Below are 48,452 nucleotides of genomic sequence, written 5' to 3'. Positions count from 1 at the left end.
CTTAAGCGGAAAACCTCCGCTTATATACCCCGAACCGAGCTCTATTCTTCAGTCTAACCGAAAAATCTCCGCTTATTTTAAATATCACTGGTTACTCTAGGTGTTTTAGTTTATTTTCCGTCGACTACTTCTTTTAATATTTCATACGAACGTTTTTGTTTCTCAGTGTCATAAATATACGATACGGCCATGAGTTCATCGACGTTATAGTACTCCTGAAACTTCGTCAACTGTTGTCTGACCGTCTCCTTGCTTCCTAACAATGTTACACTTTGCTTCGATGCAGCCATTTCTTTTTCCATCGGGGTCCAAATCTCATCCAGATTTTCAACAGGCGGTTGTAACGGATTTTGGGTACCACGAACGACATTTAGGAAAAACTGCTGCATCGTGGTTGATAGAAATTGAGCCTCTTCATCCGTTTCGGCCGCAATGACATTTAAACAGACCATCATATATGGCTTTTCTAAATATTCGGAGGGCTGGAAACGACTCCGATAAATCGAGATTGCTTCTTCCATGTATCTTGGTGCGAAGTGGGACGCAAATACATACGGAAGTCCCAAGCTTGCGGCTAGATAAGCAGAATCAGTCGATGATCCAAGGATATAAATCGGTATATTCGTGCCAACTCCTGGATAGGCCTTCACATAGCTTTGCTTCTCTCCCGGACCAAAATAAGTTAGCAATGCTTGGACATCATCTGGAAACGTATAGACAGAATCATTTTTTGAACGCCTTAAGGCGCTTGCTGTCATCATATCTGTACCGGGAGCCCGTCCCAACCCGAGATCGACACGATTCGGATAAATCGTTGCCATGGTTCCAAATTGTTCAGCCACCACGAGCGGTGAATGATTCGGCAGCATGATTCCCCCAGAACCAACATGAATAGTATCTGTATGTTCTAATACATGCTTGATTAAAATCGATGTCGCTGAACTGACAAGTGTAGCGGTATTATGATGTTCTGCAATCCAATAGCGCTGATAGCCCATTTTTTCGACGGCTTGGGCAAGATCGACCATTGCTTCAATCGCTTGACTAGAACTTTGCCCCTTTCGGATCGGTGCTAAATTCAAAACAGATACAGGTATATTAATTGTTGCCATTTTAGCAATTCCTTTCCCATTAGAGATTACTACTATAGTAACAATAGTGATGCCGAAATCAAAAATAAATGCTTACTATCTTATGGAAAGGGTGTCAGGCACCAGTGAAGAATTCACATGGTGCCTGACACCCTTTCCTACTAGAAAAACTTTCCAAAGGAAATTATGAAATGTCGCTTTTTGGTAAATAACTGATTAGTCGGTAAATAATGGAAAGGGTGGTATTATGACGCAACAGGGAAAGACAACCTCCGATGCGACGAATAAGAAGGAATTACGAGGGACGTTTTTTTCGGTTTTGATTATTGGGTTCCTCATTCTTCTCCAACTTTTCGGTTAGCCGCCTCTACAAAAAAAGACCTCCTCCCACACCATGAACAGGTGCAGGCGAAGGTCCATTGTTTAACTTAGAGCAAACTGAGCAAATTTTTCCGAAAAGGAGGCTTCTTGTTTCATTTGCATTTCTTGCTGTTCTTTAATTTCAGTTTTTCTATTTACTTCAAATCTTTTCAATCTCTGTGCCGAAATGTTTTTTTCCAAAAGCGCTTCGGTTAAGATTGGCGCTAATACATGCGCGTCCTTCATCCCACAATTAATCCCAATCGCACCAGTTGGTGTCATGGTGTGAGCGGCATCCCCGATCATAATTAATCCGTCCTTTACCCATGTATTAGAACGGGAGCTTTGTACTTTTAAGGGAACAAAGTCATTCCATGTACGAAGATGCTGTAGAACGAGCTCCTTCAATTCGGGAAAGCTTTCAATTAATGGTTCAAGAAAGGGCTGTAATGATTGTTTTCTTAACGATGGAAAAGAACCTTCTTCAATATTCCAGCCAATTTGAATGAATCCCCCTGTTTGTGTGAACAAGGCAAGCTGATGGCCGTCAACAAGAACCATTCTTGTTGTGGGCTCCCATCCTGCAGGTGCTGGAATTTTGGCCCACAAAACATCATAACCATGTGTCATCTCGACCGTTGGTATTTCCGCAAGCTTTCTGACTGTCGAGTAGCGGCCGTCCGCTCCGACAACCACGGAGCTGTTAATGATGACTTCTTGACCGTCGCTTATCGCTTTTACACCCGTAAAGGCACCACGTTCATCCTGGATTAATTCCGTTACTTTTGTGTTAAAAAGAAGACGGTAATTTTTATATTGTGCTGATTCTTGGTTCATTGCACTTAGTAAATTCGCTTGAGGTACATGAATTCCTACATGATCCTCAGTGTTGGAAGGTGTAATCGTGTTAACAATCCGGTTTCCTGAAAAAAACTCAACCTTTTTCATTTTAAGAATGCCTAGCTCTTCTATCTTATCAAATAATTGGTGTTCTTTTAAAATGGCTTCTGTTTCAGAGTTTATATGTTCGCCTCTAAATTTCCTGTTCACTCCGGAGGATCGTTCGAGAAGAATCGTTGATACCCCATTCTTAGCCAATAGATAACCCAATAATGTCCCTGCTGGTCCGCCACCCACAATACAAACATCTGCCTGCAGCTTCAATATATTCACCTTCTGGTTATATTTATTTTTGAAAAATTTATCATTAAAAGTTTTCTTATAAGAATAAAAGTTGATTATAGAATAACAAATTTGGCATGATTGGTCAATCTAAAAAAGGTCAGTCCCACAAAACTTGATTTGTGGGACTGACCTTTTAATCATGAACCGTTATTTTTTCCATCTCAATAATTCTTTTTAGATATTCATATTCGTTGTGTTCAAGAATATCAATTTCATTATTGGTAGCAAGGAGTATTTGATTGCGACACTTGGAGATTCGTTGAATCATTGGGTGGATCGTTAAGCTCGATAAATGAACAAAATCATATAAATCTGATAAACAAACAGGCAATTTATATCCCTTATTGCTGCTGGCAATTAATAGCCCGCTATCACGAAGCTTTGAAACGATGTTCGATCGAAAGTAGTGATGATTTATTTTGTTTACGCGGATGGCGTTCAGATTATCTAAAATTTCTTGGGTAAACACATATTCATTTGGATTTTCTCTTAGGTTAAATAACAGGAACTTGAGTAAATCTACCCGGATTCTTTCATCGGCATCTTCACTCTTTTTATTCTTTTCAAGATATTGAAGGGTCAGATTCACCGATTGTTTAAAAATAACCTCATCAAATGGAGAGTCTTGATTCCTGGATATGTAATCATCAAGATAGTTTTTATAGTTTTGCGGCCATAAATTAATGGCAATGATTTTCTTTTTGATGATTTTATTAAAAAGTGGATAATATTCAGAGTACTGAGTTTGATCGTAACCTTTTGCAATTGTTCCCGCGATGAAATTGGCCAATTGAAGTAGTATTTCCGATTTACTTTGATTAAAACCAAAAGTGGAATAATTAAATAAATCGGGAACACTTCTTTCGGAAATATAGGTTTTAAATTCGGTCATAAATTCTTTCGTCCCTTGTTCCCTTAATACAAGATCAAGTTGGTCAAAGGTTCGATTTAAGTCGTCATACACCAATCGATTCATAAACTTGATAAACGTCTTTTCAAATGTGATGCCACTATCTTCCCTAATTTTTCTTTTATCGACTACATAGGCATATATATTGAAGGGCAAATCCTTCAGGTCATTTAATAGTTGAATTCTTAGATGAGGGTTATCCATTTTATCAGATTGCATTTCTTCCGTTTGAAAAAATTTTTGTCGAACCTTTTCAACTTCCTGTTCTAGCCATTCTTTATTCGACTCTTTTGCTAGAACAGCAACCAGAATAAAGTGGGTTGAAACATCATTATTTTCAAAATCAAAACTATAATCACCAGATTCATCAATATACGCAAATCGGATATCGTTCATGCTCCCACCTCACCCAATATTTCTTCCTTTAGATACTTATTTCAACAAAATATGATTCAAAACCTTCAAAAAAGTTAATTTTTCCCTTGAAAATTCTATTTGAGGAGGTGGAAGATGATTAAGTTTGTTTTGATCAGACAGATAAACCGCACGTACATCGGTCATTTCCAAAGGTGATCGAATAGGCAGAAGGAAATTCTTGATTGACCCTTTGAACCTCACGGGCAAATTCTTCTTCATTTTCCGGTACCTTTGATAAGGAATCTGCTTTTTTCTGATTATCAATATGAGCGCCTGGCGGAACAAAGCTGCCAGGCTTAAGTGTCACTCCACCTGTAACAACGGCTCCTGCGGAAATAAAACTCCCCTCCCCGATGACGGCATGATAAACGATTGATTTAAAACCAACAAATACATTTCTACCAATCTGACAGGGGCCATGAATCAATGAGCCATGGGCACAGGATACTTCTTCGTCGATATAGATTGAGTATTTCCGCTGATTAACCTCGACATGTTTGTTTTTTAAGCCATGGAGGATCACGCCGTCCTGTAAATTACAGTTTCTTCCAATATAGAAAGGAGTTCCTTCATCTGCGCGGATACTGACGAAGGGGCCGACGTAGGTATTATTCCGGATCGTAACGTCGCCCACAATATAGGTGAATGGACTTAAGAAGGTCGTTTTATTTATTTTTGGAAAAATTGGTGTGGGATTGATAGAGGTTAACGGATTCGAGCCGACATAGTAACTATTAATATTAAAAGGACCATTTACATTATGAGGATAGTTCCACATGGTAAATTCCCCTTTCTTATCATTCAATTATTCATGATTCATACTACATATACGTAAGTTTTCTAGATTCATACCAAATTTCAGGCAGTGGAATAGATTGGACCGACAAAAAAAGCAGTGATTCCTAAATCACTGCCATGTCCTAATGTCTTGTATTTATCGTTAGTACCAAACAACATTTAGTCTATATTGGAAAATTTCCGCACAATTTCATCCACCACAGTTATACTTCTTCTTAAGATTGTATCAAACATGACTGAGGTTACGGTCACTTCTGTAATAGGTTCTTCCAATTGATTAAAAATTTTTTGTTCGAATACAAAACTTTTAGTACCTAGTTTTTTTGGACGTGTGATAATTTTAAGAGAATCTCCTAGTCTAGCTTCTTTCAGAAACATAATATCCAACTTTAGGATCACGGTCCCTATTTTCTTCTTTTGCATTTCCTCATAGGAAATTCCCGCTTTCCTATACCAATCTCCTCGAGCATCCTCGAGGAAGGAAACAAACTTAATATTATTCACATGTCCGATTGGATCGATATGGTCTTCTTTTACAATGATTTCGGTAACGCTCTCCATCATTCACCCTCTTTTCCCATGTTCACTATACACCACATTCTTTTGATAAGGCTCGCTGAATGGAGGTTTCCAACGAACCACATTTTGACCGTTTACTCCAAATATGGCTCCTGTTTCCTCTAAATTTTTTTCTTCTATCAAGCAAATAATAAAAGAAGCTACTTCATCAGAAGAACCAATTTCCCATGAGGGTGACATCGGTACCCCTTTTTCCGCTGCTCGTTGTTTCGCTCTCTCCACGTAGGGTCGTGTCATTTCGGTTAGCGCTGCTGGGGCAATGGCGTTAACAATAATTTCATCTCTTATTAATTCTTTTGCCAGTGTCCACGTCATTCCATTGATTGCTGACTTTGCGGCACTATAATTAATCTGGCCCATATTCCCCGCTAATCCGGAGTCTGAGGTCATATTAAAAATGAAGCCGCCCGTGCCTTGCTGTTTCGCATGTTGAATGAAAGGTTTTGTACAATAAAAAGCCCCTTTCACATGAACATCGATTACATCAGAAAATTCGGCTTCTTTCATTTTATGGGCCATTTTATCATGAATAATCCCAGCATTATTAACCAAAATGTTCACCATTCCAAACTCTTTTCGTGCTAACTCTACAAGTTGTTTCCCTGTTTCCGGATTCTCAACAGCACCCGCAAGACCAATTACACGTCCACCCATTGATTGTAGTTCCCTTATCGTTTGTTCAACCTTTGTTTCGTTACGCCCATTGATGACAACACCTGCACCCTTTTCAACAAGGGCTCTGGCAATACTATATCCAATCCCTTTCGTCGATCCCGTTATAATTGCAACATGTTCGTTTATTTTCACAAAAATCTCCTCCTCTGTTTAAAAATTAGCGAACGTGATAATTGCCATTGTTCTATTTTTAGGTTCGTTTGCTAACAAATTGAAGGGCTCTTTCTTGTGCTTCATCCGATACCATTAATTCCCCAATTCTTTTTGCATCAGCATGTAAAGCATCATCAATATGCATCTCAAGCCCGTTATTAACAGAAGATTTAAGAGCTGTTAATGCACCCAAGGGGAATTTTGAAATTTTTTGGGCGAAATCATTTACAAAATCTAACAGCTCCCCTTGTGGAACAATCTGCTCAATTAGTCCCCATTTTTCAGCCTCCTGTGCTGAAAACATTTCCCCGGATAGCATCATGTATAAGCCCATTCCCTTACCAACCAATCTTGGCAGTCTTTGCGCCCCACCATAACCCGGAAATAGGCCTAACTTTATTTCAGGAAGACCCAGTTTGGCATTCTCGGATGCAATGCGAATGTCACATGCCAGGGCTAATTCAAGTCCTCCCCCTAATGCATACCCATTAATCGCACAAATCACCGGCTTTGCTAGTTTAGAAATAGACGAAAATACATTTTGTCCTAGGAGCGAATACTCTCTTCCTTCTTCCGCGTCCTTTAAAGAAAGGAATTCATTAATATCTGCACCCGCTACAAAGGCCTTCCCCTTACCGGTAATAACGATGACTTTTACCGACTCATCACTTTCAGCCTGAATAAGTGATTCCTGAAGGCGATGCATCACTTCTTTATTTAAAGCATTTAATACCTCAGGACGATTAATCGTTAGAAATAAAACATGGTCTTTTTGAGAAGCTTCAATCATTCCAATATCCTCCTCGTTATCATTAAGCTCTTATGTAGTCTTTAATTCGTTTAGAAAGGGATTGATGGCTAGTTTCTTAATTGGTATTCCATAGGGGCAGGGGCAGCCAGGGCAGGATTCACATTTCTCCATGCCAAGTTCTTTTGCTTTCCCTGAATAATTATGCTCATTTTGCGGATGATTCTGAAGCTGGGCGAGCTTGACAAAAAACATTGGTCCAGCAAATGAATCCATCTCTTTATAGCTATATTCTGGACATCCTGATAGACAGGACTGACAATCAGTACATTTATTTAAAATATCAAATTCTTTGCTGGTAAGTGGGTTTTTGGAGTGATTCAGTAGTTGGGGAAATAGTTTTTTCTGTTTAATTGTCTCTGTAATAAATTTTCTGTCCACGACCAAATCCTTTTGAACAGGGATTTGGTCTAGTGGTCCTATAACCATCCCCTCTTTAACTTTGGTCATACAACCCATCCTTGGGTTTCCATTAACGGTAACAGCACACAAGCCGCATTGTTTAAAACGGCACCCATAACGAATGGCTAAATCATCATCGATCTCTTCCTGAATGGTTTGAAGCGCTTCTAATACAGTGGAATCTCCTAGTGATAGCGGAAGCGTATATTTCTCAGTTGTTTGTGGTAACTGCCTATTTTCTGAATGGTTCGTTCTGTTAACATAAATTGAAATTTCACTCATCCTACATCACCCCTCAATGGAAAGCTCCTCTTGTGAAGCTTTGACCATGACATTTTTCCTTTGCCATTGTTCGACCTTCACAGGATAATCGCTCCGGTAATGACTGCCCCTTGATTCTTGTCTGTATAAAGCACTTATGGTAACTGATTTTGCGGTTTGAATCATAAATTGAAGCTCGATTAGTTCCAAAAATCGGTGGTTATTGGTTTGCTCAAAGGAAACTTTGACACATTTGGATTTCTTCTCAATCTTATTAATGACGGATAAGGCATGTTTCAAATTCTTTTCTTCTCTAATAACTCCAACATTTTCCCACATGGTGTTGCTTAATTCCCTTTTCAAACGGATCGGTTTATAGTCACTTTTTCCGGTGAATTGGTTAATCACCTTTTGTTTTTCTAAAATAAAATCGCGATCTTTGAGAACAACTTCTGCATCTGTTGGTTTTTTTATTTCCTCCCCGACAATCTTCCCAAAGGTTAGTCCATCAAATAAGGACATCGATCCCATCCTTCCTGCCCCGTGTAATCCCCCTGCTGTTTCACCAACTGCATACAAACCAGGAATTTCCGTTTTGCCAGACTCGTTAATAAAGATTCCGCCCATGAAATAATGCTGAGTGGGACAAACTTCAAATCGCTCTAACCAATGCGAGGCTTTTGTTCCATACGCCAACTTAAGGGTATTGATTGTCCCGATTGATTTCCAATGCTGCCAGTTCTTTTCACCATCTTCATGCTTTCTATTTTCTGTAGGATCTAGCCAGAGCCCCCCATGTGGCGTGCCATTGCCCTTCTTAACTTCTAGCGCAATTGCTCTTGCGACAAGCTCCCTGGTTTTGTTAGGTAAATCATCGACCACGATTTCATCCTGTTTATTTCTTAATACTCCATACGGACCTGCGGCAGATGTATCTCCCACTTCGAGGCCTTTCATCCCGTTTGGGAAAAGTATACCAAATGGGATGTACTGGATTTGCTCCATATCAATTAATCGTGCCCCTGCTCTTAAGCCTAATGCATATCCATCACCCGTTGATGAGCGCATATTATCTGAATGAGGGTAATAAATCATCCCTGCTCCACCGCATGCTAAAATAACATTAGGAGCGTTAATGCCAATCCATTTATTCTCAACCCAGTCATAACATAGAACACCGCAAGCCTTCTCTTCCCGCATCATCACTTCACAAACAACCACTTCTTCTAGTGTTTTTATATCCAACGCTAAAAATTTACTCCGCAATGAATTGGCAATGGAAATCCCTCGATTGGAGGATTTTAACGTCCTCGGGATCGTGTGCCCACCAGGTTTTACTAGTTCCTTTTCTTTTGGGTTTTCAGGATTACGGAGGTATATATGGCCCCATTTTTCGATTTGATCATTAATATTTCTACTTCCGCTTAAAAGCGATTTTACTAGACTTTTTTGGTTAATTTGTTCGCCGGTCCTTAATAAATCATCATATAGTGCTTTTTCATTTGATTCGTTGGTTGTAACAATTCCGCCTGAGATACGAGTATTTCCCCAGCCAATCGGGTCTTTTGATACAACACAAACCCTTAATCCGCGTTCGGCTGCCGAAATACTAGCCATCATGCCCGCTATTCCACTTCCAACGCAGACGACATCATAATGATAGATTTCCACTTTTAATGCTCCTTTGTTTCTTACCCCTTGAAATGAACAATTACTAGAAAAAAGAATGAAAGGGAGGGGGTAAAAATACCAACCTCCCTTTTCACCTTTTTATACTATTAGAGGTCCAGAATTAAATAGAAGAATAGTGTAGTTGACAATTTGTAAAATACAATTCAATTGGTAGTCCCTTACATTTCTTCAATTCTTTAAAGCGCTTTGACCAAAGTTAATCACTTTCATTTCTGCTATGACCTGATTTGCTTCTACTGCAATTGCCTTTACCACATCAACCGCACTATCAACACTCGTTATTAAACTTACACCTTGACCGGCACTAGCCCAGCCATTTTCAAAGTCGCCTTCAATGACTGCTTTTTTATTTTCTGTCCCCCTTACGTATGGTAGAATCTCTTCAATCGTTGACGCCGCTTGGTCAATTTTTTGTACTTTGTTAGAATAATTGGATTTAAGGGCACGGATGACACCGCCTATTTTCCGTGTCAAAATGGTGGTTGCATCATCACTAGAATCTACTATATATTGCTTATAATTATCATGCGCTTGACATTCGATTGTTGCGACAAATCGTGTTCCTAATTGAACAGCCTCCGCTCCTAACGCCATGGCTGCTGCCATACCATGTCCATCCATGATTCCACCCGCGGCGACCACAGGAACATCTACCATTCTTGAAACATGCGGAACCAATGCGAATGTGGTTAATTCGGCACCCCCATTGTGTCCTCCCGCTTCATATCCTTCACAAACTATAATATCTGCTCCGCTTTTTTCCGCTTTCAAGGCATGTTTAGCCGTCGCTGTAATGACCATTACAACTAACCCCATCTCCTTAAAAATCGGAATAAACGGCGACGGATTTCCAGCACTTATACTGATCGCTTTAATCTTATCTTTATGCTTTGTAATTACATTTACATATGGTTGGTTGTCCTTATGCTCACTTATGGGCAGATTGACACCAAATGGATACTTAGTAAGCTGTGAAGCAAGTAATATTTCCTCTTCAAAGTTTTCTGGTGATCTCCCTGCCGAACCAATTTGCCCGAATCCCCCACCATTTGAAACAGCCGCAGCCAGCGCCCCATTCCCGACGTAAGCCATGCCACCCTCAATGATTGGATACCTTACATCAAGTAATTCACATATACGATTTTTCATGTTTAAAACCTCTCTTTTTTACGAAATAATAGGTCCTTTTAAGGTTGATACGGAACAATAATTCCATCCTTCACCATTAACAGAGCATCCTCACCTTGAGCCTGACCATCGACAAAATCAACATTGCCCCTTGGCGATTCCCACTCCGTGTCTTCTAACACTTTCGAAATTGCTTGATAATCATCAACCGTCCCCGCTTTATCCATTGCTTTTGCGAGGAACCAAATGGCTTCAAATCCCAATGTCTGGATTTTTTCTGGTTTATATTTGTATTCTTTTTCAAATGCAGTGACAAACGTATGGTTAAACTCATTGTTGGCAGAACTTAGGTAAATATCTGCTGATATCGTACCCTCGACGGCATCTGCCCCGGCGAGTTTGATAAATTCTGTATTAAGATTTCCAGGTGCCAAAAGTTTCACCGTGTCATTCATGCCTAATTGATGGGCTTGTTTAAAGATGGCCGAATTAATCTCAATCGCCGAACTAACAACATAGATTGCATCTGCTTTTGCAGCCTTTAATTTCGTCAAGGGATTGGTAAAATCGGTTTCCGTTAATTCAAAAAACTCTGTGCCAATAATTTTCGGGGCATCTTTACCCGACCAATTCTTTTTCAAAATCTCTAACTCCACTTGACCATAATCGGTATTTTCAGCAATAACGGCAACCGTTTTAGGCTTTAATGTATCTTTTACAAACGTATGAAATACTTTCCCCCTCATATCATTGGTTGTGTTTAAACGGAAGCGAAAAGGATCGCGATTTTCCATAATTTCAGGTGCAGAAGAGATAGTAACAATGTTTACTAATTTGTTTTTTGCAATATCTTTCTCAGCAATTGAAACAGAACTATTCACTCCGCCGGTAATGGCATCCACTTTATCTTTGTTAATTAATTTATTAAACATATTGACACCATTTTCAGGTTTTGCTTGATCGTCCTCAACGACCAATTCAATCTGTCTTCCTCCTAAAATTCCGCCATTGTCATTGATCATTTTTGCAGCTAATTTTCCACCTTCTTGTGCTTGCTGGCCATACAATGCAGCTGGACCCGTTAAAGGAAGAACGACCCCGATTTTCACCGCCGATTTAGAAGAACTGGAACCATCACTACTCTCATTACCAGATGTTTGATTACAACCAGCTAAGATGAGAAAGACAACAGCACATAAATAAACCTTCCATTTTTTCAATGCATAACCTCCATTTTTCTATTAACTACTGTCTAAAGCTATATCTAAAAAGGTAGTTGCAACATTGAAATTCTAGATAAAGAGTATATAACTTACTTTTAGCTACCGAATTAGGGGGAATAAGGAGATCAATAAACCTTTAAATGAGGAAAATTCAATATCTCTGCAGAATAACTATAAAATCCGGAATTTGTTTTTTGACCTAAGTACCCGGAATAAACCATATTTTGCAATAAGGAGCAGGGTAGAAATTTGGGATTACCTGTTCCTTGGTATAGCGAATTTAACATATTTAATATAATATCCAGCCCTATTTGGTCAGCAAGGCGTAAAGGTCCTGCCATTAGACCAAGAGCCAGTTCCATTTCCTTGTCAATTTCATGCGGGGTGGAAATTCCTTCATTTAAAAGATGAATTGCTTCATTAATTAATACCATTGTCATTCGATTTAATAAGAAGCCGGGGGAATCTTTCACGATGTTCATTTCTTTTCCCAGTTCCCCCATCAACCACTTCGCCCTCTCCAAAGCCTTCGTCGATGTATGAATCCCTTTCACCAATTCAATTACTTTGGACTTTTCAAAAGAATGTAAGTATTGTAGACCAACTACATTTCTCGGATCCTGTAAATGTGATGCTATTTTTGAAACGGAATAGATTTTACTAGTTGTAAAGAACACACTACCATTTGGTATTTCGATTTTACTCTTTTTTAGGTAGCCTAACTTTTCTTCATTGTCAGGCAAATAATCGAAAAATACCACGGGCTGGTTAAGATTTATGTCAAGGTTTGAAGTAAATTTAAACTTTTTCTTGATCCCTAACCTGTCCTCATAACCATGTTCCATTTCATCCTGTAGGAATTCTAAGGAATCTGTATCTTCATCAATAAAAGTGATGGAAGCTGCTTTATTTTTACAAGATAAGGCTAGGCTTAAAGCCTGCTCATTTGACCCCATTATGATAACATCCATCTAAGTCACCTCCATTTAAAAAAAGTTTATCTCTCTAGTTTTATCGATCATTCATTCTAATCACTAGTTATTTCAAGTTAATGTCGAACTTTCTTAACTTTTTATAGAATGTTCTCCTGCTAACCCCAAGAATTTCCATAGCATTTGTACGGTTATACTGTGCTTCTTTTAAAGCAGCTATAAACTTTGCACGCTCATCTGCGAATTCATCATCTTGTTCATCCTCTTGTTCCTCTTCCGGTTCAACTAGTTCTATTTCTTCGACATTGTTTTTCAACACCTTAGTAGCTTGAAATTGAATAATTTCCTGTGGAAGATGCTCCTTTTGAATAACCGAACTATCACAAAGAATGACTCCATGTTCAATCGTGTTAATCATTTGCCTTACATTTCCAGGCCAATGATAGCTTCTAAGTATTTCAAGGACGTTTTTTGATAGAATTAATTTTTTATTATACATATTGGAAAAATTTTCAGTAAAAAAGTTGGCTAATATTTCAATATCTTGAGGTCTTTCCCTAAGTGCTGGGATGTGAATTGGCAACACATTTATTCGATAATAGAGGTCCTCACGAAATTGCTTATTTTTTATCAGTTCAGGCAAGTTTTGATGGGTTGCCGCAATGACTCTAATATCTATACTGATTGTTTGATCACCGCCAACCCGCTCAATTTCCCTTTCCTGTAATACTCGAAGTAATTTTGCTTGAACATTAATCGGCATGTCACCAATTTCGTCTAAAAATATCGTACCTCCATGTGCTAATTCAAATTTCCCGATTTTACCGCCCTTTTTTGCACCGGTAAAAGCACCATTTTCATAACCGAAAAGTTCAGATTCAATTAATGTTTCCGGAATGGCCGAACAATTAATTTTTATAAATGGCCCATCTTTGCGATAACTGGATTCATGAATCGCCTTTGCAAAGACTTCCTTTCCCACACCGCTTTCACCCCCTAATAAGATGGAGGCGTTGGAAGAAGCTACCAAGGAGGCCTTGTTTAAGCAGGTCAAAAATAGCGGGTCACTGCCAATAATTTTCTTAAAAGGGTCTTTCAATTCTGAGGAATGCCTATTTTCTGTTTGCTCTCTCTTTTTAATTTCATTTAATTTCGTTAGTGCATTATAGTATCGGATGACTTCTTTTACTTGTTTAAATACAGTTACACCGCCAATGATTTTCCCGTTACTATACAGCGGTGTGGCATCAATAATCACTTCAGCTTTTAAGTGGTCCAGATAAACGGGCTCCTGCAATATCGGCACACCGGTTTCCATGACAGTCAAGATTCTTGCATTTGGTTCTACCCTTTTCATTTTCCTGCCAATGACTCTTTCAACCGGGACACGTAATATCCGAGTATACGAGGGGTTCGCATATACGATTACACCCTTTTCATCGACGACGACCACCCCATCGTGGATATAGTTCAACACTTGGGCTAGAGGAAAGTCATGTATGGAAGTCGGTTCGAAACTTTCTTTAAAAATAAACTCTTGTAAGGAATTATTATTTAGTAACATGATTTCACCTACCCTATTAATCGATAATCGCTAATGCACGTACCTGTCCACCCGTTTTACCAATATACGGAATTGGAGCTCCAGAAAATGTAAATCTTGATTTTGTAATTTTATTAATATTTACCATATTTTCAATAATGGCAATAAAATCATCATTTGGTAAGCCTAATACACGAGGACGTAAGAAATTCATGTGAACCGGCATCGATAATTCTCCGGCTGCATCCACATTACAATTATCAATTCCAACCGTTTTAACCCGCTTTTCTCTCAGCCATTCTCCTGCATCTCTGGCTAATCCCATATGCTCAAAAGAATATCGAATTGGATCATTCACTGTTGACCAGCCCGTAAAAATTAACACAATATCGCCTGGAAGGATTTTGGTCCCCGAACGGAACTCTGCTTCTTTAAGGTCTTTAGCTGTTACAACTGCTTTTGATCCAAATCGATACGACACATCCAGCCAGACCGCATTTCCGTACCCACAGTCGATTGGCATTTTATCAATGGTATATTCAGATTCCGGGTCTCCATGGAAACAGGAATCCATATGTGTACCTGAGTGACCACAAATAATGATTTGCTCATTTTCAAATGAGATAATGTCTGTTTCATCATACTGATTGAGCCGCTTAAAATCTTTATAGGCTTCATGATTTCGAGTTCCGGATAAAAAAAGCGGTGTCCGTCCATGCGCTGGATGCTGCGGCATCCCTTCATAAATTCCCATTGTTAAATCAATAATTTGTGTCATTGCCATTCCCCATTTCCTTTTCATTAAGTTTTTAGGAACATTCGACTAATTACTAACCAATATGTGAGCCACCAGAAATATTCAAAACGTGACCGGTAATATAATTGGAACCACTGGATGCTAAAAACACAATCCCTGGGACGACATCATCGACTGCAGCAAAACGGTTTAACACGATTTTATTTTTGTAAGTATCAGCAAATTTATCGCTTCTAATTGTTTCAGTCATATCCGTTTCTACCACTCCAAATGCAACAGCATTTGATTGAACACGGTATCTGCCCCACTCACGTGCAGTGGACATAGTCACACCAATCACACCAGCTTTGGCTGCACTATAGTTCACCTGCCCAATTGTTCCTCCAAGACCAGCAGTAGACGTCACATTAATGATTTTTCCATTTGATAATGCTTCAGGGTTTTCTTTCCCTCTCTCTATAAAAATTGGAGCAACTGCTTTAATACAATTGAATGTCCCTTTTAAACTTACATCAATTACTTGATTCCACTGGTCATCATCCATTTTGTGGATCATCGCCGGCCTGATAATCCCAGCATTATTCACGAGAATATGTACGGTCCCAAATGTTTCCCTCGCTGCGTCTACGATTCTTTGTGTGTCCTCATACAGAGCTACATTTCCTTGGACCCCAATTGCTTCCCCATTTTGACTACGAATTATTTGAACTGTTTCTGCAATATGTTCTTCATTGATATCATTAACAATTACTTTGGCACCTTGCTTTGCTAAACCAATCGCGGTCGCTTTTCCTATCCCATTTCCTGCGCCTGTCACAATTGCTACTTGATCTTGTAAAAACAATTCACTCAACCCCAATCTCTTATTTTAAATATGAAAATAGTAATATTTGATTGTTAAAGACCCAAATATGCGGCTTTGATTTCCTCGTTCTTTAATAAAGAACTAGCCTTGTCTTCTAGGACTATCCTTCCCATCTCTAAAACATAGCCTCGATCTGCCATTTTCAAGGCCAAATTCGCATTTTGTTCTACAAGCAATATACTATGGCCATTCTCATGCAAAGTTCGAATAATACTGACTACATTTTGTACTAATACAGGACTTAAACCTAATGATGGCTCATCAAACATCATCAACTTAGGCTCCGACATGATGCCTCTCCCAATGGCGACCATTTGCTGCTGGCCACCGCTTAAGCTGCTGGCCAGTTCATTCCTTTTCATATACACATCTGGAAAGTATTCATAGACCTTTTCCAATAATTCTCGTAAACTTGCACCTTTTTTCGATTTCTTGTATCCCATTTCAAGATTTTCTTTTACCGTCATATCAGGGAATAACTGACGTCCTTCTGGGACAAGTGTAATCCCAAGATTGTTGGTCTTATAGTATGGAAGATTTGAAATAATTTCTCCGGAATAATTGATTTCACCCGATTCTATTGGTTCAATCCCAGCAATAGCCTTAAGGGTTGTACTCTTACCCGCTCCATTTGCACCTATTAAGGCAATCATTTCTCCTTCATTAATATGGAGAGATATTCCTTTAACAGCTTTAATGGGACCATATGAAACATGGACATCCTTTAACTTAAGCAAATTCCACACTTCCTTCCTTTTCTGTGTGGTGATCCTCATCAGGAGTACCTAGATAAACCTCGATAACCTTAGAATTGTTACTAATCTTTTTTGGAGTGCCTTCCGCTATTTTTGCCCCCTGATCTAGAACAACAATATAATCACAAAGATTCATTACCACCTTCATATCATGTTCCACAATTAATACTGTAAGTCCTTTTCCTTTTAGCTTTTTTATAATTTGAACGAGTTTAGCAGACTCCGTTTCATTCATGCCTGCTGCCGGCTCATCCAATAGTAATAATTTAGGATTAGCAGCTAAGGCAATTGCAATTTCTAGCTTTCTTTGTTCACCATACGGAAGACTTTTGGCTTGTGCTTCTCTCTTATCTTCTAATTCCATTAGTTTTAAAATCTCAATCGCTCTTTGTTTACTATTATTTTCTTCTTCGATGTATTTTTTCCAATTAGTAAAGGCATATTTTAATAGCCCTTTCACTTCCAAATGCTGGCCCGTCAGAATGTTATCCAATACAGAAAGTTCGGAAAACACGCTTGTATGCTGAAATGTTCGAACCATTCCAAGTGATGCCGTCTGATGGGCATTCAATTTAGTTATATCGGTACCGTTGAACAAGACTTCTCCCTCTGTGGGTGGTAAAAAGCCACTTATCAAATTAAAGCAAGTCGTTTTTCCAGCACCATTGGGACCAATAATACCAACGATGCTTTGTTCCTCAACGGCAAATGATATATTGGAATTCGCACTCAAACCTCCGAATCGTTTACTTAAATTGGAAACTGATAATAATGTCACGTTATGACACCTCCTTTTCTTTCTCCATACTACTTTTACTCTGCCGTTTAGGCCCTGTATCCTTTTGCATTTTTGTTCTAATCTCTTTAATCAGATTAGCAATCCCCTTCGGCATAAACTTAATTGATAAAACTAAGATAACACCGAATACTAGTAGTTGTACTTCCGGGGACATCCACAAGAATTCTGGGATAACGGTGAAGATAAAGGCACCAAACAATGGTCCTAGCAAGAATCCTTTTCCACCGACAATTACCATTAATAATGCCTCAGTTGTATAATGGACGGATAAGAGGTCGGGGGTAATAATTCCAACAAAAGGTCCGTACAATGCCCCAGCCAACCCCGCAATCACCGCTGAAATCGTAAATGCAATAATTTTATACTTAGAAACATGAATTCCAATTGAACTTGCTAACAGACTTCCTTCTTTTATGGCTAGTATTCCTCTGCCAAAAGGTGTTCTTAATATGAATTTAATAAAATAGATGACCCCTACTAAAAACAGACAAACGAAGTAGTAATAAATCATTGGATCAGTAAGAGAAATTTGCGTAAAGGGTATAGTCGGGGAAGAAACACTTAGCCCCATGGCACCTCGGGTAATATCTGTCAGATTGAGAATGATTAGGCGAAACACTTCCGCGAATGCCAGCGTAATGATGGCAAAGTGAACGCCTTGGAGACGGAGTGATAAAAATCCAACACACATTCCAACCAAGCCAGTTAATACTAAGGAAATGAGTAAACTAATAAAATATGGAAATTCTAAGCTTTGATGGATCAAGGTGGTAAAGTAGGCACCTAAGCCAAAAAACGCGGCATGACCAAATGATATTTCACCAATGTAACCGACAATAAAGTTTAGGCTTAATGCAAAGATCGAGAAAATCCCAAATGTGATGATAATATTTAAGTAATAAGGATTATTAAATACAAATGGGAGAGAAATTAAAATTAGTAATAGCAGGATAAAGGGCAGTTTCTTTTTCATTATTGTGACCTCCTTTGAAATCCAAAGATTCCCTGAGGACGAACTAATAAAACGAGAATCAAGATCACATAACCAATGATATCCTTCCAAGAGTTCCCCACTAAAGACGATGCCCCTGTTTCAACGAATCCAAGTAACATACCGCCGATAATTGCTCCAGGAACACTGCCTAAACCACCCAAAATAACGATGACAAAACCTTTTAACATAACACTTGTACCCATTGTTGGTGTTACATAGGTGGTAGGTCCGATCAGGATTCCAGCTAGTGTGGCTAATGAAACCCCAAAAATGAAGGTAAAAGAATAGATTCGTTTAATTGAAATCCCTGAAACCATGGCGCCCATGCTATTCTGTGAGACAGCTCGCATGAGTTTCCCTAAATGACTGTGCTTGATAAACAGGTTTAGCAGCACGATGACCACAATCCCCAAAAGGACAACGACTATTTTTTGCTGAGTGATAAAGACATTTCCAATATGGACGACACCATTAAACGGACTACTTATCTGCCTGGGAGTTGTTCCATATGCAATTGCAACCAAGTTCAATAAAACAATACTTAAACCAAAGGTGGCAAGTAATGAGTTTAAATGATCGGTAGCAAGTAATGAACGGAGCGTAAATTTTTCAATTAACCATGCAATCAAACAAATAATGACGATGGTCACAATTCCTGACTGGAAGTAATTTAATCCTAATTCTTGTTGAAGGATATATGATCCAAATGCCCCAAGCATATAAAATTCACCATGGGCGAAATTAATCATTCCTAATATTCCGAAAATTAATGTTACTCCTAAAGCAAACAAGGTATAAGTTAATCCAATAACTAATCCATTCGCGACTAATTGATTGATAATTTCCAAAAAAATATCCCCCTTTCTTTCATTTAAAGGTAAGTATCCTCTTTATTCATCGGGAAATGAAAATAAACAAGGAAGATCCTTGTATTATTGAAATTTTTTTAACCAAATAGCTTCTTTTATAGAAGCTATTTGGTTAGTGTCTATCAATCTACTGCTGATAGGGAATAACTTTACCACCCTTAACAGTTAACGGAATTACTTCTCCTAAAGCTTGGCCGTCTTCAAACTTTAAATCGCCTCTAGGTGATTTCCAATCTTCACTCTCTAAAGCTTTAGATATAGCCTTATAGTCAGTGGACGACCCAGCTTTATCCATTGCTTTAGCCACAAACCAGATGGATTCAAAACCTAACATCTCCATTTTTTCCGGTTTACGGTTGTATTCTTTCTCAAATGCGGCCACAAATTCTTTGTTCATCTCATTATCAATCGTATTTTGATATAGGTCTGCAGAGATAATACCTTCTGCACCCTCACCGGCTAACTCCACCATTTTTGAATTGATATTACCGGGTGCAAGTAATTTCATCGTGTTATTGAATCCAAGTTGATGTGCTTGTTTGAAAATCGCCGAATTTATTTCAATCGCAGCACCAACAACATATAATGCATCAGCATTGGCTGACTTTAATTTTGTTAACGGGTTAGTAAAATCTGTTTCAGCTAAGTCAAAAAATTCAGTTGCCACGATTTTAGGATTATCATTGCCAGACCAGTTTTTCTTCAAGGCCTTTAATTCAGCTTGACCATAATCAGTATTTTCAGCAATAACCGCAACTGTTTTTGGTTTAAGCTGTTCAGCCATAAACTTATGGAAAGCCTTACCATCCATATCGTTCGTGCTATTTAGCCGGAAGCGGAATGAATCACGGTCGCTCATAATTTCTGGAGCCTTAGAAACAGTAACAACATTTAACAATTTATTTTTAGCAACATCTTTTGTTGCCATGTTAACAGAACTGTTTACCCCTCCAGTAATGGCATCAACTTTATCACTTTCAATTAATTTCTTAAATTTCGTTACACCTAACTCCGGTTTTGATTGATCATCTTCAGTTAATAAGGTAATCTTACGACCTTTTAAAATCCCACCATCATCATTAATCATTTTGGCTGCCAATTTCGCACCATCTAATGTTTGCTGGCCGTATAGGGCTGCTGGTCCTGTCAATGGAAGCACTGCACCAATTTTTATGTTTCCGCTTTCATTTTTACCAGTACCATTTGATGACTGTGCACATGCTCCCAAAATCAAAACCAATACTAACATTAAAGTTGTAAGTATTCTCTTCCTCATAATGGAACCCCCTTTTATTTTAACTACTATAATAACTTGCAAGTTCCATGCCAAAATAAATATGCTAAAAACTGTCCATTTCGCGAGGCAATTTTGAATTTTCTGTAAATAAACTGTTTACTTTTTACTTTGTTTTGGTACAGGGATACAGTTTGTATACAGTCCAAAAGAATTATGTATGCTTTAGCAACACGCCTATCCTAAATGAAACTTCTAAGACGTCAATGTATCTACCTTTTCACTATGGGGAGAAAATCTAGCTGGGGGATACAACTCCCCCTGTATATCTTAAAGAAATTTACTCACTTCTACGTATGCTTGCCATATTCCATTTAAGATTTTTCCAGGTTCATTGCTTCCACCGATTTTTATGATATCTTCTTGGTCTCCTAGAATTGAATTTGCATCAAATCCCCTAGCTGAAACCACAATCTCAGGCTCAAATGGCAAATGGATTCTTTCCTTGCTTACTGTATGACTAAATAGTAGATTACCTTTTTCATCGATGGAGATATCCGTATTATTCAGAATGTCTACCTTTTTCAATTTAAGGTCTTTTAATAGGTCCATTCGATTAATTAAATCGATATTTAATCCATTGGAGCGTTTACCTGACCTTGCAATGACGACTACACGATTATTTTTGTCTGCTAGATAGTTGGCAGCTTCTAGACCGGCACCTCGTGAACCAAGTATGATGATATTTTTGTTTTCCATTTTATTCGTTTGTAATACCTCAACAACACTTACAATCGGAATGTTGGCATTGAATAATTTATGGAATTTTGGTGTCATACCAGATGCATCCATGACATAATCGTTAGCCATCTTTGCTAAATCCTTAAGCTCGATTGATTTGTTTAAGCAAATGGTAATGTTCGAGAATTGCTGAATCTGATGGACTAAATATTCTTTAAACCATTGCCAATTTTTCTTACCAGGAGGGGCACTAGCGACATCTAATAATCCCCCTAACTGATTTTCTCTTTCATAAAGATAGACTTCATATCCCCTCTTTGCAGCAAGAACGGCCGCGTACATCCCTGTCGCCCCCGCACCAATGATATGAACTTTTTTGAGTGGATTAACGACTGGCTGTAATTCTGGCTGTGATAATTCACGACCCGCTCTTGGGTTAACGGAACAGCGAATACTTTGATGCTGTCTTAGTCGGTCGGTACAATAACCGCAAGTGGTACAGCGATTAATATCTTTATAGTTTCTTTTACGTGCTTTTTCCGGCCATTTTGGATCTGCGATTAATGCTCTCCCCAATGCAATGAAATCTACACTTCCAGATTGAATCACTTCATTTGCATATTCCGGCTCACGAATGACACCTACGCCAATAACGGGAACCGTTACCTGTTTTTTTATTTCACTTGCGAAATGAATACGCCATCCTTGTTTAGCCGACATGGGATCAATATTCTTATCATTAGATTCAAAGGTTCCTGTGGAAACATGGATGGCATCAACGCCATTGCTTTCTAACAGTTTGGCAATTTCGATGGATTCCTCGAGCTCTAATCCACCGTCGACAAATTCATCTGCACTAAACCGAACGATGACCGGGAAATTCCGCTCTACTTTGGCTTTTATCCCTTGGATGATTTCCGTTATTACTCTAGTTCGATTCACCGTACTGCCACCATATCGATCCGTTCTTTTGTTAGAGTAGGGAGATAAAAAACTCCCTAATAAATAGCCATGAGCGGCATGTAATTCAACCCCATCATAACCAGCTAGTTTAGCTCTCCTTGCTGCTCTAACAAACTTTGTAACCAAATCTTCTACCTCATCTGTTGTTAATTCTCTTGGTTCTGCCCTCATTACTTTACAGGCAATCGGCGAAGGGGCCACCGGCTGGAAGCCAGTTATTTTAGAATTGGTTTGTCTTCCAGCATGGTGAAGCTGCAAAAATGCTCTACAATTATATTTTTGAATTTCTTCTACTAGGTAGGTGTGACCCGGAATAAAGCCATCATGATCGATTACCAACTGGGCTTCCGTTCCTTTCCCTACTGGTGAATCAACACAAGTAAATTCAACAATAATCGCACCGGCCCCACCTTCGGCTCTTTCTTTATAATATTGAATTACCCGATCGTTTACCTCTCCATTTAAGGATGGCATATTTGTTTCCATTGGTGCCATTAGGATTCTGTTTTTCACCCTTACAGTTCCAATATAAAAAGGAGAAAAGAGATCCTGCTTAAAATTAACCATCGTAGTGTCCACCAGATATTCACCTCGTCGATTTCTATTGAAGGCGTTCGATGATAGTAGCGGTTGCCATTCCACCCCCACAGCACATTACTTGCAGGCCATATCTCTTATCCATATCCTCTAATTCATGTAGAAGGGTGGTCATAATTCTAGCACCACTTGCACCAGTCGGGTGACCTAGAGCAATCGCTCCACCTCGCGGGTTCACCTTATTCATATCAGGATTGATTTCCTTGCTCCATGCTAGCGCAACAGAAGCAAATGCTTCATTGCACTCAAATACATCGATGTCTTCCACCGTTACACCAGCCTTCTCAAGAATTCTCTTTGTGGCTGGGATTGGTCCGGTTAACATCATCGTTGGATCAGAGCCAATGACATCCCTTGCAATAATTCTCGCTCTAGGTTTCAATCCTAATTCCAATGCTTTTTCTTTTGACATAATCAGCACAGCGGCAGCACCGTCGCTAATTTGACTAGAGTTTCCAGCTGTTATCACGCCGTCTTCAAAGAAAGCAGGCTTTAATGCGCCGAGTTTTTCTAATGATGTACTTGGTCTTATCCCTTCATCATCAGTGACAAGGATTCTTTCTCCATCTTTTACTACTTCAATTGGGACAATTTCTCTTTTAAATGCGCCACTGTTTCTCGCTTGGTCTGCTAATTTATGACTTCTTAGGGAAAACTCATCTAAATCTAGTCGGGTAATATCCCATTTTTTAGCGATTCTTTCAGCAGAATCCCCTTGTTGAATCATCTCATACATATCTGTTAATTCTTTGGGCGCTTCAACCCGATCAGAGCCTAGTGGATGTCTTGTCATATTTTCGACACCTGCTGCTATGACAACTTCTTGATCCCCTGCAATAATCGCTTGTGCCGCCTGATTGATTGCTTGTTGGGAGGATCCGCATTTTCGGTTAAGCGTCGTCGCAGAAGTTTGTACGTCCAAGCCTGCCATTAAGGTACAGATTCTCGCAATATTGTTACCTTGTTCCTCATTCTGTGTTACACAGCCTACCACGACATCATTGATTTCCTTTGGATCAATCCCCGTACGCTGGACGATGGTTTTCATAATTTCACTCAATAGATACTCAGGTCTTGTATCTGAATAGACCCCTTTTCTTCTGCCCACTGGTAAACGCAATGCTTCAACAATGACTGCTTCTCTCAAAGATATCCCTCCTCTTCCTTAGCCAACAGTATGGCCTCGCCTAAAATGACCGGTTCATTATGTTGGTTTAAAGCTTTTAAATCTAGTGAAATCACTTGATTCTCTTCATTCATTACTTCTGCAGCACATGTAATCGTATCACCAGGTCTGACCATGGCCCGAAACCGTACTTTAAAATTCTTTACATGAAAATCATCACCAGCGATCTTGTCTAAATATTGGCCTAAAAAGCCCATCGAAAGCATTCCATGCGCTATAACTCCTTTTAATGGCGAGTTTCTCGCAAACTCCTCATCGATGTGAATTCGATTAAAATCACCAGATGCACCAGCATATTGGGACAGCTGAACACGAGTAATTGGTTGTTTTACTAGTTTTGGTATTTGTTTATTTAGAAGTGTTTTAGATTCCATTCCCATGTTCACTTCATCCCCTTACAACTAAAGTCTGGCGTTCCCTGAATATTAATTCCTCAGCCCCGTCAAAGCCTTCCTTGTCACGAACAATAAACGTTAATTTCCCATTTCGACCTGTTTTTTCAAAAACATCTATCACTTTTTCAATGCACTTTATACGTTCTCCGGCATAAAAACGTCTAAAATATTCATATTCTTGTTCCCCATGCAGCAATGTACTTTTGTCGATTTTGGTATACCATTCAGGTTCTATTTCGCGAAAGGTAGTCGGAAAGGTCAAGGGAGCCAGCAGTGACGGATACCCCTTGGCCTTAGCCGCTGCTTCATCGTGATAAACTGGATTATCATCACCGATGGCTCGTGCGAATTTACGTATCGCTCCTTTTTCGATATCTAGGTATACCGGCTCATTTACTTTTCCTATTAAACTTCGATCTATCATTTCCATCACCTCACAATAATACTTTTTCAACACTGTCATCTATGAAACTGCCATTTATCATTCCTCTGCCAATTACCATATGTTGTATTTCCGTTGATCCTTCATAAATAGCTGCTGGACGAACTTCACGATATAGTAACTCCAGTGGGTTTCCTTTAATCATTCCATATCCCCCAAATATCTGTTGACCCTCGTAGGCGACACGCTGTGCAACCTGAGTTGCATAAAGTTTGGCAATCGCGGCTTCCTTAGTTACCCGGTTTCCTAGGTCTTTCCGATGTGCCGCATAGTAAACCAAATTTTTTGCCGCTTGAATTTCTGTATACATATCTGCTAATTTAAATTGAATCGCCTGGAACTGGGTAATCGGACCACCAAAGGCATGACGCTTTCTAGCATATTCGGCCGCATGTTCTAATGCTGCCTCTGCAAAACCGACTTGTTGTGCCCCGACAGAAGAACGGAACATATCTAAGCTTTGCATCGCATATTTAAACCCTCGTCCTTCTTCCCCTAGAAGATTCTCTTTGGGGATTCGGCAATTGGTGAAGGTTACCTCGCCAATTGGATGCGGGGCAATCATTTTCAACCTCTGTGTGACTTCTAATCCAATATTGTCATCTTCCACAATAAAAGTTGAAATGCCTTTTGAACCTGGTGCATCACTGGTTCGAGCAAAAACCACATAGACTCCGGCATCCCCGGCGTTGGAGATGAATATCTTTTTGCCATTAATTACCCATTCATTCCCATCTAGTTTCGCAGTTGTTTGTAAGCTTACAGCATCAGATCCGGCATTTGGTTCTGTCAAAGCAAACGCAAATACTTCCTCACCCGATGTCATCTTTCCTAAATAATGCTTCTTTTGTTCTTCTGTTCCAGCAAGCAAAATAGGGAAACTTCCAAGACAGGTAACCGAATAAGTGGATTCTGCTAATGGGCATTGTCTTGCCAATTCTTCTCTTATAATGCATAGCTCTGTGGCATTCGCTTGGTCTGCCTCATTTAATCCGCCATACGCAACCGGTATATGTCTTCTATAAAAATCATTTTCGGCCAGCGCCCGCACCATATCAAAGGATAGGACATCTTGTTCACCAAATTCCTCTTGAATCGGAATTAATTGTTTCTCACAAACCTCTTTAATTTTTTTAATTAATGCTTGTTCTCGTTCATTAAAGCGATAGTCCATAATTAACCTCCTTTTCGTTAACCCCAATGTGATCAATAACATATTTTGCAATTGTAATCCGCTGCATCTCTGAAGTCTGACCAAAAATCTCTGTTAAACGTTGAGAACGATACAATTGGGAAACAGTCGAGTCATTTAAGAGCCCATGTGAACCATGAATTTGGACAGCATGGTTCACGGCTTTACTGGCAATCTCTGTTGAAAAAACCTTCGCCATCGCTGCCTCTGTTTCAAACTCTTCATTTCTATCAAGTTTCTGTGCAGCAAGATATAGTAATGTGTTGGCCGCATTAATTCCTACCGTAATATCAGCAATTTTAAATTGTATCGCCTGAAAATCACCGATTGGATTTCCAAATTGCTCTCTAGCACGAGCACGAACTAATGACTCCTCTAGGGCAGCTTCCGCAATTCCAATCGCTAATGAAGAAATTGATAGTTTTGCCAGCCCATTGGCATAATTTAACCCTTCAAAACTGCGATCCACTGATAGGATCAAGGAAGATGACGGGATGGATACTTGATTAAACATAACTTTCGATAGCTTTAGACCCTCTAATCCCATTTTCTTTTGTTCTTGTGTAATAATACCTTCGGCCTCATTCGATACTCGAAAAATAGAGAAGGTGTTGTCTGGGGTTTTCGCTAACACCATATAATGATCTGCCAGTTCGGCATTTGCAACAAACCATTTTTCTCCTGTTAATACCCAGTTGTTCTTTATTTTCCGCGCTTCTGTCTGAATAACCGATAAGTCTGACCCAGCTTCTTCTTCAACAAAGGCCGCTGAGTAGAACTGACCATCATATTTATTGGCTAAAATCGATTTAGTAAAAATTAAGTCAGTAAACAAACTGGCAAAGGATGGAGAGGTTTTGGCCAATTCAATTAAAACCGTGACCTTTGATATCCATTCCGTCTCATTGCCTAAAACCATTTCCCAAATTCCGGACTCTTTAACAGCATTTATATCGTCAGCCGTTATGACACCTTCTGTCTCCATCCGATCTACACTGTTTACTAAGTGTTCTGAAATATATTTCTTTGTTTGTTGTCTTTGTGCAATTTGATGTTCGTTCAATTCGTAACTCATTAACATCCCACCTCAACTATTTTCATAAATTTCAGAAATTAATCCGCATACCTACCATCATTTATTTTTCATCGTTAAATTCTGATATTCGTCCTTTAAATGGTTTTTAAGAACCTTACCGGAAGGATTTCTTGGCAATTCATTTAAAAATTGAACATATTTTGGTACTTTGTAGTCTGCAAGATATTGTCCAACAAACTCACGAACTTCCTGTTCTTGTATTGAATGACCATCCTTCAATACAATTGATGCCAGCACTTCTTCTCCAAATACTTGATCTGGCAATCCTACCACTGCTGCCTCTAAAACACTTGGATGATTAAAAAGTACATTTTCTATCTCGGCAGTATAAATATTTTCTCCCCCGCGATTTATCATGCTTTTTTTGCGGTCCATTAGAAAAAAGTAGCCTTCATCATCGACATAACCAATATCTCCAGACTTCCAGTAGCCATTATCAATAAACTCTTTATAGGTAGCTTCTGGATTTTTCCAATATTCCGGAATTACAGTAGGTCCTTTAATGCATAATTCGCCGACAATGTTCCTGCCTACCTCTTCTCCAGCATCATTGATGATTTTCCAATCAATAATTTTAGTGAGAATCCCAACAGAATCAGGTTTCGAGATTGCTGACTCAGGTCTAGAAAAGGTGCACGATCCGGTGCATTCAGTTGCCCCATAATTGTTGATAAAGTTCATATTCGGATATAGGCTCATAAGTTGTTGAATCGTACTTACTGCCATTGGTGCACCACCCGTAACGGCTAATCTTAAATGACTTAAATCATATTTGTCCCGATCAGGATAGTTTAATAGGAACACAAAGATTGTTGGAACTGTATTGATATATGTTATTTTTTCACGGTCGAGCAATTCGAGAAATTTCTGTGTTTTATACGTGTACATTAAAACAGATGTCCCGCCAACATAGACCATGTGGGTGAATCCAGCAATTAATCCGGAAACATGAAACAATGGGATGTTAATTAAGGTGCGGTCTCTTTCATCCGTATCCAAGTTTAAACTGAAATTTAATACATTTTGTGAGATTCCTAGATGAGTGCCTAATGCTCCCTTTGGTGTACCAGTTGTCCCGGATGTATACATAATGAATAAGGGATCCGTTCTTTCAACTTCAGCCGGTTGTGCAGGCTTATTCTCCTCTAACAAACTATCAAATGGGAACCAAAAACGGGAAGGCTTATTCTCTGTATCTCCGGTTACAAACACGTTCAACTCCAAATTAGCTAGGTGGACCGAATCTTTTGCCACTTCAACTAAAACGTCTTCAACCACCAATACATTTGTACCTGAATTTTTTAACATAAATTGTAATTCCGACGGGCGAAGCCGTGTATTTAGTGGCACCACAATGCCACCCAAATAGGAAGTAGCGAATACACATATACAAAACTCAACCGTGTTGTTTGATAAAATAGCCAGCCGGTCTCCCTTTTTAAAATGGAAGCGATGTTGTAAATTAGCGGCCATTTTCTCAACTAAATGATAGAATTCAAGGTACGTAACTCGTCTATCATCACAAATAATTACTTCCCGGTCTGGAAACCGGTCGACAGAGTTCTTCAGGATTTCGTTAAGATTTTTGCATGCTTTCTGATAGACTTTTAAATCACGTCCATATATCGTTTCACTTTTAGTAATTGCTCTATTTGACAACAAATCTACACCTCCGTACTACATCCCTTTGGTTGTTTAGCTTTTACAATTATTTTCCGGTAAAGTTTGGTTTTCGTTTTTCCTTAAATGCTAAAACAGCTTCTAAATGGTCTTCCGTTTGCTGAAGGATTGCTTGAGCAAAATTTTCATATTGGATGGTCGCTTTTAAATCGTTATTCTGGAATTTCTCCATAATCGATTTTACAAAAACCATGGTCTGGACTGGGCCTCGTGCTAATTCTTTAGCAAAACTTACAGCCTCATTTAATGCCTCACCTTCTTCAACTAATCGGTTCACAATTCCATATTTTTGAGCTTCTTCTGCTGACAGCACGGCACCTGAGAAGATCCATTCCTTCGCTTTCCATGGACCAACGATTTTAGGCAGGAAGTGGAGAAGCCCACAATCAGGAATTAGCCCTACTTTAGAAAAACTTAACCCGAATTTTGAATTGGTTTGTGCAATGACTATATCGGCTGCCAACGCTAAACTAAAACCTGCTCCCATTGCATACCCATTAACGGCTGCAATTACTGGTTTTTGTAATTCAGCTATGCGGAGAATCAATTTAGTGGTATGGTTAATTTTTTCTACAGATTCAAGGGTTGTTCTTTTCCCCATTCCTTTTACGTCTCCACCTGCTGAAAAAGCTTTTCCTTCTCCTGTAATTATGACAATTTTTACCTCTGGATCTGATTCAACTTGATTTACACACTTCAATAAATTACTTTTTACGTCTGCTGAAAGGGCATTAAGAGAATCAGGCTCGTTTAAAGTTATGATTGCTATACCTTCGTTCAATTCGTATTTAACACTTGGGGTGTCTAACAAATTCACGTCACTCCTTTCAAACCATTAATCTAGAAGACATTAATTCTTCTCTAAACATTGGATGAGCAATAGAAATCATTTCTTCCATTCTTTCTTGAAGTGATTTTCCAAACAGACTAGCAATGCCATTTTCCGTCACTACATAATCTATTTCGCTTTTCAGTGACGTCACATGTGCGACGCTGTTAGTAATCCGTGAGATGGTATGGTTCTTCGCTGTCGATGGTAATGCAATGATTGATTTCCCACCTAAGGAGGCCTGTGAGCCTTTAATAAAATCCATTTGTCCACCGACACCTGCGATTGGATAGGAACTATATTTTTCAGCGTTTATTTGTCCTGATAGGTCTACTTCCAATGCAGAGTTAATTGAATAGAGGTTATCAATTTTTGAAAGAGTAGAGAGATTATGAGTGTAGTTCACCGGGTATAGCTCAATTAAGGGATTATTATGAACATAATCATATAATTTTTTGGTTCCCGATATATTCGTAGCGACTACCCTTCCATTATTCAAATTCTTATATTTGTTTGTAATGACGCCATTTTCAATTAAATGAATAATGCCATCGGAAAAGGTACCAGTATGAATGCCTAAATTCTTTTTGTGTTCTAAATTCAATAAAATACTTTCAGCAATGGAGCCAATGCCTATTTGTAATGTAGATTGATCAGGAATAAGTTCTGCTACATTTTCACCAATTTTTCGTTCAACCTCTGTTAGTGGTTTAGGTGTCGTTTCTATCATTGGTCTGGAGGTGAGAATAAAGGAATCTATTTCCGTTACATGGATGGTTGTTTCACCAAAAGTCCATGGTACTTCACTATTTACTTCAGCAATAATATTCTTACCGGAATGAATGGCAGATTTCATATAATCCACCGAAATTCCGAGGCAGCAAAATCCTTTTTCATTGGGAGGAGAGACTTGAATTAGAACTGTATCTAATTCATTCTGTTTTAACCATTCTGGAATCTTCGACATATTTATCGGGATATAATCACATTCCCCATCGATAAAGGCCGTTTTTAGCAATGGTGAGGAAAGGAACGTTCTGATTTTAAAAAAAGGTAAACATTCCTTATTTGCAAAGGAACACTTACTCCCTTGGACCATCGTATAGATATAAGCATTTTGAATCCGTTGCCTCTGTTCAATTAATTGCTCCACTAATGTTTGAGGTTCATTGCTTAGAGGGGCAATTAAAATAGTTTGATTGGGCTGGATTGAGTAAATTGCTTGCTCCGCTGTAACTTTTCTTGCTTCAAAGTATTTCTCCCACATCTTTAGCATCAACACCACCTCTCACATCTGATTTATGCATACCCCTATGAAATACTGATATTTTGATGGGACAATCTTCCGTTACCCGTACAAGGTGAAGGAAGGAGTCTTTTTTCTTGGAATACGTTTATCCATTTTTTTATCATCGATTCTGAGTCCATAACCTCATGAAACCCTGCTTGGCGCAGTTTAATGGTGGAAACGAGGAGTGGATGATGCAATTGATTTAAGTATCGGTCTGCGAATTGGAAGGATTGCCCAACAAACTCAGTTATTCCAGGGGCAGCAAGTTGATATTTGACACAGATTCGATCCCAATCAGAAGTCCTTTTAGACATTTCCTTTGCTAATGAGATTGGGACGTTTTCACCAGAATCCATATCTAGAGCCTCAGCAATGGCAGGCCATATATTTTTCATTACCATTACATCACCATTCGTAATATTAAAGGTTTCATTGGAAGCGGATTCAACACTTCCTGCCCAATCGATTGCCCGTGCTAAAAGATCGGCATCGACCATTTCCATTACGGAAGTTTCTTGCCCAGGATAGTACAATGGTTTCCCTTCCTCTTTAAGGAGGGCTCCATAGACTCCAATGGCAGGGATTAGATTCATCGCACTGCCAATAGACTCACCTATGATGATTTGTGGACGAAAAATTGTCCAATTCCAATCCTTCCCTTGTTGCTTATTCTTAATATAATCCTCTTGTGCCCAATAAAAATTTGGGATATCACGGGCGTCAGACTTTCCTTCCCTTGCAGGCACCTTAATTGGACGAACATGTCCCCCATATGCCTTTGTTCCTTGTAATAAAGTGACATGTTTTAATGTTTTAGACGATGCTTGTTCCAATGGTTCGAAAATATTTCGTAGCATTCGGTCATTGACTTGAATTTGGTCTTGTTCCAGCCATCCAGTTGTCAGATTCTGTTTTTCATAAAGAGCAGCATACACAATATGGGTAATGTCGGTCATATTCCCAAAATGGTTAAAACATTCTTTTTCATTGGTAAGATCAACAGATATGAATTTTGCACTGTAAGGGTTGGCGGGTTTACGGCGTGCTACAGCTACAACAGATGTATTTTGTTGGTTAGCCAGATGCTTCATGACTGCATTCCCTACAAGCCCGGTTGCACCCACCACTAAGACTTTTTTATGGCCTGTCATTAGTTCCTCCTTGACAAATGATCTTTGAAATGAATCACTAATAAATATTTCGAAACACGAATTTTTTAAATCTCTATAATATTTTGACATTTATTGCCGCATTACCTGTTTATTTTTAAAAAACTTTTAATTGACTTTTTGTGTGACTAATGATGAGGTAATCATTGGCCACAAGTTTTCTGACCCATTTGCTAAAACTTGTTCTCCTAAAAATTCAGCCCACTCACTCTCAGTACCGTATTCATCCCGCCATGACCACAGTCTTCTTGTGAGAAGATGAAGTGGATGTTCGTCTGTAAAGCCCATTGCTCCATGAACCTGATGCGCTATTTTTGTGACTAGGGAAGATGCCTCCCCCACTTGAATCTTAGCCATTGCCACTTCATTGACCATCTTTCCACTGCAAAAAGCCTCAACAGCCGAATCAGCAGCCGTGCTCGAAGCAACAATTTCACCTGCCATAACAGCTAATTGTTGTTTAATTGCTTGGAATTTACCAATTGCCCTCCCAAACTGACTTCTTTCATTCGAATAGTCAACGGAAAGCTCTAAAACTTTTTCAAGTGCTCCAGCCATAAGCACTATCCTCGTCAAAGTACTAATGTTCCAATAATCGACTTCTTTCACTTGCGTGTTAATCGCTACACTTTCATCGAGAATGAAAATATTAGTAAGGACGACTTCATCCCTAGGTTCACCCGCAAGATTTACCCCCTTATTTATTTGGCAATTTTCTAAAGGAACAGTTGTCACAATCGATTTTCCATCCTCCGTTTTTCCAAATAAGGCGATTTCTTTCACATTCCGAGCCCATGGGATATCTCTTAATTTTCCAAACACCAACCAGCCCCCTGCTATTTTCGTAAAATTCAATTGGTCCTCCTTTCTTACGGGTCCAACTGTTAAGGCTTGAGTAGAGGCTTCCCTACCTGATGTGCTAAACAGCCAATTGGCAATAAATGTTTCTGCTAGAGGAATTGGTGCAGCATATTTTCCAGCCACTCTTAATAGACTTAGTGCATCCCCAACATCCCCGCCAACACCGCCGACTTCCTCGGGAATGCCTGCAATTGTCATTCCTGTTTCATTTAAGATATTCCACAATTCTTGTGGCCAAATTCCCTTTTCTGCATCCATTACTAACTCTTTCATACAAAAGTCTTTCAATATTTTATTAGCCGTCTCAACGAGCATGTTTCTAATATCACTCATTAAACTCCCAACCCCTTTGAAATGATGCTTCGTAAGATTTCAGTTGTACCGCCTCGCAGTGTAAAACCAGGTGCATGTAAGATTGCTTCTGCTAATAAAACTTCCAGTCTATTTTTTGAACTTAGGGACGGCCGGACCGAAACAAGGTCTCTTGTCACCTCAATGACTTCCTTTTCAAATGCTGTCCCTAAATCTTTCACTAGTGCTGCTTCAATATCAGGGGATTTTCCTTCTAGCAGTAACGTGGCTACGCTTAAGGACATTTGACGCAAAGTCCACAGCCTTGCTACTAATCTTCCAATCTTATTTTTCACATGTGGATTGGAGGAATCCTCTAGTTGGACCAATAATTCCTGCAGCAATGGATATGTACTTAGAATCCTTTCCGGACCACTTCGTTCGAATGCTAATTCAGCCATACTTTGCTTCCAGCCTTCTCCCAATTTCCCAACAACCATTTCCTCTGATACTTCAACATCCTCGAAAATGACCTCATTAAAATGATGCTCACCTGTCATTAAATTAATCGGGCGGATTGTTACTCCTGATGAAGAAAGGTCCACGATTATTTGGCTTAAGCCTGCATATTTTTTTCCATCTTCAAGTGGTGAAGTCCTTAACAGAACGAGCATATAATGAGCATGATGTGCCCCGCTTGACCAAATTTTCGCTCCATTTATCACCCATTTATTACCAATTTTTTTAGCTCTAGTAGAAATAGATGCTAAATCCGATCCCGAATTTGGTTCACTTAAGCCTATCGCAAAGTATAATTGGCCTTTTGCCATTTTGGGCAGAAACGTTTGCCGTTGTTGTTCCGTTCCATAGTTTAATAGCAGGGGACCCGTTTGGCGGTCAGCAAACCAATGTGCTGAAACTGGTGCACCCGCTACCAAAAGTTCCTCAGTAAGAACAAATCGCTCTAATGATGTTCGTTCATGTCCACCATATTTCTTCGGCCAAGTCATTCCCAACCAGCCACGTTCCCCTAATTTCTCACTTAATTCAGCGGAATGACTACCTAACCAGGAATCACAGCGTGGTTCAAATGTTCCAGCAGCCATTTCGTCAGCAAGAAATTCTCTAATTTCATTTCTGAGTTTTTCTGCCTCATCTGGTAGAGTAGTTGCAGGTAAATTCAAGGTTTTCAAATTAATTTGCTCCCTTCTTTAAAGATTTAGTTATCTCGTTATTATTCAAAACTTGGTTTTCTCTTCTCCATCAGAGCTTTTACGCCTTCCTGATAATCAACATGTTCCGTGACCAATCCCATATAGGAAGATACAAGATCAAGGGATGTTCGTAAATCCGTTTTTAAGCCTTGTTGTACGGTTCTTTTGATTAGCCGAATCGCCTGTTGCGGTCCTTGTGCCAATCTTTCAGCAAACTTATAGGTTTCTTCTAAAAACTGTTCATGGGAATAAATATGTGTTACAAGTCCAATATCTTTTGCTTCTTGTGCATCAATAATTTTCCCAGTCCAAAGCATCTCAAGTGCCTTATCCAAACCAATAATTCTCGGTAAGAAATAACCACCGCCATCTCCGGGAACAATTCCTAATTTTACATATCCTTCTCCAAATCTCGCTCTATCTGATGAGATTCGAATATCGCATTGCAAAGACATATCTAGTCCCGCACCAATTGCATCTCCGTTAATCGCCGCAATAGTTGGTTTATCGATTTCTTCCATTAATAGAGGAATTCTCTGAACATATTTCCACAAACTGTTTTTTCGATTTAACCCGGTCGAGGAAAAGTCCTTATCTTCATGCCCATCCTTATTTAAAAAACCGTCATTATTTTTTATTGCTTTAATATCTCCTCCAGCACAAAAGGCTTTGCCATTGCCAGTTAAAACTAACACCCGAATTTGATCATTATCTCGAACTTCAGTAAGTGCATGAATCCAATCCTCAATCATTTTAATACTAAAGGCATTTAATGAATTGGGACGATTCAGTGTGATCGTCGCTATACCGCTATTTACCTCAAAATATAAATCCTTCATCTTTACCCCTCCAAATAATGTAATTCTCAATTGATTGCTAGTTTATAATGACTCTATACTCTATCCACTTTGTATACCTGTGTTTACACTCTCATCCTCAAATTCCTTAGAGATATACAAAATGTATACACGAATCTTCTTACATAAGGATCCTGTGTTTACATAAGGAAATGAGAGCGTCTTCATCTTGACAAGGAATCATTAAGGGTCGTCTGCCTAATTTTCTAGATATCTATAAATCAATAATTAGAGGGATAATCACCTCTTACTAAATAATTATGCAAGAAGTGTGCCAGTTTGTAAGAGGGACAAAAAAATGTGATTTTTAAATATAATAGATTCTATCCGAAAACCAGAAAAGTCAAACTTTTCATTCGATATCTGTTATAATAAAATTATCTCAGTTTGACCATATTATGGTTTAATACTAAAAAGCATTTATCGTTAGGTAAATTCTTTTTTATATAATCATTTCTAGGAGGTTATCCATGTATAAAATCAAAAATAAAGAAAAATTATTTATCTACACAGGGCCAGATGGTTCAGGTAGAAAAACGATTGCCAAAATGGTTGCAACTGCATTTGATATGGAAACCGTACTCTCTTACACCACACGTGCTCCGCGTCATTATGAAATAGATGGTGAGGATTACCATTTTATCAACGAAGAAACGTTCAAAAAAATGCAGGAAAAACAGGAGTTTCTTGAAAGTGTGGATATCGATGGAATTCACTACGGCATTCGTGAAGAGGATATCGTTAAGGCATTCGAATCCCATAACCTTGTCTACCTCACTTTAAATCCTGAAGGGACCGAAAAATTAAAACAAATGTACGGTGAACGTGTCATGCGTTTTTTCATTTTTGCCGACCGTGATACCGTTATCGAAAGACAAAAGGAACGCAAAGATAATGATCAAGATATTGCCCGTCATATGGCCCATTATGATGAAACGATGAGCTATAAAAACAACTGTGAACATGCCTTTGAAAACTATGATTCGCCCCAAGTATCCTTTCAAATTAGTGAAGTAATTGAAGCTTTTCTTGAAAGAGGCTTCATAGTTACTGACTAATAAATAGGTAAAAAAAGAGTGTCAGGCACCATTTGGTGCCTGACACTCTTTTGTAAAATATTAGATGATTACTTGCTTGTTAACTTTTCAAGTTCATTAAATACTGCTTCATAATCTTCTTTTTTATCAGCTTTAAATGAGGTGTTTATGTAGGTTATGACTCCAGATTTATCCACCACGAAAACTGAGCGAATGGCATTCTGCCCTTTTTCGTTAAACACATGGTAACTCTTGGTTGTTTGCTTAAACCAATCTGATAATAAGGGATATGGCAGAGTGCCCATACTCGCGGCAAAAACTCTATGGGAGTGGATGTGATCGACACTAATTCCCAATACTTCTGCATCTAATTGCTCAAATCGTTTGTAATCCTCTTTCCAAGAGGAAATTTCCTTTATTCAGCCTGGGGTAAAGTCCATACCATAGAAAGCAACGACAATGTTTTTCTTTCCACGATAATCAGACAAGGAAATCTTTTCTTTATTCGTCGCGGATAATGAAAAGTCCGGCGCCAGATCTCCAGTATTCAAAGATGGTTCCATGTTCTGCATCCCTCCCTCACTCGATTTTTCTAAAATTCTCAGATTTGACTAGTATATGTGCACGCTTGAATTATTTCCCTTTATTACTCGCAGGGTCCTGAATAGGAACATGCTTTGGCCGCTCTGGATAAGTAGCTTTACCTTCATCAGGACCTGTTAGGTCATTTCTTTGGTCGAGAACTTTTCCAGTATATTCTATTGGATTATTTTTTGGCATTTTCTCACCTCCCGCCATTTCCTTACCAAGTTAAAATTGTTAACTTTTTTTACTTGGAAATTTTAGCTTCTGCTCTGCTTCACTCATGTTTGGGTTACTTCTAGGTTGGCTTTTGTTTAATGCCTTCTTTAATTCTACATTGGCATCATCACCTGTATTATACTTTTGGTCCATTATACTCCCTCCTTTTTGTTATTTATTATGAACCTAATTGGACGGTTCATTCTTTCCTTGAAAAAGCTTCAAAAAAAGAACTCTGAGAAACAAATTAAATTTGTTTCTCTGAGTTCTTTGCATTTTGTTTATATATTACTCTTGCATTTTAACTTTTATCTTCCGATGGCGAGTTTCTTCCGGTTCTGTCTGCCGGCCTTTTTTAATAAAAAAGGAAAGGACGAGAGCTACTAATGAAAGGATCGACACGACCATAAAAGCCATATTCGCTCCGTGCATATCGGGATAAGAAATATCCGGGCGTCCCTTCGCATTTTCCGCAGTGGTTGTCATAACCGTGACAAGAATTGCGGTACCAACAGAGGCTGCAATCATTTTCATCGTATTATCCACAGCGGCACCATGAGGGATCAATTGTTTAGGTAACTGATTCAGCGCAGCGGTTGCAACAGGCATCATTACCATCGAAAAACCAATCATTCTCACCCCGTATAAGACAGTTATATAGGTCATCGTAGTAGTAGGACCTAAATTAGTAAAAGCAAACGAAGAAGCTGTCATGATCGTTAAACCAATCATTACTAACCATCTCGCACCGACCTTATCAAACACTCTTCCCACAATCGGTGCCATTATTCCGCTGATAAGTGCCCCGGGTAACAGTGCTATTCCAGCCTCCATTGCCGTAAATTCACGCATCCGCTGCATAAATAAAGGAATGATCGTCTCTGCTCCAATCAGTCCCATAAAGCCAATCATTCCAATCATAATGGCAAAAGGGAAAACGGAATATTTAAATACACCAAATTCCAGCATTGGTTGTTTCAATTTTAACTGCCTGGTAATAAACATTACCAGCGACAAACCGCCTATGCCTAAAGTTAGCAGCGTTATAAAGTCTGACCATCCGTAATTTCCTGCGCATGTAAATCCATAGAGCAGGCCGCCGAAGCCTAATGTAGATAATGCAATGGATATTATATCTACTTTTGGTTTCGACACCTCGGTTACATTTTTTAAAGCAATGAATGCAACAAGGATATCGATAATAGCAATTGGCAAAATGATAAAAAACAAAACTCTCCATGAAAATTGCGATGTTATCCACCCAGACAAGGCAGGGCCAATTGCCGGAGCAAAGGAGATAACTAGACCGACCAACCCCATTGCGGCACCACGTTTGTTTATCGGGAAGATCATCAAAAATACCGTTGTCATTAACGGAAGCATAATTCCTGCCCCGCATGACTGGATAATCCTTCCTAATAAAAGAATTTCAAAATTATGAGCCATCCCACAAACAAGTGTACCCACAGCAAATATACTCATTGCCGAAATGAACAGTTGTCGTGTGGTAAACCGTTCTAATAGAAAGGCACTTATCGGAATCATGATCCCATTAACTAACATAAAAACCGTTGTCAACCATTGCGCACTGTTGGCGGTGATGTGCATTTCTTCCATAATTGGAGGTATTGCTGTGATCATCAATGTTTGATTTAAAATAGCAATGAAAGTTCCTGCAAGCAACAGAGCAACTATCGTCGAGTGCTTATTACTTGATATCGCCATCTATCTAACCCCCATTCTCCTTTTAATTCTATTGTGATTGTAAGTTTCGCTGTATGCTTAAGTTAAAAACGTACTTTTACAGATTACCTGATTTAACCATCAAGTGCCAATTAAATGCTTTTCAAATTAACTATTTTCCATCCTTTCCGTTATGTAACCTGATATAAAAAAAGAGTCCTCCCCCCCACTCTAATTGAGTTTGGGGAAAGAACCCTTAAGTCCAAATAGGACTAATTCACTCGCTTTGGGCCTGTCCAGTACATTTCTCTTAACCGAAACTTTTGTAATTTTCCTGTGGCTGTTTTGGGTAAGGCATCTACAAATTCAACCGCTTTCGGTGCTTTAAAGTGGGCTAATTCGGACCGGCAGAACTGGATTATTTCTTCTTCTGTTACTTTTGAATCTGGTTGTAACACTATAATTGCCTTTGCAACCTCACCCCATTTTTCATCTGGAATGGCAATGACGGCAGTTTCTAATACGGCAGGATGCTTATAAAGAACACCTTCAACTTCTGTCGAAGAAATATTCTCCCCACCAGAAATAATCAAATCTTTGGCTCGATCGCGAATCTCTATGAATCCATCCGGATGAGTGACTGCCAAATCACCGGTATGGAACCATCCATCCCTGATCGCCGCTGCAGTTGTGATCGGGTCCTTGTAATAACCGGACATAACGACATTACCGCGCGTAATGATTTCTCCTAATTCTTCTCCGTTCCAGGCCACTTCTTCGCCGTCTTGATGGACAACTTTGGTTTCACCATTAAAAGCAAGTTCAATTCCTTGTCTTGCCTTGATTACAGCTTGTTCATCAGCAGTCTTTCCATCAAACTCTTTTTTCCACTCACAGTAAAGTATAAATGGGGAGGTTTCCGTTAGACCATAGACATGAATCATATTTAAGCCAAGAATTTCTTGTGCTTTATGAATCAAGGCAGCAGCCGGGGGTGCACCAGCAGTGGCCATCCTTGGGTTGGTTTGCATCTTAATTTCTTTCGCCTTTGGCTCGTTGACCAGCATATTCACGACTGTTGGCGCACCGCATAAAAGGGTGATTTTCTTTTTTTCAAATAAATCAAGAATAAGTGGCGGATCCACTTTCCTTAAACAGACATGTGTTCCACCTGCTGCCGTTAGTGCCCAAACACCGCCCCAGCCATTGGCATGAAACATCGGCAATGTATGAAGATAGACATCATCATGGCTGACACCTAGATGATACATGAAATTCGCCGCATTTAAATAATTTCCACGATGGGTAAGCATAACTCCCTTGGGCTTGGAGGTCGTACCGCTCGTATAATTTAGGGTAAGCAGCTGATTTTCATCGATATCCGGCTCTGGCAATGTAACCGTTTCCGAAGCATGTTGTATAAAATCCTCATAATCGATGCCCTTTAAAGACGTATTCTCTCCCGGTACCGATACAATAATGATTTCATCTAAGCTTAGGTTTTCAACAATTTGTTCAATCGGACGACAAAATTCTTCATCGACAATTAACATTTTTGCATCACTGTGGCGAATGATATATTCCAAATCACCTGCTGACAGCCGGTAATTTAGTGGTACCATTACAGCTCCAAGCTGACAGATACCATAAAAGCACTCCAGCATGTAATGCGTGTTTGGCAGCATAACCGCAACATGGTCACCTTTACCAATTCCTGCTTGAAGGAGAGCAGCAGACAGTTGATCGGCCCGCTTGCCAAATTCTCGATATGTAAATTCCTTGTCTCCATCGATGACGGCTATTTTATTTGGATAATACTTCACCGCCCTGCGTTTCCAGTCTAATGGGGTTAACGGGGAAAACATGTAACCAACTCCTCTTTAATAAAATGAGAGTGATGGGTAATATATTCGCGAATTGGTCCTTTTGAAAGTTACATCACAAGTCTATTCTTGTTCCAAAAGGTGGATTTTGTCAATTAATAATTTAATTTTTCTGAATATATTTAGACACAAAAAAATGAGTGGAGATTTTAATCCCACACTCGACTTAATATGGTCAACCTTTTACTTCTTAATTTTGTAATTTTTATGGTTTACAATGGTTGTAAGCGGTTCATCTTTTTCTTTTGAAAAACCATATTGGACCATAACAGAATTTTCCCTAATCCCGGAAACGACACCTTCATGGTTTTTTCCCTCCCGTTGAAAGGAAATCACGTCACCAACTTTTGCCGTGGCCATTCCATCACCTCAGCAATATAATGTCCATAAATTTCCGAAAAAATACTTTCAAATTGTAAGGAAATGGTGCAGAAAAAAAGCTTTGATTGGTCAAAGAATTGATGTTTTTCAGATAATTAAAGTATGATTGTGCTTTCTAAAATAGATTCGTTAATGGTTTTTCTAAATCCCCAGATAATGTCCGATAACATTTCTTCATCCATATCTATTTCTCTAATATCCCAATACTGTTCGTTTTTTCTATGGTAGGTAAACATTCCATCAGGATACTTCATAATCGTAAGTGTTCCATTGGGACTGACCGTGTTTAAGGTAAGAAAATATTTCGTCCCATCCAAACTAGCATACCGTTCAAAATTATTGATAAATCCAGTAACTTCGTTAATTCTTGTAATCATCTTTGGTCACTCCTTAACTCTTATTCGCAAAAAGGAACAGGAGGAATGAAAATAACATTTCCTTCATTAGGTTATTGAATTGATTATAAGAGGAAATAACTGTTAATTCAACACTAATGTAAAATAGCCAAACATCATTTTAACAACCATGGTGTCAGGCACCAACATAAATTTGGAAACACATTTTTGAGTATAAATCTGCTATAGTAGTCTTTATGATGGAATGGAAAGGAAATATGACAACTATGAAATGTATTTCAATTGATTTAGATGGCACCCTCTTAAACTCTCAGCATGAAATAAGCGTGGAGAATGAGAAAGCTTTAAACGAATTGAAAGAAGCAGGCCACTGCCTTATTTTAAATACCGGTCGCGCTTATGCGGATGTCATTAAGTTAAAAGCCGTTCAAAATATGGAGATTCCTATTTTTTGCATTAACGGTTCGGTTTTATATTCAGAAATGAGAGAAATGCTATACGAGGCAACTTTAACAATGTCAACCTATAAAAAATTTTTTACGATTTTAAAAGAGCTTGGCGTTGGGATTCTGGTTTACACAAATTATGGCGGTTTTCCTTCGACCTTGCCTCCATTACACGGGAAAACAAAGCAAGAGCTTGATACCCTTTTTCAAGAATTTGATTATGAGGAAATCCTTCGAAAAGACGATGTAAAAATCTATAAACTTATTGCCTTAGTACATCCGGACCAATTAGAAAGAATAAACGAGGTTAAAGCAGCATTAGCTGGAAAATTTGAAATTTCAATCGCTTCTTCCTTTCCTAATAATGTGGAAATCACTTCAAATGAAGCACATAAAGGAAAAGCTATCTTACGCTACCAAAAAATGATGGATCTATCCTTTGAAGAAATTATCGCATTCGGGGACGGCGGAAATGACCTTGCCCAGTTTGAAGTAGCTACCACTTCTGTAGCGATGGGAAATGCCCCTGTCTATGTTCAACAAAAAGCCGATCTCATCACAAAAACAAATGACGAAGATGGTTTTGCCTATGCGGTTCGAGAGCAATTACAATTATTGAACTCCGGAGAACAAACACCTGTATTGAAAAAATAAAATCTTCTTGTTGAAAGTGAAAGTAAATGCGTCACTTCAAAAGAGGTGACGCTATTTTTGTCGATTAATTTTGTTTAAGTCCTTGAGGCATGTCCGGTCATTTAAAACAATGGAACGCATACCCTTCTTACTAAGGGGGGATTTTTATTAACAGAGAATTCTCGAATAAAACGTCTTCCAAATCTTCTGTTGTTTTTGGACTTATTTTTGGTGTTATTGGGATTGGCTTCATGTTGATTAATGTTTTCATTGGGGCACTTATCTTTGTAATTGGGGTGGTTATCTTTTTATGGCTGCGTTACTTTGGTAACGACACCACCATTTCCTGCCGGGAAAAAGGGTTTACTGTCTCAGTGACCAATAAACGAAAAGGAATTATTGTCAATGACTACGCCTGGGAAGATGTGACCGAAACCCTTTATTACGAAAGAGAATCTCCCGGTGAGAATAACACAACTACATGCTATTTTCAGGTAAAAACAGAAAATGGTGTTGCTTTTAATGTTTATGAAATGAAGAATTTTCATAAATTGATAGAAATATTCAATCAATATACTGCTCACTTGCCATACTTCTGGGAAAAGCCAACTGGAATCTTTAAAACACGTTATCAAAAACAGGCCCGAGCTATTTCTTAAGGAAAAAATTGAATACAGATTAAGTGAGCTTGGGGAAATCTTACGAATGATTACCTCTAATCCTATATAAAGGAACATCCCATAAAAAAAGGCCTGACTCAATAAAATTTGAGTTGGCCCTTTTTTGTTATGACAGCTACTAGAAAGTGAAGCAGTACTTCGGGAACACTCCACTTTTTTTAGCAATTTTATAATTCCATCCACATCCCTCATTTCTGCTTTATTCTTGGACGAATCAACATCCCCTCCAATCCGTAAAGATGTGAATGCATAACAAGCGGCTTCGTTCTTACTTGTTATTATCCCATTTGTATCGATTCCTGAATTTATCCATCTAGTCCAAGTGCTGAAAAGTCCACCTCCTGTTAAATGGAACCCTACAATGGGTATTCGCTTGTTTATTGCATTTGCTTACACTCTTATTATTTCCATGGTATTTCCATTATTTCGCTACACATGTTACAGTCCTGTGAATATTAAAAAGGTGTCAGGCACTATGTGAAATTTTCACATAGTGCCTGACACCCAATAGTACTAAAAAATATGATGGATATTGAAATTCATTAGTGTTGGTATCAGAAAGGCACCCCAGATTAAGGTAATTAATGCGGCGAAGATCATCGCCAGGGACGAGAATGTGGCTTCCTGTCTCCCGTATTCGATTGCTTTGTTAGTTCCAACACCATGCGCTCCCATACCTAGTGCAAGTCCTTTGGCAATTGGGGTTTTAATGGAAAGTCCTTTAATAACCGATGGACCCACAATACCGCCAATAATTCCCGTTAATATAACAAATACAGTTGTCAGAGTCGGCAGGCCGCCGATTTCTTTTGAAACCTCGATCGCGATCGGTGTTGTAATCGATCTTGGCAGGATTGAATTAATAAAGTCAGTATTCAAGTGGAGCAATTTCGACAATCCAAATGTTGAAAAAATGGCGACGAGCGTTCCTGAGGTGATACTAATGATAATCGTGCCTACATATTTTTTGATGATGCTTAAGTTTTTATAAATCGGAACAGCAAAAGCGACTGTGGCCGGTCCGAGCAAATGGGTAAGCCATTTTGAGTCAACAAGATATTGGTCAGCTGAAACATGTGTAACTGAAATCAGAATAATTAATAGGACCGGTGCTAGCAATAAAGGATGAAAAAAGAAGAGGCTCCATTTGGTATACGCCTTTTTCGAAAAAAGGTAAATGAGAAACGTTAATATTGTAAATAAAATCATCATCAATGCTGCTCACTCCTTTTCCAGCCAGTTATTTTTTCTGCTATTAGCGCCGTAATTCCCATGACAATAATGGTGCTAATTCCAATCAAACCAACGATTTCTGCTCCCTGGACACTAAAAATTTCATCATAATTTACAATCCCTACAGCAGAAGGAACAAAGAACAAAAGCAGCTCCGCTAACAGCCAATTTGCGCCTCTTTCCACCCATTCCAATTTGATAATTTTGAAATTAAGTGCGATAAAAAGAAGAAACAAACCAAACATAGATGCAGGGATGGGAAGTGGAATGACCTCTTTAAGTGCCGCCCCCAGAAACAAAAAAACATGTAAAAATACTACTTGTATGATAATGACACCAAGTTTCCTCGTAACAATCCCCTCCATAATGCAAAAAGAGGAGTTAAAACTCCTCTTCATTCCGAAATTAACTATAGAGTTAATCGTACGCTGATTTTCGCCATTCGTAAAATACATATTTTGAATGATTTTCATAACTGAAAGTTATAATGGTTCTTTTAAAATAAAATCAATAAAGGTTCGGCCGGCGTTGGATATATATCGACCCTGCTTTGTGATGACAGCCAATCTCCAGAGAATATCTTCCTTAAGATCGATGACCCTTAAGTCAGTGTTAAAAGCCCGGTTACAAATGGAGTCCGGAAGAATCGTGATTCCGAGGTTAGCCGCCACCATTTCCGTCATTAGATCCCACTGGGAACTCTGAAACAAAATTTTCGGCTCAAAACCCGCGGCAATAAACTGATTTCTCATAATTTTATTTAGGGCAAATTCCTCATGGTAAAAAATAAACTCTTCATCTTTTAATTCCTTAATATCGACCACGTTACGGGTTGCTAAGGGATGATCTTTGTAGACTAACAGTTTCATTTCTTCTTCCACGATAGGATAGACATCAAATTGCTGTTCATCAATCGGAAGAACTGCGACACCAAGCTCGAATTCCCCTTCCTCGACACTTTTGACGACCCTGGCACCACCATACTCGGTAATATTCAGTTCGATATTGGGAAAGGTATGATGAAACTTGGCCATTACTCTTGGGAAAAATAAACTGCCAATAAATGGAGGAAGTCCAATATCAATCTGCCCCATTGACAGGTTCGTAATATCATTTAATGTAGTTTTCATCTCATTAAGCACTGCTGCCATCTTCTGAGAATATTCAAGGACAATCCTGCCGGCATCCGTCAGGTCACTTGTCTTATTGGTACGAATAATCAACGTCATGCCAAGCTCGTCCTCTAGGGCCTTGATTGACTTGCTCAATGCAGGTTGTGAAAGATGCATACTCTCTGCTGCTTTTGTAATACTTTTGTGCTTTGCCACTTCAAGAAATAATTGTAATTGTCTTAATTCCAAAGCTTACACCTCTGTAAAAGTAATGCGTTTATGGTATTCCTTCAGTAAATTATATATATTTCATTATAATTCTTTTCAAGTAATTCTATCAATTTAAAAAAATTAGGGAATACGATGATTGTATGCTATACTTTATTTACCATTTACTTTACATTTTCATCCCCCGCCCTACTCAACTGCAGAGTAGGGTTTTTTCCTTTTTTTACTCAGTTAATCATCCATAACGAGCAAGTCCAATTTTTTTACCTTAAAAATCCAAATAAGTTTGGGAAACCTATGGTATAATTAATACTTGAGAAAAGAATAAATTCATATTACTAAAAACACCTTACATTTTGCGTATTGGCTTCAGCCTATTTTCTTCAATTTGTTATGGTGTTTTTTTTGTTTGTATTTTGGGAATTTTTACTAACCCAGCATTAAAATGAGGAAAAAAACAAACGAGAAGGGAATTATTATGAAAAAAACAGCAATTATTTATTGTGAAGGAAATTTTGGGACAATGGATGGAAAGACGGCCAATGGTCTCATTCGAAACTCAAAGAAATATATGATCGTCGGTGTCATTGATAGTACGAAGGAAAGTTTAGATTCAGGTGAATACCTTGAAGGCAAAAAAAATAACATCCCGATTTATGCTAGCCTAGAACAAGTGCTTAAGACAGTAAGTCCCTTACCAGATCAGTTTATATATGGTATAGCTCCTGCCGATGCCGTTTTAAAAGAAGAGGAAAGAAAAATTATCTTAAAAGCAATAGAAAATGGAATGGATATCATTAACCCCCTTCAAGAATTTCTTACTCATGATGAAGAATTTATGAAATATGCTGAGCAGTTTGGAGTTACCATTCACGACGTAAGAAAGCCTCTGCCAAATAAAGATTTACATATCTTCTCTGGACGAATTTTAGATATCCCAACCCCCATTATAGCTATTCTTGGGACCGACAGTGCTGTTGGTAAAAGAACCACCTCGGTCATTCTTGAAGCTGCATTAGAGGCAAAAGGGTTTAACGTTTCATTTGTGGCAACAGGACAGACAGGCATCATTCAAGGGGCAAAGTATGGTGTTGCCATAGATGCCATGCCTTTACAATTTATGATAGGTGAAATTGAAAATGAAATCATGAAAGCTTACGAAAATGATCGTCCCGACCTTATTATCGTCGAAGGCCAGGGTGCTTTGAGTCATCCAGGTTATATAAGTTCTTGTGGAATTTTAAGAGGGGCAAGACCTGGTGCGGTCATTGTTCAACATCCTCCGAAGCGTCAGCAATTAGGCGACTTCAACTTTATGAAAATGCCAACGTTAGAAAGTGAGATTGAGTTAATTGAGCGTTTTTCTGAAACGAAGGTCATAGCGGTTACGATTAACCATGAAAATATGACGAATTCTGAGGTTGATCATGTGATCGTCCAATATGAAGATCAATTCGAGATTCCGGCCACAGATGTTATCTTACATGGTTGTGACAAGTTGATTACGAGCATCCTGGAAACTTTTCCAGAACTGAAGGAAAGAAGAAATCATCTTGTAGAAGTACTCGTCAATTGATTGATTTTATGTCATCAAGGGTCGAAATTGATCTTGTAAAGTTAGGGAACAATGTCGAAGTCCTGCTAAATTTGTATGGCTCAAAAAATATAGGAATCATGGGGGTTACCAAAGTGGTCTGTGGGATTCCAGAGATCGCCCAGGTTCTTGTAAATAAAGGCATCCGAATCCTTGCAGACTCCAAAATAGGAAATCTTAGGAACATGCGTAATGCAAAAATAAAGGCGGAATTTATTTTATTAAAAACTCCTTCTTTAAGCGAAGTCGACCAGGTCATTAAATATGCTGATATCAGTATTAATACGGAAATATCAGTAATAAAAAGTCTTTCAGCCGCTGCAGTGAAGAACGGATTTCCGCATAAAATTATTTTAATGGTAGACCTTGGCGATCTAAGGGAAGGTATTCTTCCCGCTGACATCGACGGTTTTATTGAAGAGGTACTACAACTACCGGGAATTGCTATAGTTGGTATTGGAGCGAATTTCGCTTGTCTTGGTGGCGTGAAACCAACTGAAGATAAGATGAGTACATTATCCTTACTGGCTGATCATATTGAGGAAGAATTCAATTTTCCTCTTGCCTATATATCAGGAGGGAATTCAGCCAATTACAATTGGTTCATGGCGTCTGAAGACATAGGTACCATCAATAATATAAGGATAGGTGAATCCATTTTTCTAGGTTGCGAAACGCTCGGTCGAACAAGGATTCCTAATTTATTTACCAATGTGTTCACATTCGTTGCTGAGGTTATAGAATCAAAGATAAAAGGATCATTACCAGATGGAGATAGAGGTCAAAACGCGTTTGGGATTTCTCCCGAATTCCATGACCGAGGGCAGATTAGAAGAGTCATACTAGGAGTTGGCTGTCAGGATGTCCTAGTTTCTGGCCTAACACCAAGATTAGATATTGATATTCTTGGTTCAAGCAGTGACCATATAATAATTGATGCAAAAAGAATGGAATTGAAAGTCGGAGATGAAGTAGAGTTTGACCTTAATTACGGTGCACTGCTTTCAGTTATGACGTCACCCAATGTTGATAAGAAATACATTCGCTCCTCAAAACTGGATAACCAAACTGAACAAGATGTCTTTAAAAAATTATAGTATGTGATTGAACAGTGGTCCGCAGGAAACAAAAAGCGAACCCTACACGTATAC

General features: G+C 38.8%; 48 protein-coding genes. 5 read left to right on the top strand and 43 right to left on the bottom strand.

Annotated features, from left to right (window positions below; genetic code table 11):
* Positions 1-110: 110 nt before the first annotated feature.
* The 33 genes from BDR01S_RS08785 to BDR01S_RS08625 form a co-directional block, all read right to left on the bottom strand.
* Positions 111-1,112 carry an LLM class flavin-dependent oxidoreductase gene (locus BDR01S_RS08785; protein WP_066256059.1) on the bottom strand — a complete coding sequence of 334 codons (1,002 nt, stop codon included), beginning with the start codon at positions 1,110-1,112 and terminating at the stop codon, positions 111-113.
* A 402-nt stretch (positions 1,113-1,514) separates the two neighbouring features.
* Complete coding sequence (locus tag BDR01S_RS08780; RefSeq protein WP_066256061.1) at positions 1,515-2,615, bottom strand: FAD-dependent monooxygenase; 1,101 nt, start codon at positions 2,613-2,615, stop codon at positions 1,515-1,517.
* 154 nt (positions 2,616-2,769) lie between these two features.
* On the bottom strand, positions 2,770-3,942 hold the full coding sequence (locus BDR01S_RS08775; RefSeq protein ID WP_066256064.1) for a DUF3800 domain-containing protein: 1,173 nt from the start codon (positions 3,940-3,942) through the stop codon (positions 2,770-2,772).
* Between the two features lie 133 nt (positions 3,943-4,075).
* The gene (locus BDR01S_RS08770) at positions 4,076-4,741 is read right to left on the bottom strand and encodes an LbetaH domain-containing protein (RefSeq protein ID WP_082797365.1); all 666 of its coding nucleotides are present in this window, start codon (positions 4,739-4,741) and stop codon (positions 4,076-4,078) included.
* A 179-nt stretch (positions 4,742-4,920) separates the two neighbouring features.
* Positions 4,921-5,322 (bottom strand): acyl-CoA thioesterase, encoded by a 402-nt coding sequence (locus BDR01S_RS08765; protein WP_066260128.1) that lies wholly within the window; start codon positions 5,320-5,322, stop codon positions 4,921-4,923.
* Positions 5,323-5,325: 3 nt separating this feature from the next.
* Complete coding sequence (locus BDR01S_RS08760; protein WP_066256066.1) at positions 5,326-6,147, bottom strand: SDR family NAD(P)-dependent oxidoreductase; 822 nt, start codon at positions 6,145-6,147, stop codon at positions 5,326-5,328.
* A 58-nt stretch (positions 6,148-6,205) separates the two neighbouring features.
* Positions 6,206-6,958, bottom strand: a complete 753-nt coding sequence (locus BDR01S_RS08755; RefSeq protein ID WP_066256069.1) for an enoyl-CoA hydratase/isomerase family protein — start codon at positions 6,956-6,958, stop codon at positions 6,206-6,208.
* Between the two features lie 30 nt (positions 6,959-6,988).
* Positions 6,989-7,660, bottom strand: a complete 672-nt coding sequence (locus tag BDR01S_RS08750) for a 2Fe-2S iron-sulfur cluster-binding protein (protein ID WP_066256071.1) — start codon at positions 7,658-7,660, stop codon at positions 6,989-6,991.
* Between the two features lie 6 nt (positions 7,661-7,666).
* Positions 7,667-9,310, bottom strand: coding sequence for an FAD-dependent oxidoreductase (locus BDR01S_RS08745; protein WP_066256075.1), 1,644 nt, complete (start codon positions 9,308-9,310; stop codon positions 7,667-7,669).
* Positions 9,311-9,499: 189 nt separating this feature from the next.
* On the bottom strand, positions 9,500-10,480 hold the full coding sequence (locus BDR01S_RS08740; RefSeq protein WP_066256077.1) for an NAD(P)H-dependent flavin oxidoreductase: 981 nt from the start codon (positions 10,478-10,480) through the stop codon (positions 9,500-9,502).
* Positions 10,481-10,518: 38 nt separating this feature from the next.
* The gene (locus tag BDR01S_RS08735) at positions 10,519-11,679 is read right to left on the bottom strand and encodes an ABC transporter substrate-binding protein (RefSeq protein ID WP_066256081.1); all 1,161 of its coding nucleotides are present in this window, start codon (positions 11,677-11,679) and stop codon (positions 10,519-10,521) included.
* Between the two features lie 128 nt (positions 11,680-11,807).
* Complete coding sequence (locus tag BDR01S_RS08730) at positions 11,808-12,653, bottom strand: 3-hydroxyacyl-CoA dehydrogenase family protein (RefSeq protein WP_066256084.1); 846 nt, start codon at positions 12,651-12,653, stop codon at positions 11,808-11,810.
* A gap of 67 nt (positions 12,654-12,720) precedes the next feature.
* Positions 12,721-14,178, bottom strand: coding sequence for a sigma-54 interaction domain-containing protein (locus BDR01S_RS08725; RefSeq protein ID WP_066363127.1), 1,458 nt, complete (start codon positions 14,176-14,178; stop codon positions 12,721-12,723).
* Positions 14,179-14,194: 16 nt separating this feature from the next.
* Positions 14,195-14,935 carry a cyclase family protein gene (locus BDR01S_RS08720; RefSeq protein WP_066256087.1) on the bottom strand — a complete coding sequence of 247 codons (741 nt, stop codon included), beginning with the start codon at positions 14,933-14,935 and terminating at the stop codon, positions 14,195-14,197.
* A 52-nt stretch (positions 14,936-14,987) separates the two neighbouring features.
* On the bottom strand, positions 14,988-15,758 hold the full coding sequence (locus BDR01S_RS08715) for an SDR family NAD(P)-dependent oxidoreductase (RefSeq protein ID WP_082797361.1): 771 nt from the start codon (positions 15,756-15,758) through the stop codon (positions 14,988-14,990).
* Between the two features lie 53 nt (positions 15,759-15,811).
* Entirely contained in the window at positions 15,812-16,525 is a 714-nt protein-coding gene (locus BDR01S_RS08710; protein WP_335582585.1) for an ABC transporter ATP-binding protein, read from the bottom strand.
* A complete protein-coding gene (locus tag BDR01S_RS08705) occupies positions 16,509-17,312 on the bottom strand; it encodes an ABC transporter ATP-binding protein (RefSeq protein WP_066256095.1) in 804 nt (267 codons plus the stop codon). Before BDR01S_RS08705 ends, BDR01S_RS08710 begins: the two co-directional genes overlap by 17 nt.
* A gap of 1 nt (position 17,313) precedes the next feature.
* Positions 17,314-18,306 carry a branched-chain amino acid ABC transporter permease gene (locus BDR01S_RS08700; RefSeq protein WP_066256099.1) on the bottom strand — a complete coding sequence of 331 codons (993 nt, stop codon included), beginning with the start codon at positions 18,304-18,306 and terminating at the stop codon, positions 17,314-17,316.
* Positions 18,306-19,175, bottom strand: coding sequence for a branched-chain amino acid ABC transporter permease (locus tag BDR01S_RS08695; RefSeq protein ID WP_066256102.1), 870 nt, complete (start codon positions 19,173-19,175; stop codon positions 18,306-18,308). Before BDR01S_RS08695 ends, BDR01S_RS08700 begins: the two co-directional genes overlap by 1 nt.
* 148 nt (positions 19,176-19,323) lie before the next feature.
* Positions 19,324-20,472 (bottom strand): ABC transporter substrate-binding protein, encoded by a 1,149-nt coding sequence (locus BDR01S_RS08690; RefSeq protein ID WP_066256105.1) that lies wholly within the window; start codon positions 20,470-20,472, stop codon positions 19,324-19,326.
* Positions 20,473-20,760: 288 nt separating this feature from the next.
* Positions 20,761-22,701: an oxidoreductase gene (locus BDR01S_RS08685; RefSeq protein ID WP_066256109.1), complete on the bottom strand. Its 1,941-nt coding sequence runs from the start codon at positions 22,699-22,701 to the stop codon at positions 20,761-20,763.
* Positions 22,702-22,735: 34 nt separating this feature from the next.
* Complete coding sequence (locus BDR01S_RS08680; RefSeq protein ID WP_066256111.1) at positions 22,736-23,878, bottom strand: thiolase family protein; 1,143 nt, start codon at positions 23,876-23,878, stop codon at positions 22,736-22,738.
* Entirely contained in the window at positions 23,875-24,297 is a 423-nt protein-coding gene (locus BDR01S_RS08675; protein ID WP_066256116.1) for a MaoC/PaaZ C-terminal domain-containing protein, read from the bottom strand. Before BDR01S_RS08675 ends, BDR01S_RS08680 begins: the two co-directional genes overlap by 4 nt.
* A gap of 7 nt (positions 24,298-24,304) precedes the next feature.
* Positions 24,305-24,736: a MaoC family dehydratase N-terminal domain-containing protein gene (locus BDR01S_RS08670; RefSeq protein ID WP_066256121.1), complete on the bottom strand. Its 432-nt coding sequence runs from the start codon at positions 24,734-24,736 to the stop codon at positions 24,305-24,307.
* A gap of 10 nt (positions 24,737-24,746) precedes the next feature.
* Positions 24,747-25,928 carry an acyl-CoA dehydrogenase family protein gene (locus tag BDR01S_RS08665; RefSeq protein ID WP_066256124.1) on the bottom strand — a complete coding sequence of 394 codons (1,182 nt, stop codon included), beginning with the start codon at positions 25,926-25,928 and terminating at the stop codon, positions 24,747-24,749.
* Positions 25,912-27,021, bottom strand: coding sequence for an acyl-CoA dehydrogenase family protein (locus BDR01S_RS08660; RefSeq protein ID WP_066256125.1), 1,110 nt, complete (start codon positions 27,019-27,021; stop codon positions 25,912-25,914). Before BDR01S_RS08660 ends, BDR01S_RS08665 begins: the two co-directional genes overlap by 17 nt.
* 57 nt (positions 27,022-27,078) lie before the next feature.
* Positions 27,079-28,704 carry a class I adenylate-forming enzyme family protein gene (locus BDR01S_RS08655; RefSeq protein ID WP_066256129.1) on the bottom strand — a complete coding sequence of 542 codons (1,626 nt, stop codon included), beginning with the start codon at positions 28,702-28,704 and terminating at the stop codon, positions 27,079-27,081.
* Between the two features lie 46 nt (positions 28,705-28,750).
* Entirely contained in the window at positions 28,751-29,533 is a 783-nt protein-coding gene (locus tag BDR01S_RS08650) for an enoyl-CoA hydratase/isomerase family protein (RefSeq protein WP_066256132.1), read from the bottom strand.
* Positions 29,534-29,549: 16 nt separating this feature from the next.
* Entirely contained in the window at positions 29,550-30,827 is a 1,278-nt protein-coding gene (locus tag BDR01S_RS08645) for an acetyl-CoA hydrolase/transferase family protein (RefSeq protein ID WP_066256136.1), read from the bottom strand.
* Between the two features lie 35 nt (positions 30,828-30,862).
* Positions 30,863-31,993, bottom strand: coding sequence for an SDR family oxidoreductase (locus tag BDR01S_RS08640; RefSeq protein ID WP_066256138.1), 1,131 nt, complete (start codon positions 31,991-31,993; stop codon positions 30,863-30,865).
* A gap of 126 nt (positions 31,994-32,119) precedes the next feature.
* Positions 32,120-33,205, bottom strand: a complete 1,086-nt coding sequence (locus tag BDR01S_RS08635; protein WP_066256140.1) for an acyl-CoA dehydrogenase family protein — start codon at positions 33,203-33,205, stop codon at positions 32,120-32,122.
* Entirely contained in the window at positions 33,205-34,356 is a 1,152-nt protein-coding gene (locus BDR01S_RS08630; RefSeq protein ID WP_157406128.1) for an acyl-CoA dehydrogenase family protein, read from the bottom strand. Before BDR01S_RS08630 ends, BDR01S_RS08635 begins: the two co-directional genes overlap by 1 nt.
* 41 nt (positions 34,357-34,397) lie before the next feature.
* Positions 34,398-35,216 carry an enoyl-CoA hydratase/isomerase family protein gene (locus tag BDR01S_RS08625; protein WP_066256143.1) on the bottom strand — a complete coding sequence of 273 codons (819 nt, stop codon included), beginning with the start codon at positions 35,214-35,216 and terminating at the stop codon, positions 34,398-34,400.
* A gap of 488 nt (positions 35,217-35,704) precedes the next feature.
* Between BDR01S_RS08625 and BDR01S_RS08620 the strand changes: the two genes are divergently transcribed.
* Positions 35,705-36,292, top strand: coding sequence for a guanylate kinase (locus BDR01S_RS08620; RefSeq protein WP_066256146.1), 588 nt, complete (start codon positions 35,705-35,707; stop codon positions 36,290-36,292).
* Positions 36,293-36,360: 68 nt separating this feature from the next.
* Here the strand turns inward: BDR01S_RS08620 and BDR01S_RS26230 are convergent, their stop codons facing one another.
* The 7 genes from BDR01S_RS26230 to BDR01S_RS08600 form a co-directional block, all read right to left on the bottom strand.
* Positions 36,361-36,834: a redoxin domain-containing protein gene (locus BDR01S_RS26230; RefSeq protein ID WP_235846527.1), complete on the bottom strand. Its 474-nt coding sequence runs from the start codon at positions 36,832-36,834 to the stop codon at positions 36,361-36,363.
* 70 nt (positions 36,835-36,904) lie between these two features.
* Positions 36,905-37,051, bottom strand: a complete 147-nt coding sequence (locus BDR01S_RS25280) for a hypothetical protein (RefSeq protein WP_157406127.1) — start codon at positions 37,049-37,051, stop codon at positions 36,905-36,907.
* A gap of 39 nt (positions 37,052-37,090) precedes the next feature.
* A complete protein-coding gene (locus BDR01S_RS26480) occupies positions 37,091-37,225 on the bottom strand; it encodes a hypothetical protein (protein WP_268874665.1) in 135 nt (44 codons plus the stop codon).
* Positions 37,226-37,360: 135 nt separating this feature from the next.
* Positions 37,361-38,797, bottom strand: a complete 1,437-nt coding sequence (locus BDR01S_RS08610) for an MDR family MFS transporter (protein WP_066256150.1) — start codon at positions 38,795-38,797, stop codon at positions 37,361-37,363.
* Positions 38,798-39,027: 230 nt separating this feature from the next.
* Complete coding sequence (locus BDR01S_RS08605) at positions 39,028-40,620, bottom strand: long-chain-fatty-acid--CoA ligase (RefSeq protein ID WP_066256153.1); 1,593 nt, start codon at positions 40,618-40,620, stop codon at positions 39,028-39,030.
* Between the two features lie 201 nt (positions 40,621-40,821).
* Entirely contained in the window at positions 40,822-40,998 is a 177-nt protein-coding gene (locus tag BDR01S_RS24835) for a DUF2187 family protein (RefSeq protein WP_066256157.1), read from the bottom strand.
* 116 nt (positions 40,999-41,114) lie between these two features.
* On the bottom strand, positions 41,115-41,396 hold the full coding sequence (locus BDR01S_RS08600) for a hypothetical protein (RefSeq protein WP_066256160.1): 282 nt from the start codon (positions 41,394-41,396) through the stop codon (positions 41,115-41,117).
* A 236-nt stretch (positions 41,397-41,632) separates the two neighbouring features.
* On the opposite strand from BDR01S_RS08600, the gene BDR01S_RS08595 reads away from it, so the two are divergent.
* Together BDR01S_RS08595 and BDR01S_RS08590 are read left to right on the top strand one after the other, a co-directional pair.
* On the top strand, positions 41,633-42,475 hold the full coding sequence (locus tag BDR01S_RS08595) for an HAD family hydrolase (protein ID WP_235846526.1): 843 nt from the start codon (positions 41,633-41,635) through the stop codon (positions 42,473-42,475).
* 230 nt (positions 42,476-42,705) lie between these two features.
* Positions 42,706-43,113 (top strand): hypothetical protein, encoded by a 408-nt coding sequence (locus BDR01S_RS08590; RefSeq protein ID WP_066256162.1) that lies wholly within the window; start codon positions 42,706-42,708, stop codon positions 43,111-43,113.
* A gap of 534 nt (positions 43,114-43,647) precedes the next feature.
* Here BDR01S_RS08590 and BDR01S_RS08585 read toward each other — a convergent pair.
* From BDR01S_RS08585 to BDR01S_RS08575, 3 genes are read right to left on the bottom strand one after another with little or no spacing between them, the layout of a single operon-like run.
* The gene (locus BDR01S_RS08585; RefSeq protein WP_066260140.1) at positions 43,648-44,346 is read right to left on the bottom strand and encodes an LrgB family protein; all 699 of its coding nucleotides are present in this window, start codon (positions 44,344-44,346) and stop codon (positions 43,648-43,650) included.
* Positions 44,346-44,840 (bottom strand): CidA/LrgA family protein, encoded by a 495-nt coding sequence (locus BDR01S_RS08580; RefSeq protein WP_235846525.1) that lies wholly within the window; start codon positions 44,838-44,840, stop codon positions 44,346-44,348. The genes BDR01S_RS08585 and BDR01S_RS08580 overlap by 1 nt, the downstream gene beginning before the upstream one ends.
* Before the next feature lie 9 nt (positions 44,841-44,849).
* On the bottom strand, positions 44,850-45,728 hold the full coding sequence (locus BDR01S_RS08575; RefSeq protein WP_066256169.1) for a LysR family transcriptional regulator: 879 nt from the start codon (positions 45,726-45,728) through the stop codon (positions 44,850-44,852).
* A gap of 457 nt (positions 45,729-46,185) precedes the next feature.
* Here BDR01S_RS08575 and BDR01S_RS08570 point away from each other — a divergent pair, with 457 nt between their 5' ends.
* Positions 46,186-47,283 carry an N-acetyltransferase DgcN family protein gene (locus BDR01S_RS08570; protein ID WP_066256172.1) on the top strand — a complete coding sequence of 366 codons (1,098 nt, stop codon included), beginning with the start codon at positions 46,186-46,188 and terminating at the stop codon, positions 47,281-47,283.
* Entirely contained in the window at positions 47,280-48,398 is a 1,119-nt protein-coding gene (locus BDR01S_RS08565; protein ID WP_218007866.1) for an alanine/ornithine racemase family PLP-dependent enzyme, read from the top strand. The genes BDR01S_RS08570 and BDR01S_RS08565 overlap by 4 nt, the downstream gene beginning before the upstream one ends.
* Positions 48,399-48,452 lie beyond the last annotated feature (54 nt).

It is taken from the genome of Neobacillus drentensis NBRC 102427, from assembly GCF_001591445.1.
Lineage (GTDB): Bacteria > Bacillota > Bacilli > Bacillales > Cytobacillaceae > Neobacillus > Neobacillus drentensis.
The sequence above is the reverse complement of the archived record's forward strand: the minus strand, read 5'-3'. Positions and strand labels throughout refer to the sequence as shown.

What these genes read in the sequence shown, in the direction of transcription:
- BDR01S_RS08785 (WP_066256059.1), bottom strand. Translation starts at nt 1,112, where the DNA reads ATGGCAACAATTAATATACCTGTATCTGTTTTGAATTTAGCACCGATC.
- BDR01S_RS08775 (WP_066256064.1), bottom strand. Translation starts at nt 3,942, where the DNA reads ATGAACGATATCCGATTTGCGTATATTGATGAATCTGGTGATTATAGT.
- BDR01S_RS08770 (WP_082797365.1), bottom strand. Translation starts at nt 4,741, where the DNA reads ATGTGGAACTATCCTCATAATGTAAATGGTCCTTTTAATATTAATAGT.
- BDR01S_RS08765 (WP_066260128.1), bottom strand. Translation starts at nt 5,322, where the DNA reads ATGGAGAGCGTTACCGAAATCATTGTAAAAGAAGACCATATCGATCCA.
- BDR01S_RS08755 (WP_066256069.1), bottom strand. Translation starts at nt 6,958, where the DNA reads ATGATTGAAGCTTCTCAAAAAGACCATGTTTTATTTCTAACGATTAAT.
- BDR01S_RS08750 (WP_066256071.1), bottom strand. Translation starts at nt 7,660, where the DNA reads ATGAGTGAAATTTCAATTTATGTTAACAGAACGAACCATTCAGAAAAT.
- BDR01S_RS08740 (WP_066256077.1), bottom strand. Translation starts at nt 10,480, where the DNA reads ATGAAAAATCGTATATGTGAATTACTTGATGTAAGGTATCCAATCATT.
- BDR01S_RS08730 (WP_066256084.1), bottom strand. Translation starts at nt 12,653, where the DNA reads ATGGATGTTATCATAATGGGGTCAAATGAGCAGGCTTTAAGCCTAGCC.
- BDR01S_RS08725 (WP_066363127.1), bottom strand. Translation starts at nt 14,178, where the DNA reads ATGTTACTAAATAATAATTCCTTACAAGAGTTTATTTTTAAAGAAAGT.
- BDR01S_RS08720 (WP_066256087.1), bottom strand. Translation starts at nt 14,935, where the DNA reads ATGACACAAATTATTGATTTAACAATGGGAATTTATGAAGGGATGCCG.
- BDR01S_RS08700 (WP_066256099.1), bottom strand. Translation starts at nt 18,306, where the DNA reads ATGAAAAAGAAACTGCCCTTTATCCTGCTATTACTAATTTTAATTTCT.
- BDR01S_RS08690 (WP_066256105.1), bottom strand. Translation starts at nt 20,472, where the DNA reads ATGAGGAAGAGAATACTTACAACTTTAATGTTAGTATTGGTTTTGATT.
- BDR01S_RS08685 (WP_066256109.1), bottom strand. Translation starts at nt 22,701, where the DNA reads ATGGTTAATTTTAAGCAGGATCTCTTTTCTCCTTTTTATATTGGAACT.
- BDR01S_RS08675 (WP_066256116.1), bottom strand. Translation starts at nt 24,297, where the DNA reads ATGGGAATGGAATCTAAAACACTTCTAAATAAACAAATACCAAAACTA.
- BDR01S_RS08670 (WP_066256121.1), bottom strand. Translation starts at nt 24,736, where the DNA reads ATGATAGATCGAAGTTTAATAGGAAAAGTAAATGAGCCGGTATACCTA.
- BDR01S_RS08665 (WP_066256124.1), bottom strand. Translation starts at nt 25,928, where the DNA reads ATGGACTATCGCTTTAATGAACGAGAACAAGCATTAATTAAAAAAATT.
- BDR01S_RS08660 (WP_066256125.1), bottom strand. Translation starts at nt 27,021, where the DNA reads ATGAGTTACGAATTGAACGAACATCAAATTGCACAAAGACAACAAACA.
- BDR01S_RS08645 (WP_066256136.1), bottom strand. Translation starts at nt 30,827, where the DNA reads ATGCTAAAGATGTGGGAGAAATACTTTGAAGCAAGAAAAGTTACAGCG.
- BDR01S_RS08640 (WP_066256138.1), bottom strand. Translation starts at nt 31,993, where the DNA reads ATGACAGGCCATAAAAAAGTCTTAGTGGTGGGTGCAACCGGGCTTGTA.
- BDR01S_RS08635 (WP_066256140.1), bottom strand. Translation starts at nt 33,205, where the DNA reads ATGAGTGATATTAGAAACATGCTCGTTGAGACGGCTAATAAAATATTG.
- BDR01S_RS08625 (WP_066256143.1), bottom strand. Translation starts at nt 35,216, where the DNA reads ATGAAGGATTTATATTTTGAGGTAAATAGCGGTATAGCGACGATCACA.
- BDR01S_RS08620 (WP_066256146.1), top strand. Translation starts at nt 35,705, where the DNA reads ATGTATAAAATCAAAAATAAAGAAAAATTATTTATCTACACAGGGCCA.
- BDR01S_RS25280 (WP_157406127.1), bottom strand. Translation starts at nt 37,051, where the DNA reads ATGCCAAAAAATAATCCAATAGAATATACTGGAAAAGTTCTCGACCAA.
- BDR01S_RS26480 (WP_268874665.1), bottom strand. Translation starts at nt 37,225, where the DNA reads ATGGACCAAAAGTATAATACAGGTGATGATGCCAATGTAGAATTAAAG.
- BDR01S_RS08610 (WP_066256150.1), bottom strand. Translation starts at nt 38,797, where the DNA reads ATGGCGATATCAAGTAATAAGCACTCGACGATAGTTGCTCTGTTGCTT.
- BDR01S_RS08605 (WP_066256153.1), bottom strand. Translation starts at nt 40,620, where the DNA reads ATGTTTTCCCCGTTAACCCCATTAGACTGGAAACGCAGGGCGGTGAAG.
- BDR01S_RS24835 (WP_066256157.1), bottom strand. Translation starts at nt 40,998, where the DNA reads ATGGCCACGGCAAAAGTTGGTGACGTGATTTCCTTTCAACGGGAGGGA.
- BDR01S_RS08600 (WP_066256160.1), bottom strand. Translation starts at nt 41,396, where the DNA reads ATGATTACAAGAATTAACGAAGTTACTGGATTTATCAATAATTTTGAA.
- BDR01S_RS08595 (WP_235846526.1), top strand. Translation starts at nt 41,633, where the DNA reads ATGACAACTATGAAATGTATTTCAATTGATTTAGATGGCACCCTCTTA.
- BDR01S_RS08590 (WP_066256162.1), top strand. Translation starts at nt 42,706, where the DNA reads ATGTTGATTAATGTTTTCATTGGGGCACTTATCTTTGTAATTGGGGTG.
- BDR01S_RS08585 (WP_066260140.1), bottom strand. Translation starts at nt 44,346, where the DNA reads ATGATGATTTTATTTACAATATTAACGTTTCTCATTTACCTTTTTTCG.
- BDR01S_RS08580 (WP_235846525.1), bottom strand. Translation starts at nt 44,840, where the DNA reads ATGAAAATCATTCAAAATATGTATTTTACGAATGGCGAAAATCAGCGT.
- BDR01S_RS08570 (WP_066256172.1), top strand. Translation starts at nt 46,186, where the DNA reads ATGAAAAAAACAGCAATTATTTATTGTGAAGGAAATTTTGGGACAATG.